Raw genomic sequence first — 57,197 nt, forward strand, 5'->3', positions numbered from 1 at the left:
CACTGATCTCGGGCGGGGTGAAGTAGTCCAGGAGGACGCCGCCGGTGAGCAGCACGGCGGGCAGCAGCCGGACGAGGCGCACGTTGCCGAGCCTGGCAGCGGGTCCTCGCTCGCTCGGTGTCCGCACGGATGCGCTCCCGCCTGCTTCGGACCGTCGCCCCCAGAATCCTCGGGCCCGCCGGGCCCTGCCAGCCGAGTTCGCCCGTCCGCGTACGGGCGGGGCGGGCCGAACAAGTGAGGCGGGGCGGCCGCCCGGGTTGCCGCGCCCGGAGGCCGGACTGAGGATCGGCTCGAAAGACACCTCTGCCCCGACGAACCACGCACCGGAGATGAAGACGCCGATGATCCCCACGGACGAGCTGTCCAACCCGGCCGTACGCTCCTTCGTCGACGCCATCAACGCCGGTGACCGGGCGGCGTTCCGGGCCGCGCTCATGCCCGGCGCGACGATGTCCGACGACGGCTCCGACCGGAACCTGGATCAGTGGGCCGACCGGGAGATCTTCTCCTCCCACGGCCATATGGAGGTCGAATCCCAGTCGGCCGACGGGCTGTCGCTGATCGTCCGGTACCGCAACGACACCTGGGGCGAGATGCGGACCGCCTGGCGGTTCACGGTCGCCCACGCAAGGGTGAGCCGCTTCGACACCGGGCAGGCCTGACCCTCGAACGCCCACGGTGTGCCGGGACCGCGGCTCGGGCCGCAAGCGGCGCCGAGGGCCGCCCACTTCTCGCGGGCCCGGATTGCGCGGTGCACGGCTTTTGATCCGCTTCTCCGCGTCTGTATCGCCCTCGGTGCCACTTCAACAACATCACAGGCGGGCGGCTGAGGGGAAGGGCCGGATCGCCCCTGCGTGGCCCGATCGATGCATCGCGCGCCACGCCGGGTGCAGGTGCCGCCGTGCGGGGAAGCCTGACCCAGGCAGCGCGGCGAGCCGGATGGCGACGACCGTGGACCGAGAGCGAGGGGGTGGGTCCCATGTCCGACCATCCGCACGGCCTCCGTGATCCTGAGCGGTCCCCCACCCGGCAGACCGCCGGGTTACCACGATCGCGCCGAGCGCTGGCTGCGGGCTCGGTCGGCAACTTCATCGAGTGGTACGAGTTCGGCGTCTACGGCTACTTCGCGACGATCATCGCCGCGAACTTCTTCACCCCCGTCGGCGGAAGCGACGTCGAGGGGCTCATCAAGACGTACGCCTCGTTCGCGCTGGCATTCTTCTTCCGCCCCGTCGGAGCCGCGCTCTTCGGGCACGTGGGCGACCGGATCGGCCGGCGCCCCACGCTGATCCTCGTGATCCTGCTGATGACCGGGGCCACGACCATGATCGGTCTGCTGCCCTCGTACGCCACGCTGGGGCCGGCCGCTCCGTGGCTGCTGACGTTCCTGCGGGTGCTGCAAGGCCTTTCGGCCGGAGGCGAGTTCGGCGGTGCCGTGTCGATCATGACCGAGTTCGCCCCGCAGGGCAGGCGTGGCCTGTACGGGTCGTGGCAGTCCTTCACCGTGGCGCTGGGCCTGCTCGCGGGCGCGGGTATGGCAGCACTGCTGGCCACCGCGCTGACCGGGGACGATCTCCACGCGTGGGGCTGGCGGGTGCCGTTCCTCCTGACGCTGCCTCTGGGGCTCGCCGCCCTGTGGCTGCGGCTCAGGCTGGAGGAGACCCCCTCGTTCCAGCAGGCGCGGCAGGCCCGGGAGGATCCTGCCGACGGGCGCATCGGTCAGGAGACCGTCCAGCCCGGCAGGCCCCGTACGGCCGACGTGGTGAAGGCGGTCGCGCTGGGTGCCGGGCGGATCATGGGCTGGTCCGCAGCGGGCTACACCTTCCTGGTCGTGATGCCCTCCTACCTGCAGAGCACGCTGAACGCGACCTTGTCGCAGGCGCTGGTCGCCACCGTCCTGGCCAACCTGGGCTTCGCCGCCGCCATCATCCCGGCGGGCATGCTGAGCGACCGCCTCGGCCGGCGCGCGGTCATGGTGGCCGGAACGGCGCTGGTGGCCGTACTCGCGTTCCCGCTCCTGAACCTGGTGCAGGATCCGGGGGCATCGATCCTCACCAAAGGTCTGGCCGTGACCACGGCCGGCGCCCTCGTCGGGCTGATGGCGGGCCCCGGCCCGGCGATGCTCGCCGAGATGTTCCCGACCGGTGCCCGCTATACCGGTCTCGGCCTGGCCTACTCGCTGTCCAACGCCGTCTTCTCCGGTTCCGCCGGACTCATCATCACGGAGATGATCAAGCGCACCCATGACGTCGACATTCCCGCCTACTACGCGGTCGTGACCTGTGTGGTCAGCCTGCCGGCGCTGCTCACCCTGCGCGGTGACGACCACCGGCACCGACTGCGCGACTGACCCACCGGCGAACCAGGAGAACGAACGATGCGGGTGATCGGGCTGATGTCGGGCACGTCCCACGACGCGATCGACGCCGCGGCCGCCGACCTCACACTCGATGGGGACAGTCTCGTGCTGACTCCGTTGGGGCTGGTGAGCGAGACCTGGTCCGGCGAGCTGCGCGCGGCGCTGACCGCGGCGCTGCCACCGGCGACCACCACCATGAAGGACGTCTGCCGGCTCGACACGCGCGTGGGCCAGGCGTTCGCCGCCGTCGCCGTCCGAGCCAACCGGGAGCTGTGCGCCGACCGCGCCGACCTGATCACCTCGCACGGGCAGACCGTCCATCACTGGACCGAGAACGGCCGGGTGCACGGGACCCTGCAGATCGGACAGCCGGCATGGATCGCCGAAGCCACCGGCTGCCCGGTGGTGTCCGACCTGCGTACCCGTGACGTCGCCGCCGGAGGCCAGGGGGCGCCTCTCGTGAGCATCGTCGACGTGATGTGGCTGCGCGGCCGCCCCGGCGTCCCCGTCGCCCTGAACCTGGGCGGCATCGCCAACATCACCGTCGCCTCGGGGAGGCGTGAGCCCGTCGCCTTCGACACCGGCCCCGCCAATGCCCTGATCGACGCGGCGGTACGCGATCTGTCCGACGGCCGGATGGACTACGACGCGGACGGGGCGCTGGCGGCCCGAGGGAGCGTCGACGCACCGCTGCTGCGGCAGCTCCTGGACGAGCCGTACTACGCCGAGCCGCCTCCCAAGACGACCGGGAAGGAGCTGTTCCACCTGCCCTATCTCCGGGCCGCTCTCGGCGGTCGCGGCCCGCTGCCGCCCGAGGACGTCGTCGCCACCGTCACCCAGCTCACGGCCAGGACCGTCGCCGACGCGGTGCGGTCCGTCCAGGCGACCGAGGTCATCGTCTCGGGCGGCGGAACCCGCAACCCCACCCTGATGACCATGCTGCGCACGGCACTGCGGGGCATCCCGCTGCGGTGCTCCGACGAGCTCGGCCTGCCGTCCGCGGCCAAGGAGGCCTATGCCTTCGCCGTCCTGGGGTGGCTGACCGTCCACGGACTGGCCGGCACGGTCCCGGCGTGCACCGGCGCCCGCCATCCCAGCATCCTGGGGTCGATCACCCCGGGCTCTCGCGGTCTGCGTCTGCCCGAGCCTCGGGAGAGAGCACTCTTCCGACTCGAGATCTCGCCACGCTGAACCACGACGAACAGCAGCGGTTCGCGCTCGGGGGGAGCCGGGGCGCGGGGATCCAGGTAGTGATACGGGGGTTTCTCCCCTGCCCAGTCAGTGGCGGCCGCAGGAGTCTGGAAACCTCATTGGAATTCCGTCGCAGCAGGCGGAGAGCCCCAAGGTCCGACACGACTATGAAGCCGTTCACAGCCACCCTCCCCGCGCCCGTGGGAGTCCCGCGGAGCCCGGCCGGCTACGACATGCCCGCGCACAGAGCCCCCATGAAAGCGACCTGGCTGCTGGACCCCGAACCGTCCTCGGTCCCCGAAGCGCGGCGACTCACTCGCTCCCAGCTGTCCGACTGGGAACTCGAGGATGCCATCGGCGACACCCAGCTCCTGGTCAGCGAGCTGGTCACCAACGCGCTGCGCCACGCGTGGGGCCCGATCCGGCTCACCCTCTCCCGCTCCGCCCTACGGGGCACGCTGCGCTGCGAGGTCGAGGACGCGAGCCCGGCTCCGCCTCGCGTCTGCCCGGCCGACGAGAGCGATGAAGGAGGTCGGGGGCTGCACCTGATGAATCTGCTGTCGCGCTGCTGGGGGAGCCACTGGACACCGGAAGGGAAGGTGGTGTGGTGCGAACTGCACATCTGCACCGGTTCCGATGAGGGCCGGGCCGTCTGACAGGAGGGAGACGCCGTCGACGATACACGCGAAGCATGTAACAGCCATCGAATGTCCCGGGGCCGGAAGTCTGGCGTCATCGGCGCAGGGTGTCCCGCCCCGGGCGTCTGACCACCACTCGTGCAACTCGTGGGAAGACCTTTCCCGCCGCAGGTCGGCGCGCTAGCCTCCACCCACGTCCTCGCTCCCCGTAGCCCCTGAGGAACACCGCGTGCGCGAGTCCTCCCAGCCTGCCCTCGTCACCGCTCCCCATGTCGGCGGCCTCGCCGACGCCGTGTTCGACAATGCTGCGCAGCAGCCGGAGCGGGCACAACTGGGACGCAAGGTGGACGGCCAGTGGCGGGACGTATCGGCCGCCGAGTTCCGCGACGAGGTGGTGGCCCTGGCCAAGGGACTGCTGGCACAGGGCATCCGCTTCGGTGACCGCGTGGCGATCATGTCCCGCACCCGCTACGAGTGGACGCTGTTCGACTTCGCACTGTGGACCATCGGGGCGCAGCCGGTGCCGATCTATCCCACTGCGTCCTCCGAGCAGGTCGCCTGGATTCTGCACGACACCGGCGCCGTGGGCTGCGTGATCGAGCACGAGGAGCAGGCGATGACGCTCGGCACGGCGATCGACCGGCTCCCCGCGCTGCGCAGCGTATGGCAGCTGGACGTCGGCGCCGTCGACGAACTGGTCGCCGACGGTGAGCAGCTCACGGACGATGTCGTGCACCGGCACCGGCTGGCGGTCACTCCGGGCTCCGTCGCCACCGTGATCTACACCTCCGGCACGACCGGACGCCCTCGGGGGTGTGTGCTCACCCACGCCAACTTCATGGCCGTGTGCGACAACCTCATCGCGCGGTGGCGCCCGATCTTCGCGCCCGCGGCCGACGGCCAGCCGTCCACCTTGCTCTTCCTTCCCCTGTCCCATGTCTTCGGCCGGATGGTCGAAGTCGCCGCGATCAGGGCCGGCGGCCGACTCGGACATCAGCCCGAGATGTCGGCGGCCGCACTGCTGCCCGACCTGGCGGCGTTCCGCCCCACGTTCGTCCTCGCCGTCCCCTACGTCTTCGAGAAGATCTTCACCGCCGCCCGGAACAAAGCCGAACGGGCCGGCAACCTCGCGGCCTTCGACAAGTCCGTCGACGTCGCAGTGCGTTACGCCGAGGCGCGGGAGCGGCACGCGTTCGGCACCGGGCACGCCCCCGGCCTGGCGCTGCGCCTCCAGCACCGGTTCTTCGACAAGGTCGTCTACAGCAAGCTCCGTGTGGCGATGGGGGGCAAGGTCCGCACCGCCGTGAGCGGCGGCTCGACGATGGGGCGGCGACTCGGTCTGTTCTTCGACGGGGCAGGCGTGACGATCTACGAGGGCTACGGTCTGACGGAGGCCACGGCGGCGGCCACCGCCAACCCGCCCGGACGGGTCCGGTTCGGCACGGTGGGCCACCCGGTCCCCGGCACCACCGTGCGCCTCACCGACGAGGGCGAGATCATGCTGCGCGGAGCAACGGTCTTCTCCGGTTACCTGGGCGATCCCGAGGCCACAGCGGAGGTACTGCAGGACGGCTGGCTCGCCACCGGGGATCTCGGCTCCCTCGACGAGGACGGCTACCTCACGATCACCGGCCGCAAGAAGGAACTCATCGTCACCGCCAGCGGCAAGAACCTCTCGCCCGCGCTCCTGGAGGAGCAGGTTCGCGAGCACCCGCTGATCGAGCAGTGCCTCGTCGTCGGGAACGACCGGCCGTACGTGACCGCGCTGGTGACGCTCGACCTCGACGCCCTGGCCACCTGGTTGGAGCTTCGGGGCAAGCCGCCGCTCGATGCCGCGGACCCGGTGGGCGACCCCGATCTCGCAGCCGAGGTCCGCAGGGCGGTGTCGGCCGCCAACACCCAGGTGTCGAAGGCGGAGTCGATCCGGGCGTTCCGCATCCTGGCCAAGCCGTTCAGTGAGGAGGCCGGCCTGGTCACGCCCTCCCGCAAGCTTCGGCGCCGCCGGATTGAGGAGAGGTACGCCGAGGAGATCGACGCGCTGTACCGAGACTGACGCCGACGGCCGCGCCCGTCTCAGGTCGCACGGGTGGGGCGAGCAGCGCCCGGCCGTCGTGCTTCGGCTGGGGAGCACCGGGCGGCGTCCGGTGGCAGGCCGCAGGATCAGCCGCAGGGACACGGCGTCACAGGTGCCGCCGGTTCACGCCACGCCGACCAGGTCGGTGATGAACTGTGCGGCGTCCGCTCGGAAGGCCGACCGGCCCAGGGCGATCCGCCGCTCCCGCGCCAGCCCCGGCCGGACCAGCCGGTCGACCGTCATCAGCAGCTCTCCGAGGTCGGCCGCATAGGCGGAGAGGCCCGCCGCGGCCATCTGCCGTACGCCTTCGCGGCCGTGGCCGGGAATCGGACGGTAGCCGACGACGGGGAGGCCCGCGGCGAGCGCCTGCACCGCGGTCTGCCCGGCCGCGTTGTCGATCAGGACCCGGGCCGCCGCCATCAGGCCCGGCATGTCCTCGACCCAGCCCAGCGCGAGGACCCCGGGCAGTCGGGACGCCCTGCGCCGCAGCCGTTCGTCCCGCCCGCAGAGCAGTACGGGGAGACAGCCGTGGCGCGACAGTGACCCGGCCGTGTCCCGCAACCCCGGGCCCACTCCCCACGCCCCGGCGGAGAGCAGTACGGACGGGCGGTCCGGCCCGTGGTCCGCGAGGACGGCACGCCACCCGTCGGGCGCCGACTGCGGCGCGGGGAACTGCGGGGGGACCACCGGCCCGGGCGCCTGCGCGGGCCGTCCGGTGCCCGCACGTGCGGCCTCGGCCGCAGCTTCGGTGACACACAGATGCAGGTCGTTCCCGGGGTGCAGCCACCCGCGGTGCACGGCGAAGTCGAGGACGAAGACCACACTGGGCACGCTCATCGCCCGGCGCATGCGCAGCCGCCCGGTGATCTGTGCTGCCAGGTGGAAGGTGGAGACCACGGCGTCGGGGCGCCACCGGTCCACGATCTCGATCAGCCGGCGTTCCGCCAGGGCCGCCAGCGGGGACGTGCCGGGCCGCGGACCCGTACCGGGCGATAGGAACGTCGCGTAGATCGCCGCGTAGAGCTGCGGCACGTACCGCACCGACGCCCGGTAGAAGGCGCGCAGGGCGGGCCCGGCCCCGGGGGGCAGCAGTGCCAGCGTGTCCTGCAGGAGTACGTCGTGACCCTGGTTCCGCAGTCGGCGGGCGAGTTCGCCGGCCACCGCGTCATGGCCGGCGCCCATGCTCGCGCCGAGCACCACGAATCGCCGTTCCATGCGGCTCCCGGGGTCGAGGGGGATCGAGGGGCGTGCCGAAGGGCTCCATCCCGCGGCGGACGGCCGCCGAATCGACCTGTTCGGGTGGAAGGGGGGATCGCCGCGCAGCGGTGAACGGGCGCCCCGGCCGCGTACCGCGGATGCTGGGAGGGCCAGGCTTCCCAGCACCCGGAGGATCGACGATGCCCGATACGTCCCGGCGCGGGCCCGGGTTCGGCGCGGTACGACCGATCGCCCTGATCACCGGCGCGTCCTCCGGCATCGGGACGGCGGTCGCCCAGCGGCTCGCCGCCGAAGGCGGCTGGCAGCTCCTGCTCAACGGGCGTGACCAGGGCCGTCTGGAGACGGTCGCGAAGAGCACCGGGGGCACCGCTCTTCCGGCCGATGTCGCCGACCGCCGCAGCCGCGAGCGACTGGCCGAACAGGCGCTGGAACGCGGCGGCCGCGTCGACGCGCTGGTCGCCGCGGCCGGAATCGGCTGGGCCGGCCCCTTCGTGGGGATGCCGGCCGAGGCCATCGACCGGCTGCTGGCGGTCAACCTGTCGGCGGTGCTGCATCTGGTCCGGCTGTTCCTGCCCGGAATGGTGTCCCGGGGTACCGGCCGGGTGGTGCTGATCGGCTCGATGGCCGGGTGCGTGGGCGTGCGCGACGAGGCGGTGTACGCGGCGACGAAGGGGGGACTCATGGCCTTCGCGGACAGCCTGCGCTATGAGCTCGGCGGTACGAAGATCCGGGTGTCCATGGTGATGCCCGGCGCGGTGGACACCCAGTTCTTCAGCCGGAGGGGCGTCCCGTACCACCGCGACAGGCCGCGCCCGGTGCCTCCGAGCCGGGTGGCCGACGCCGTCTCGCGGGCACTCGCCGGGGGGCGGGAGGACCTCTTCGTCCCCGCGTGGCTCGGCCTTCCCGCGCGGGTGCACGGGATGGCGCCGGGGATCTTCCGCACCCTGGCGAAACGCTTCGGCTGAGCGCCGGGGACGGGAACCGGGACCGAGGACCGGACGGACGGAACGAGGTTGACGGCGTGCTGACCGCGCTCTCGATCGTCCTGGCGCTGCTCGCCGCGCTCGGCAACGCCGGGGCGTCCGTGCTGCAGCGCCGGGCGGCCGCCGACGAGCCGTCCGGCTCCTCCGCCGCGGGCCTCTCCTGGCTCGTCCGGCTCGTCCACCGCCCCGTATGGCTGTGGGGAGCGGGCCTGCTCGCCGTGTCCGGGGTGTGCCAGGCGGCGGCCCTGGGGGCGGGGCGGCTGTCCGTGGTCCAGCCGGTGATGACCACGGAGCTGCTGTTCACCCTGGTGGTGGGCGGCGTGGTCTTCCGCCGCCGACCGGACGCGCGCACGCGCTGGGCGTTCGTCGCCATGGCCGTCGGACTGGCCGCCTTCCTGGCCCTGGCCGAGCCGTCGGGCGGCAGTTCGACGGTGATCGGGGGCCGATGGCTGTGGACCGCGGTGGCGGTGTCCGCGGTGGTACTCATGCTGGTCGCCGTCTCCCCCCGCCTGCCGTCCGCTCCGCGGGCCGCGGTTCTCGGCACGGCGACCGCGATCGGCTTCTCCTGCACGGCGGCGCTGATGAAGGACGCCATCGCCCGGCTCTCCGGCGGAATCGGAGCGCTGCTGACGGCGTGGCAGACGTATACGGCCCTGGGTGTCGGGCTGGGCGCCTTCCTGCTGCTGCAGGTGACCTTGCGGGCCGGCACGCTCGTGGCCTCGCAGCCGGCCCTCACGCTCGGCGACTCCCTGCTCAGCGTCGTCCTCGGTGCCGTGCTCTTCGACGAGAGCATCGCGCTCGGCGCGCGTGTGATCCCCGAAGTGGTGGCCATGGCCCTGCTGGTCTTCGGGAGCGTGCAGCTTGCCAGGTCGCCCTTGATCTCGGGCAGTGAAGGGGAGGAGACGTGGTGAACGTCCGTCAGGACCTCGAGGCCGGTCGCCCCCGGCGGGCCCGCCGGGTCGCCGCCGGCGCGGTCCTCGCGGCGGCCGGTTGGCACATCGGTCCTGCGGTCACCTGGCTGCCGGCTGTCCGTGGAGCTCTCGGTGCCACGCTGGACGGGCGGGGCGACCCGGGCCATGTCGCGCTCACCTTCGACGACGGCCCCGATCCCCGGAGCACACCGCACTTCCTCCGGTCACTGGACACGCTCTCCGTACGGGCCACCTTCTTCGTGCTCGGGAATCGGCTGGAGCGCTATCCCGACATCGGACGACGCATCGTGGCCGGAGGACATGAACTCGCGGTACACGGCTGGGCCCATGAACGCCCCTGGTACCCCAGACCCCGGCGCGACGCACAGGACCTGGCGCGCGCCACGGACACCGTCTCCCGCATCGCCGGTGAACCCCCGGTGTGGTACCGGCCCGCCTACGGGGTCCTCACCGGAGGCCGCTGGGCAGCGGCGCGGCGCGCCGGACTCAGGCCGGTGCTGTGGTCCGCCTGGGGCCGGGACTGGACCGAGCAGGCCCGCCCCGACACCGTTCTGGCCGAGGTGGAGAAGCGGCTACGGGGTGGCGTGACCGTGCTGCTGCACGACTCCGACAGTACGAGCGCGCCGGACTCCTGGCGGGCGTCGCTGGGAGCACTTCCTCATCTGGTCACGGCGTGCCGGGCCCGCAGCCTGAGGGTCGGACGGCTCGCCGACCACGGACTGCCCGCGGACTGACGCCCCCGCCTCCAGGGGAGGACTCTGAGGACATACATCCGAGCTCTGAAGGGACTAGTGCCCTCAATATGGACTCGCCTCCTGCTGAGGAGGAGAATAGGTCGGAGCTTGGCATGCGCATGATAGGAGAAGAATCGGTGATCAGACGCAGGACCGTACTCGCCGGCACCCTCGGGCTCACGGGGGGCCTCCTCATATCCGGGGGCACCTCGTCCGCCGCACCGGCTGCCGGGCAGGCCGCCGCCCGCCACCGCGCCGACCTGTCCAAGGCCGTCGTGGACTCGACCATGACCCGCCACCCCGATCCCAAGACCCTCGGCAACTGGGGATACACCCGAGGGCTGTTCCTCTACGCCACCTACCGGGTCCACCAGCGCGTCAAGGACCCCGCCTACCTGGCCTACATCAAGCGCTGGGTCGACAACTTCGTCGACGCCAACGGCCACGTCAGCCACAGCTTCAACAACGTCGACGCGATGCAGCCCGGCAATCTGCTGCTGATCCTCCACCGGGAGACCGGTGACGTGCGGTACCGCAAGGCCGCCGACCAGATCCGCACCCGGATCACCAGCTATCCGCGCACCTCCGACGGCGGCATGTGGCACGCCACCAGCAGGCAGGGCGAGCTCTGGGCCGATGGCGTCTTCATGGCCCAGCCGTTCCTGCTCCGTTACGGGACCGCCTACGGTGACGAGGCCTACGCCTTCGAGGAGGTCACCAAGAACCTCAGCGTCTACTTCCGCCATCTCAAAGCGGACAACGGGCTCCTTTACCACGCGTACGACGAGGGCCGGGACGCGCCGTGGAAGCCCAATCCCGAGTCGGGCACGTCGGCATACCACTGGGCCCGTGCCATCGGCTGGTACGCGATGACGCTCATCGAGGTGCTCGACCTGCTCCCCGCCGGTCATCCCCGCCGCCCCGAACTCGTCGGCGCCGTCCGGCACCTCGCCAAGGGCTTCGCCCGCTACCAGGACCGCCGCACCGGCCGGTGGTTCCAGGTCGTCGACCGTGGCAGTGACACCGACAACTGGACCGAGACGTCCGCCTCGAGCATGTACACCCTGATGCTCCATGCGGCGGTGGAGCGCGGCTACATCGACAAGGAGTCGTACCTGCCCGCGGCCCGCAAGGGCTACAAGGGCGTCCTGGAGAAGGTGTCGACCAACTCCGAGGGGCTGACCGACATCAGCGACATCTGCGAGGGCACCAATGTGGGGAATCTGGCTCACTACTACGGTCGTAAGCGCAATGTGAACGACCTCCATGGCCTGGGTGCCTTCCTGCTCATGAACGAGCAGCTCGCGTACTGACGCAGGCGGACATGAAGGTCGCGCCCCCGCGGCGGGGGGAATCCCGCGGGGGCGCGACCTGTCACCGTCCCCTCTCCGGTGCTACTTGAGCTCGATCTGGAACACCTTGTCGGCGCCGTCCGGCTCACCGCCGTTGTTGTCCGCGTTCGTCGTGGAGAGCCACAGGGTGTTCTTGCCCGGGAGTTTCTCCACGGTCCGCTGCCGCCCGTACTGGTTGACGTAGTACGCCTTCGGAGTGCCCGCGTTGGTGCCGTCGACCGGAATCCGCCACAGCCGCTGACCGCGCAGCGCCGCCATGTAGATGGCGCCGTCGGCGTAGGCGACGCCGCTCGGTGAGGCCTCGCCGACCGGCCACTGACGCTTGGGGTTGGTCATCCCGTCGGTGGAGCAGTTGCCCTCGCACGTTGGCCAGCCGTAGTTCTTGCCGGACTCGATCAGGTTGAGCTCGTCGTACTTGGAGTTGCCGAACTCCGATGACCACAGCCGCCCTTGATCGTCCCACGTGAGGCCCTGCGGGTTGCGGTGGCCGAGGGAGTAGACGAGCGTGCCGAACGGGTTGCCGGGCGCCGGCTTGCCGTCGGGCGTCATCCGCAGGATCTTGCCGTTGAGCGAGTTCTTGTCCTGCGCGAGGCTCCCGTTCTGGGCATCGCCCATGGTGGCGTAGAGATGGCCGTCCGGACCGAACTTGATGCGCCCGCCGTTGTGGTACCTGTTCTTCTTCAGGCCGGTGACCACCGTCTGGTAGTCCTTGAGCGAGGAGCCGTCGTAGGTCATCCGGACGATGCGGTTGTCGCTCGACGAACTGTGCATGAAGTAGACGTAGTGATCGCTGTTCCACTTCGGTGAGACCGCGATGCCCAGCAGCCCGCCCTCACCGCCGGTGGACGCCACGTTGGGTACCTTGCCGACCTCGGTCTTCGTACCCGACTGGGTGAGCTTGAAGACCTTGAACGAGTCCCGCTCAGTGATGAGCGCCGAGCCGTCGGGGAGCCAGTCAAGCCCCCAGGGGATCGTCCAGCCGGACGAGATGGTCTTGATGGCGCCGGGCTCCGAGGTGATGCCGGCGTCGTTGCCGGGCTCGGCGTTCCCGGTGCCGGCGACTGCGACGAGCAGCCCTGCGGCCAGCGCTGTCGCGGCGGCAGCCGCCGTGAGAGTCTGCCGTGAACGCTTGCTGGAGGTGTGGGGGTTCCGTGCCATGGAGCGCTCCTCCTATGGGAGTTGGTACGCCGTGACGTCGCCGGGACGGGTGGAGCGGCCGTTCGCCGAGACCGCCCGCGGGGGCGGTCTCGAGGCCTCCGGGACGCTTCACGGTCGTCGCGGGCGCCGGCCAGGTTGCCGCCGGCATGGTCGACACGGTGCGTCGTGGTGGGGGTTGACGCTCCATCGCAGTTCTCCCGACTGACTGCCGTTCAGCCCGGTGAATCCTGGGAGTGACAGATCCGGGGCGGGGGTGGCGTGCGGAGTGTGTTGCGCTGCGGGTGACAGTAAGGAAACCTGTCTAACCCGTCAACCGCTTCAACTGAACGTCCAGTCGGTACAGGTTCGCTCCGCCGTTCACAGGTGTGGCTTGTGTCCGGTGGTGTCGGCTGGGCGTGCAGACCCGGCGCCGGTGGCTGGAGCAGCTGATGGGCCGCGATCGGCCGCAGTTCGCCAACACCGTTGGGAGGTGGGAGGTATGTCGGAGATGGCCAAGAAGGATCGGCGGGCTTGCTTCGTGTCGCATCCGGCACCGTCCTTCGGTGCGCCGTTGACCAGCGGTTTCGGTGTCAAGGGAGGTGCGCCCGCAGGTGGTTGAACGGTAAAAGGTCGGAGGATTTTTGTCACTTCCATTGACCGCGACCCGCCACCTGGTGATTCTGCAGCAGAAGGCAACGCAATCCAACGGATTCCCTCGGCGCCCAGGGCGGGCTCGAGGAGGTGGTGCCATGCGCCGGAGACCGGTCCGGTGTTCACAGCACTGGCGAGACCGGGCCGCCGCATCCGGATGTCCGCTCCCGCTGCGCCATCGACGAGCCCGCGATTCAGCGCGACTATGCCGATGACGTGACCTCCCCAGGCGCCACCACCCATGCACAACCCCCCAGCCCATGCACAACCCCCCACCGAGAAGGGCAGGTACGGCTCATGACCGAATCCGTAACTCAGGCAGTGGAGCAGGCGCAGCCTGCGCAGCCGGGCGCCGAGGAGACGACGACCTGGCAGACACCGGACTACGCGGTCGTCGAGACCGGACTCGAGGTCACGGCGTACTTCCTGAACGACCGTTAGTCCACCCGATGCTGCTGCAGGTGCTCGGCACCGCGGCGGGTGGCGGCATTCCCCAGTGGAACTGCGCGTGCCCCGGCTGCTCCGGGGCACGCGCCCATCCGCACTGGCGCCGCCGCCATGCCTCGCTCGCCGTACGGGCCGCCGAAGGCCGCTGGTACATCGTCAACGCCACCCCCGACATCGGGGACCAGATCGAGGACTTCCCCGCGCTGCACCCGGGCCCCGAGGCGCGGCACACCCCCCTGGCCGGGCTCGTCCTGACCGACGCGGAGCTGGATCACACCCTGGGCATCGCCCGGCTGCGGGAGGCCCGGAGCCTGGAGGTGCTCGCCACCGGTGCCGTACGCGACGCCCTGCACACCCGGCTGCACCTGGGGGCGGTCCTCGGCCCCTACACCGCCCTCACCTGGCGCGAACTGCCCGGTGAGCGCGCCGAACCGCTCGACGAGCACTCCGGGCTCGAGATCAGCGCCATCCCCGTCTCCGGGAAACGTCCCCGGTACGCCGCGGACAGCGGCCCCGACGACGACACCTGGGTCGTCGCGCTGCGCCTGACCGACCGCGCCACCGGTGCCAGTGCGGTCTACGCCCCGGCGCTCGCCGCATGGCCGGACGCGCTGCAGAAGGCGGTCACCGAGGCCGACTGCGTGATCGTCGACGGCACCTTCTGGGACGACGAGGAGCCCCGGCGCACCGGCATCTCCACACGCACCGCGACCGGCATGGGGCACCTGCCGATCGAGGGCCCGGGCGGGACCGCGGAGCGTCTCGCGCCGCTGGGTGCCCGCTGCCTCTACACCCACCTCAACAACACCAACCCACTGGTCGACCCCGGGGCGCCCCAGCACGAGCGGCTCGCCGAGTGGGGCATCGGTGCGGCCACCGACGGAATGGTGATCGAACTGTGAGCACGGCAACGGCATTCGAGCAGCGGCTGCGCGCCGTGGCACAGGAGCGCTACCACGACCGGCACCCGTTCAACGTACGGATGCACCAAGGGGAGCTGACCCCGGACGAGCTGCGCCGCTGGATCCGCAACCGCTTCCACTACCAGCGCCACATCCCCGTCAAGGACGCCCTGATCCTGGCCAAACTGGAGACCTCTCAGCTGCGGCGGATGTGGCTGCGGCGAATCCAGGACCACGACGGGCCCGCGGAGGGTGAAGGCGGCATCGAGCGCTGGCTGCGGCTCGGCGAGGCCGCGGGCCTGGATCGCTCGCTGCTGCTCTCCGGCGACGACGTCCTGCCCGGAGTGCGGCTCGCGGTGGAGGGCTACGTCAACTTCTGCCGGTTGCGGTCCCCGCTGGAGGCCGTCGCCGCCTCGCTCACCGAACTCTCGGCCCCGGACATCATGCGCACCCGTATCGATGCCTTCGAGCGCCACTACCGGTGGATCGACGCCGACGGGCTCGCGTACTTCCGCACCCGTGAAACCCAGGGTCGCCAGGACAGCAGGGAGGCGCTCCATCTCGTCCTGGACTGGGCCCGCACCGAAGGCGAACAGGAGTTGGCCGTTGCCGCTCTCACCTTCAAGTGCGACGTCCTGTGGTCGCTGCTCGACGCGATCGACCACGCCGACGCCAAGGAGCAGACATGACCACCTGGCGGCCCGCCCTGGGGCGTGCCGTGGCCCTCCGGCACGACCGGGTGCGCGGGACCGACCTGCTGGTCCTGCCGGAACGCGTGGTGGTGCTCAACTCCCAGGCGGCCGATGTCCTGCGGCTGTGCGACGGTCAGCGGGACGTCGATGAGATCGTGGACGAATTGGCGACCCGCTTCCCCGATGCGCCCGTGGCCACTGAGGTCCCAGCATTCCTCGACCGCGTACGTGAGGAGGGCTGGCTGCGATGACCGCCCCGCCACGTCCCTGGGCCCTGCTGGCCGAGCTCACCCATGGCTGCCCGCTGCACTGTCCGTACTGCTCCAATCCGCTCGAACTCGTCCGGCGTTCCCGCGAACTGTCCACCGGCGAGTGGGCGGACGTGATGCGGCAGGCGGGGGAGTTGGGTGTCGTCCAGACCCATCTGTCCGGCGGCGAGCCGCTGTTGCGCCGCGATCTGGAGGCGATCACGGCTGCAGCCGAGTCGGCCGGGATCTACACCCAGTTGGTGACCAGCGGCGTCGGGCTGAGCGCGGCGCGATTGTCCGGGCTCGCGGCCGCCGGGCTGCGCAGTGTCCAGCTGTCGGTGCAGCACGCCGATCCCGCCGCCTCCGACCGGATCGCCGGGCGGCGTTCCTTCGCGGCCAAGGAGCGCGCCGCCGCGCTGGTACGGGACGCCGGGCTGCCGCTGGGCCTGAACGTCGTCCTGCACCGGGACAATCTCGATGCGATCGACGCCGTCATCGATCTCGGCGTGGCCTGGGGCGCGGACCGGATCGAGCTGGCCAACACCCAGTTCTACGGGTGGGCTCTGCGCAACCGCACCACGTTGCTGCCCACCCGCGACCAGCTCTCGCGCGCCCGCGAGGTGGTCGAGCGCCGACGGGAGCAGCTCGTCGGGCGCACCGACCTGGTGTGGGTCGTCCCCGACTACTTCGACGGCGTCGCGAAGCCCTGCATGGGTGGCTGGGGCGCGATCTCGCTGACCGTCGCCCCGGACGGCACCGTCCTGCCCTGCCCCGCGGCCGCGGCACTGCCGGAACTCGAGGCGCCGAACGTCCGGGATCACCCGCTGGACTGGATCTGGGACCACTCGTCGGCCTTCAACCGCTATCGGGGCACGGACTGGATGAGCGAGCCGTGCCGCAGCTGCTCGCGCCGCGAGACCGACTTCGGCGGCTGCCGCTGCCAGGCGTTCGCGCTCACGGGCGACGCTTCCCGTACGGACCCGGCCTGCGGGTTGTCCCCCGACCACGCGCTCGTCCGGGCTCTGACGGACAACGCCCACGAGGGCGACGGGGGTTACGTCTACCGCAAGCCCGGCCCGGACTCACACGCGGGCTCAAGGAGCTGAGAGGGGTGGGCACGTCGGCGATCTTCGATGCGTCTCGCAGGCGGATTCTGCGGCGGCGGGGAAGTGGCTGGGCACTCGCTCTTCCGGATGATTGGAACAGGTTCTAGTCTGTCCCGCCGCAGGGACAGCCGAGACTCCGGGAGGGCCCGTGCACCTCGAATACACGCCCGAGCAGCAGCAGCTGCGAACCGAGCTGCGCTCCTACTTCGCCGAGCTGGTGCCCGACGACGCCCACAGTCGCTTCCTCGCCCCCGCCGACCAGAAGCGGTTCTACCGGGAGACCATCCGGCGCCTGGGCACCGACGGCTGGCTCGGAGTCGGATGGCCCACCGAGTACGGTGGCCGTGGCCTGAGCCCGATGGAGCAGTTCATCTTCTTCGACGAGGCGGCCCAGGCGGGGGTACCGCTGCCCCTGATGGCGCTCAACACCGTCGGCCCCACGATCATGCAGTTCGGCACCGAGGAGCAGAAGGCGACCTTCCTGCCCAGGATCCTCTGCGGCGAGATCGACTTCGCCATCGGCTACAGCGAGCCGGACGCCGGCACAGACCTCGCATCCCTCAAGACCCGGGCCGTCCGGGACGGGGACACCTATGTGGTGAACGGCCAGAAGATCTGGACCACCAACGGAGACACCGCCGACTGGGTCTGGCTCGCCGTCCGCACCGATCCGGACGCACCGCCCCACAAGGGCATCTCCATTCTGCTCGTCCCGACCACCGACCCCGGTTACTCCTGCACCCTCATCAACACCCTCGCCTCCCACGACACCACCGCCAGCTATTACGAGAACGTCCGCGTCCCCGTCGGTCACCGCGTCGGCGAGGAGAACAAGGGCTGGCGGCTCATCACCACCCAGCTCAACCACGAGCGCGTCACCCTCGCCGCCCACGGCACCATGGCCATCCGCTCGCTCCACAACGTCCAGCGCTGGGCGGCCGACACCAAGCTCGCCGACGGCCGTCGCGTGATCGACCTCGGGTGGGTCCGCAGCCGCCTCGCCCGCACGCACGCCCGCCTCGACGCGATGAAGCTCCTCAACTGGCAGATGGTGGACGCCCTCCAGCGAGGTGCGCTCGCCCCGCAGGACGCCTCCGCCGTCAAGGTCTACGGCAGTGAGGCACGGCGCGACGCGTACGCCTGGCTGATGGAGATCGTCGCCGCTGCGGGTCCCCTGAGGGAGGGCTCGGCGGGGGCCGTCCTCCACGGTGAGCTGGAACGCGGCTACCGCAGTGCGGTGATCTTCACCTTCGGCGGCGGCAACAATGAGATCCAGCGGGAGATCATCTCGTGGATCGGTCTCGGGATGCCGAGGGTGCGCCGCTGATCGGCCCATCGCCCCGGCCGGCCGGTCCGTCGCCCGGACCCGGTCCGGGCCTAGCCTGGCAGTGAGGAGGTACCGCCATGTCCGACGCCGATCCGGGCCTCTTCGGCCCCGACTCGGTCACGTGGCAGATGCACGGTGACCCGATGATGTGGATCGCGGGGGTGCGCGCGCTGTACCTCCAGGCGCTGCTCCCGCGCGCCGTCCGCGGGGTCGTGCAGAACTCCGACTTCAAGAAGGACGCCTGGGGCCGGCTGCTGCGCACCGCGAACTTCGTCGGCACCATCACCTACGGCACCACCGAGGCCGCTGAGAAGGCCGGCGCCCGGGTGCGCGGCATCCACCAGCACCTCAGCGCCCAGGACCCGGAGACCGGCGAGCGCTACGGGGTGGACGAGCCGGGGCTGCTGCTCTGGGTGCACTGCGCCGAAGTCGACTCCTACCTCCACGTACTGCGCTGCTCCGGCTTCCCGCTGACCGACCGCCAGGCCGATCAGTACATCGACGAGCAGCGGCAGTCGGCCCGGCTCGTGGGCCTCGACCCGGCCACGGTCCCGGCGGACACCGCACGGCTCGCCGCCTACTTCGAGCAGGTCCGCCCCGAACTCGCAGCCGGGCCCGAGGCCCGCGAGGTGGACGCCTTCCTCCGGCGCCCGCCCGTTCACGCCCTGCTCATCCCGGCGCGTGAGATCGGCTGGCGGCGCGTCGCCGAGCTGGCGTACGCCGCCCTGCCCGGCCATGCCCACCGGCTCTACGGCCGTCCCGCCCCCGACCCCGATACGCTCACCCGCCGTCTGTGGACCACCGGACGCGTCCTGCGGGCCGTACCCGCCGAGCTGCGCTGGAAGCTGCCGCCCGGGCACATCCTCAAGGCCATGGATCGCCTGGGGCCCGGCGCCCGTCCGTCGCCCTACAAGCTGTCCGGACCGGCCGCCATACTGGACGGGGCGGGGAGGGTGCGGAGCGACGGGGGCGGCGCGCGATGGCGGAAACCAGGCTGATCCAGGGCCGGTACCGGCTGCTTGACCGGATCGGTCGCGGGGGCATGGGCGAGGTGTGGCGGGCGCGCGACGAATCCCTGGGCCGGCACGTCGCCGTCAAGTGCCTTAAGCCGGCGGCGCCGCAGCCCGACCAGTCCTCCGGGCGGGTGTTGCGCGAGCGGTTCCGGCGCGAGGCACGCGTCGCTGCCGCACTGCAGCACCGCGGGATCACCGTCGTCCATGACTTCGGCGAGCACGAGGGCCTGCTGTATCTGGTGATGGAGCTGCTGGACGGGCGCAACCTCCGTGAGCTGCTCCAGGACAACCAGCGGCAGCCGCTGTCCGTACCGGACGTCGTCGAGGTCGCCGACCAGGTCTCCGCCGCGCTCGCGTACACCCACCGGCAGGGCATCGTGCACCGCGACCTCAAGCCGGCCAACATCATGCGGCTGACCGACGGCACTCTGAAGATCTGCGACTTCGGCATCGCCCGCCTCGCCCACGACATCGGCTTCACCGCACGCCTCACCGGCTCCGGTGTCGCGATGGGCACACCGCACTACATGTCGCCGGAGCAGATCGCCGGAGAGGCCCTCGACCACCGCAGCGACCTCTACTCGCTGGGGTGCGTGCTGTACGAGATCGCCACCGGCGCGCCGCCCTTCGACCTGGACGACGCCTGGGCGGTCCTCGTCGGCCACCGCGACACCGCGCCCGATCCGCCGCGCCGGCGCCGTGCCGAACTCCCCGAGTTCCTAGAGTGGATCGTCCTCGACCTGCTTGCCAAGGACCCGGATGACCGTCCCCACGACGCGGCGGAGCTGGGCGAGCGCATCAGGAGCGCCCGTGATCCGGGGGTGCACGCCGGAACGGCAGCGTCCCCGCTGGACCGGGCTTCTGTCCCCGGGCCGGCCGCGGCGGACGGCCACGAGGCGGCCCACGGCACGGCGCAGGGCGAGCGGACCGGCGCCCGTCCGCTGCCGAGCTGGGCGCGCGGCATGACCACCGGCTCCAAGGCGCACGTTCACCGATCCCCGCTCGCCCCCGCCCCGGCCGACCCCTCCGCCGGACTGACGGGCGAGTGGACCAGCCGCACCGACCTCCGGAGCGCTGGGCCGTCTGCTCCGCCGGAGCCTGCCACGCCATCGCCCGAGTTGCTGGCCGTTCTGGCCGGTCGGCACAGCGCCGGGCTCAGCCTGGGCAGGCTGGGCCGCTGGGCGGAGGCAGGGGAGGTGCACCGTGCCGTGGCCGCGGAGCGCGAGCACCTCCTCGGCCCGGACCACCTCGACACCCTCGCCAGCCGCTACGAGGTGGCCTTCACCCTCAGCAGACTCGGCCGCCCCGCCGATGCCCTCCGCGAGTTCAGCCGAGTCGCCGCCGGCCGCGAGCGGGCGCTCGGCCCCGATCACCCCGACAGCCTGGCCGCCCGCCAGGAGACCGCGTACGTGCTCGGCCGGCTCGGCCGGCACTTCGAGGCGCACCAGATCTACGCCGCCGTGCTCGCCGCGCGGGAGCGCACCATGGGCCGAGACCACCCCGACACGCTGCGCTGCCGGCACAACATGGCCTTCAACCTGGGCAGTCTCGGGCGGCTGGAGGACTCGTACGCGCTGGCGTGCGAGGTGGCCGCCGACCGCGGCCGGGCCCTCGGCGCGAACCACCCGGACACTCTCGTCACCCGCTACGAGGTGGCGTACGCCCTCGGGCAACTGGGGCGCTGGGAGGAGGCCCTGCGGACCTACCGCGAGGTCGCCGAGGCCCGGGGGCAGGCCCTCGGCCCCGATCACCCCGACACGCTCGCCGCGCGGTACGAGGTCGGCATCAGTCTGGGGCGGCTCGGGCGCAGTGCGGAGGCGCTGACGCTCTTCCGCGCGCTGGTGGCGGACTGGGCCCGTACGCAGGGTCCTGCCGCACCGGAGACCCTGCGCACGCGGCACGCCCTCGGCGTCAATCTCGGCAGGCTCGGCCGATGGGAGGAGGCCCTCGCCGAGGCGCAGGAAGTGTGCGCTCTCCGGGAGCGAGAGCTGGGGCCCGACCATCCGGACACCCTGGTCAGCCGCCGCGAGGTGGCGGTCGGCCTGGGTTGGCTGGGCCGCTGGTCCGACGCCCTCGGCGTCTACCGCCAGGTCGCCGACGCCCGCGAGGGCGTCCTCGGTGCGGCCCACCCCGACGCGCTCACCAGCCGCAACGACGAGGCGCACTGCCTGGAGCAACTGGGCCGCTCGGCGGAGGCGGCCGAGCTCTACCGCAGGGTGGCCACCCTGCGCCACCGGCAGGGCGGCGCGCCGTCCGGGTCCTGACGCGAGGCGCTGCCGTGTGCGGCCGCGGACCGCTCCGGCCGCGCAGCGTGCCAGGGGGCCCGGCGGAGCCTGCGCCGGAGGCGCGTTCGTGTTAGCAAGGGGCATGACTGCCATGGACGCGTACGACGCAGTGATCGTCGGCGGAGGTCACAACAGCCTGGTCGCCGCCGCCTACCTCGCCCGCGCCGGGCGCAGCGTGCTCGTGCTGGAGAGGCTCGGCCGCACCGGTGGCGCCGCCGTCTCCACCCGGCCGTTCGCCGGGGTCGACGCCAGGCTGTCGCGCTACTCGTACCTCGTCAGCCTGCTGCCCCAGAAGATCGTCCAGGACCTGGGGCTCCGGTTCGCCGTGCGCAAGCGGACCGTCTCCTCGTACACGCCGACCGTGCGGGGCGGCCGGGCCACCGGTCTGCTGGTGGACAGCGGCAACACCGCCCGCACGCGCGAGGCGTTCGCCCGACTCACCGGCTCCGACCGCGAGTTCGACGCCTGGCAGCGCTTCTACGGCATGACCCATCGGCTCGCCGAGCGGGTGTTCCCCAGCCTCACCGAGCCGCTGCCGACCCGGGCGGCGCTGCGCGAGCGGATCGCAGACGACGGAGCCTGGCAGGCGCTGTTCGAACAGCCTCTCGGTATCGCCGTGGAAGAGACCTTCGAGGACGACCTGGTGCGCGGCGTCGTCCTCACCGATGCGCTGATCGGCACGTTCGCCGGTGCGCGCGACGAGACCCTGGCGCAGAACCGGTGCTTCCTCTACCACGTGATCGGTGGCGGTACGGGCGACTGGGATGTGCCCGTCGGCGGCATGGGCGCGCTCACCGACGCACTCGCGGACGCGGCGCGCACCGCCGGGGCCGAGATCGTGACCGGGCACGAGGCCACCGGCATCGTCACCGACGGGGTCCGGGCCGAGGTGACGTACCGCGGCCCCGACGGGGACGGGACGGTGGCGGCCCGTCATGTGCTCGTGGGAGCCGCGCCGCACACCCTGGCCGGGCTGCTCGGCGAGGAGCCGTCCGAGCCGAAACCGTCCGGTGCGCAGCTCAAGGTCAACATGCTGTTGCGGCGGCTGCCGCGGCTGCGCGACCGGGACACCGATCCGCGTGCGGCATTCTTCGGCACCTTCCACATCGCCGAGGGGTACGAGCAGTTGGCGACGGCGTACGAGCAGGCCGCGGCAGGCGCCCTGCCCAGCGCCCCGCCGTCCGAGATCTACTGCCACTCGCTGACCGACCCGACCATCCTCGGCCCGGAGTTGGTCGAACAGGGCTACCACACCCTGACCCTCTTCGGTCTGCACACCCCGGCAGAGCTGTTCCAGCGGGACAACGACGCCGTCCGGGACGACCTCCTGAAGTCCACGCTCGCTCAGCTGGATGCCGTGCTCGACGAGCCGATCGCCGACTGTCTGGCGACCGACGCCGAGGGCAGGCCGTGCATCGAGGCGAAGTCGCCCCTGGACCTGGAGCGCGAGCTGGGGCTGCCCGGCGGCAACATCTTCCACCGCGAACTCGCCTTCCCGTACGCGACCGAGGCGACCGGTCGGTGGGGGGTGGAGACGGCGCATCCGAATGTGCTGCTGTGCGGGGCGGGTGCGGTCCGAGGCGGGGGAGTGAGCGGCATTCCGGGGCACAACGCGGCCATGGCGGTGCTGGGGGAGTAGGTCTCCAGCCTGAACCTGCCCTGGGGACGATCAGTCGGCGGAAGGGGCCCAGCCCGACAGCTCGACGCGGGCGGCGTCGGCGCGGCGCGCGTCGTCGAAGAGCGTGTGCCCGCCGTCCTCCACCCGGATGCCGTCGGCGTACACGCCCCGGCCGGTGTACAGCGGGTCGGTGGCGTACCGCCAGCGCAGCCGGACGGACGCGCCGCGCCACGCCCCCAGGGACGCCTGCGCCCGGTGCCAGACCCGCCCGGACCAGCCGGTCACCGAGCTCTCCTGGTGCCGGGTGGGAGCCTGACCGCGGCGCTTGGTGGTGAAGGGCACCGACTGCCAGTCGCTGCCATCGGCCGACGCCTCCAGGTACAGGCGGTCCGGTCCGGGCTCGGTGTCCCACCACAGCGCGAAGCGCAGCCGCGCGTCCTTGGTGGAGACGGTGAGCGCGGGGAGGGTGAGGGTCGCGGCGCCGGCGTTCGCCATGCCGGAGAACCAGGCGGTCCGGCCGCGCGCCGGGCGTACGGGCACGGCGCGGGCGAGGTTGTTCGCCGCGGCGACCCGCGGTGCGCTGCCCTTGCGCCAGGTGCGGCACGGGTGCACGGCGTTGGAGAGCAGGACCAGGAAGGAGTCGGTGCTCGGGTCCAGCACGATCGAGGTCCCGGTGAAGCCCGTGTGCCCGGCGGTGTACGGCGTGGCCATCGCGCCCATGTACCAGTGCTGGTAGAGCTCGAAGCCAAGCCCGTGCTCGTCACCCGGGAAGGCGGTGTTGAAGTCGGTGAACATCAGGTCGACCGACTCGGGCTCGAGGATGCGGGCGTGGCCGTACGCCCCGCGGTTGAGCAGGGTCCGGCAGAGCACGGCCAGGTCCCAGGCGTTGGAGAAGACGCCCGCGTGACCGGCGACCCCGCCGAAGGACCAGGCGTTCTCGTCGTGCACCTCGCCCCACACCAGACCCCGGTCGACCCGTGCCCAGGGCTTGCGCTGGTCCTCCGTGGCGGCGACCCGTCGCTGCCAGCTCTGCGGCGGATTGAACCGGGTGGAGCGCATGCCGAGCGGGCCGGTGATGTCCTCCCGCAGCAGGACGTCCAGCGTGCGCCCGGTGATCCGCTCCAGAACGAACTGGATGGTGATCAGGTTGAGGTCGGAGTAGAGGTACTTCGTGCCGGGACGGTGGAGCGGGGCCTCGTTCCACAGCAGCCGGCGCTTCTGCTCCCACGTCGGCTGATCGAAGAACCTGAGGTCGGGCCGGAAGCCCGAGGTATGGGTGAGCAGCTGACGGAGGGTGATGTCCTGCTTGCCGGCCGCGCCGAACTCGGGAAGGTAGGAGGCCGCGGTCGCCTCCAGCTCCAGTGCGCCGCGCTCGATCTGCTGCACCGCCAGGACCGAGGTGAAGAGCTTCGAAAGGGAGGCGAGGTCGAAGACCGTGTCCGGGGACATCGGGATCTGGTGCCCGGCGGGGAGCTCCACACCGGTGTCGGTGGCCTCGTCGTAGCGGGAGTAGCGCACGGCGTGGCCGATCGCCTCCTCCAGCGCGACCGTCCCGCCGCGCCCGGCGAGCAGCACGGCGCCGGGGTAGTACGGGTATTTCGGCGACGGACCCAGGTACGTACGGGCGTCGCTGACGAGCTGCTTCAGGTGGGCCGCGAGCAGCCCGGCCCGGCCGGGGGAGCCGCGGCTGAGCGTACGGTTCGCGGTGCCGGTGTCCGCAGGCCTCGGGCGTGCCGAACCCCAGGCGGGCGGGGAGACGAGCACGAAGGCTCCGCCGAGCGCCAGCGCCCCGGCTCCGAACTGACGCCGATTCACCAAGCCTCCGAAACAATCTTTCGAGGTGTCCATCCGACGATGAAACTTTCTTCCCGGAGTGGGGCCGTGTCAAGGACGGCAAAGAATCTGACCCTCTGTCAGAAAATCTCTTCCGTCAGCACGTCTGCTGCGGCATCCTGCGCCCCATGCAGACGGAGCTGAGCAAACGACTGTCGGCGCGGTACGCCATCTTCGGCTTCACGCCGTTTCCCGCCGTGGCCGCGGCGATCACCCGGGCCGGCGGTTTCGGTGTGCTCGGGGCCGTCCGCTACACCGCGCCGGATGAGCTGGCCCGCGACCTCGACTGGATGCAGGACCACACCGACGGGGGACCGTACGGCCTCGACGTCGTCATGCCCGCGAAGAAGGTCGAGGGGGTGACCGAGGCCGAGGTCGAGGCGATGATCCCCGAGCAACACCGGCGGTTCGTCCGCGACACCCTCGCCAAGCACGGCGTCCCCGAACTGGCCGAAGGCGAGGCCTCGGGCTGGCGCATCACCGGCTGGATGGAGCACGTCGCCCGCTCCCAGCTGGACGTCGCCTTCGACTATCCGATCAAGCTCATCGCCAGCGCCCTCGGCTCCCCGCCCGCCGACGTCATCGCGCGCGCCCACGACCACGGCGTCCTAATCGCCGCCCTGGCCGGCAGCGCCAAGCACGCCGAGCGCCACCGGGACGCGGGCATCGACATCGTGGTGGCCCAGGGATACGAGGCCGGCGGCCACACCGGGGACATCGCCTCCATGGTCCTCACCCCCGAGATCGTGCGCGCCGTCGACCCGCTTCCGGTCCTCGCGGCCGGCGGCATCGGCAGCGGTGAGCAGGTGGCCGCCGGGCTCGCGCTCGGCGCCCAGGGCGTCTGGCTCGGCTCCCTCTGGCTCACCACGGAGGAGGCCCAACTCCACTCCCGCGCCCTGACCCGCAAGCTGCTCGCCGCGGGATCCGGCGACACGGTCCGCTCCCGCGCGCTCACCGGCAAACCCGCGCGGCAGCTGCGCACCGAGTGGACCGACGCCTGGGACGACCCGGCGGGACCCGGCCCGCTGCCGATGCCGCTGCAGGGTCTGCTGGTCGCGGAGGCGGTCTCCCGCATCCAGAGGTACGAGGTCGAGCCGCTGCTGGGCACCCCGGTCGGCCAGATCGTCGGCTCGATGACCTCCGAGCGGAGTGTGCAGGCCGTGTTCGACGACCTCACCCGGGGCTTCGAGCGGGCCATCGACCGGATCAACCGCATCGCCGGACGCAGCTGAGCAGGGGAGGATGACCATGCCCGAGACGTCTGAGACGGCGAACGGCTTCTGGGCGCAGGCGGCTCAGCAGCCGGACCGTACCGTGCTCGTCACTCCGGGCGGCGAGGAGTGGACCGCCGCCCGGCTGCATGCCGCGTGCAACCGGCTGGTCCACGGCCTGCGCGCGGCCGGACTGAGGACCGGCGATGCGTTCGCCGCCGTGCTGCCCAACGGCGTCGAGTTCTTCACGGCCTATCTCGCGGCCTCGCAGGCCGGGTTCTATCTGGTGCCCGTCAACCACCATCTCGTCGGGCCGGAGATCGCGTGGATCGTCGCCGACTCGGGCGCGAAGGTGCTGATCGCCCATGAGCGGTTCGGTGAGCAGGCCGCGAAGGCGGCCGACGAGGCGGGCCTGCCCGCCACACATCGCTACGCCGTGGGCACGGTCGACGGATTCCGGCCGTACGCGGAACTTCTCGCCGGTCAGCCGGACACCCCGCCGGACGAGCGCACGCTCGGCTGGGTCATGAACTACACCTCCGGGACCACCGGCCGCCCGCGCGGCATCCGCCGGCCCCTGGCCGGCACCCTGCCCGAGGAGTCCCACCTCGGCGGCTTCCTCGGCATCTTCGGCATCAGGCCGTTCGACGACAACGTCCATCTGGTGTGCTCGCCGCTCTACCACACCGCCGTCCTCCAGTTCGCCGGAGCCTCCCTGCACATCGGCCACCGGCTCGTCCTCATGGACAAGTGGACCCCGGAGGAGATGCTGCGGCTGATCGACCGCCACCGCTGCACGCACACGCACATGGTGCCCACCCAGTTCCACCGCCTCCTCGCCCTGCCGGACGCCGTCCGGGCCGCGTACGACGTGTCGTCGATGCGCCATGCCATCCATGGGGCCGCGCCCTGCCCCGACCACGTCAAGCGGGCGATGATCGACTGGTGGGGACACTGCGTCGAGGAGTACTACGCGGCCAGCGAGGGCGGCGGCGCATTCGCCACCGCCGAGGACTGGCTGAAGAAGCCGGGAACGGTCGGCAAGGCCTGGCCGATCAGCGAGCTGGCGATCTTCGACGACGACGGCAATCGGCTACCGGCCGGTGAACTCGGCACCGTCTACATGAAAATGAGCACCGGCGGCTTCAGCTATCACAAGGACGAGGAGAAGACCCGGAAGAACCGCATCGGTGACTACTTCACGGTCGGTGACCTCGGCTTCCTCGACGACGACGGCTACCTCTTCCTCCGCGACCGCAAGATCGACATGATCATCTCGGGCGGGGTCAACATCTACCCGGCGGAGATCGAGTCGGCTCTGCTGGCCCACCCGGCCGTCGCGGACGCCGCTGCCTTCGGCATCCCGCACGACGACTGGGGCGAGGAGGTCAAGGCGGTGGTCGAACCCACCGAGGGCCACCGGCCCGGGCCCGCGCTCGCCGACGCCCTACTCGCCCACTGCGAGGAGCGGCTCGCGGGCTACAAGCGCCCCCGGTCCGTGGATTTCATCGCGGCCATGCCCCGGGACCCCAACGGCAAGCTCTACAAGCGGCGGCTGCGCGAGCCGTACTGGCAGGGCCGGGACCGCGCCGTCTGACGCCCGTCCAGGTCCTTCGATCGGAGGGTCGGGAGTGCCGCAACGGGCGGGCCGCCTGGCACCCGGGCGGTGAGCCTCCCGGATCGCGCGGAAGAATGCAGAAGGATGCTGAAGAATGGGGGTACTGGTTGACTGTGCAACCACTCTGACGGAGGAGCCCGGATGCCCCAGCCTGAGGGACCCGCACTGGAGGCCTTGCGAGCCCGTCGCGCGGAGCTGCGCGCCCGGTATCTGCACGAGCCGCCGGACCGACCCGCGACCACGGCGCGCGGAGTCCACCACGTCGCGTTCATCTGCCGGGACGTCGAGGAGACGATCCGGTTCCATCAGGAGCTCCTCGGCTTCCCGCTCGTCGAAATCGTGGAGAACCGCGACTACCGCGGCTCGACGCACTTCTTCTTCGACATCGGTCACGGCAACCTACTCGGATTCTTCGACTTCCCCGGCCACGACCACCCCCCGTTCGCCGAGACGGTCGGGGGAGTGCAGCACATCGCCCTGTCGGTGGGCGACGAGCAGTACACGGCGGCCCGCACGCGTCTCGACGAGGCCGGCGTCTCGTATCTGGGACCCGACCGGGGCGTGGAGGAGAGCCTGTACTTCCGTGACCCGAACGGCGTTCCGCTCGAGCTCTTCCGTGAGCGGCTCGGCGTCTTCAACGGCCGACGGCTCGTCGACTGACCCAGCGCGCCAGGCCTCAGGCGCCCGTTTCATCCCCGTTTGGTCGGGCAGTCGTGCGGTGGCAGACAAGAGGAGCCGATCGTCCGAGAGGACGTGAAGATCGTGAACGTAGCCTTCCTCGTGGCCCCGAAGGGTGTGGAGCAGGTCGAGCTGACCGAACCGTGGCAGGCGGTGAAGGACGCGGGCGGCACCCCCCGGCTCGTCTCGACCAAAGCGGGGAGGATCCAGGCCTACAGCCATCTCGACAAGGCCGACACGTTCCCGGTGGACCAGACCGTCGCGGACGCCTCCGTCGACGAGTACGACGGACTCGTGCTGCCGGGCGGCGTCGCCAACCCCGACTTCCTGCGGCTGGACGAGAAGGCCGTGTCCTTCGTCAAGGGGTTCTTCGACGCGGGCAAGCCGGTCGCGGCGATCTGCCATGCGCCGTGGACGCTGGTGGAGGCCGATGTGGTGCGCGGTCGCGTTCTGACCTCGTGGCCGAGTGTCCGCACGGACATCCGGAACGCCGGCGGGACCTGGGTGGACGAACAGGTCCACGTCTGTGAGCAAGGCTCCAACGTCCTGGTCACCAGTCGTAAGCCCGGTGACCTCGAGGCCTTCGACAAGACGTTCGTGGCGGAGTTCGCCAAGGCCGCGGCGAGCTGACCCGGGGGTCCCTCACACGCGGCCGTTCTCGGCCACCGCACGCGCCCAGCGGTAGTCCGCCTTGCCGCTGGGCGACCGCTGTATCAGCGGGGCGATGACCAGGCTGCGCGGGACCTTGTACCCGGCGAGCCGGATCCGGCAGTGCGACTGGATGTCCTCGAGCGAGGGCGGCGCGGCACCGTCCCGGATCTGCACCACGGCCGACACTCGGTTGCCCCAGGTCTCGTCCGGCACTCCGGCGACCAGCGCGTCGTACACATCGGGGTGCGCCTTGAGTGCCTGCTCGACCTCCTCCGGATAGACCTTCTCGCCGCCGGTGTTGATGCACTGCGAGCCGCGGCCGAGCACCGTGACGACCCCCTCCTCGTCCACCGTGCCCATGTCGCCCAGCAGCACCCACCGCGCGCCGTCCGCCTCGAAGAAGGTCTCGGCGGTCTTCTTCGGGTCGTTGTAGTAGCCGAGCGGCACATGGCCGCGTTGCGCGATCCGGCCCGGCTCGCCCACCGCCACCGGCTTCAGTGTGGCCGGGTCCACCACCGTCGTACGGGCGTTGACCCGGAGCCGGAAGCCCGCGTCCGGGCCCGCGTCGTCGGTCGCGGTCCCGTTGAACCCGGACTCGGACGAGCCGAAGTTGTTGAGCAGCATCGCGTTCGGCGCGAGCTCGAGGAACTGCCCCCGGACGGTCTCGGACAGGACGGCCCCGGAGCTGCTGACGCTGAACAGGGACGAGATGTCGGTACCTTTCAGCGGGCCCGCCAGGGCGTCGACCAGCGGTCGCAGCATCGCGTCGCCGACCAGCGAGATGCTCGTGACCTTCTCCCGCTCGACCGTGCGCAGCGCCTCCTCGGGTACGAACTTCCGGTGCAGCACCACCTTCTGCCCGAAGTGGAAGGCGATGAAGGCGGTGAGCGTGGACGTGCCGTGCATCAGCGGCGGGGCGGGGAAGAAGACGATGCCTTCGCCGCAGTCGGCGACCCGTTCGGCCAGCTCCTCGGGCCGGGTCACCGGCTCTCCGGTCGGCGCGCCGCCGCCCATGCCGGAGAAGAAGAGATCCTCTTGGCGCCACATGACGCCCTTGGGCATTCCCGTGGTGCCGCCGGTGTAGATGATGAACTGGTCGTCGGCCGAACGCGGCCCGAAGTCCCGGCCGGGCGTCCCGGACGCCTCGGCCTCCGCGAAGGGCACGGGCGAGATGCCCGGCTCGGCGGCTCCGCCAGGTGGGGTGCCGACCCGGATCAGATGGCGCAACTTCGGCGCCTGCGGCAGGGCGCTCGCCACCCGGTCGGTGAACTCGGCATCGAAGACGAGTGCCGCCAGGTCGGCGTCACGGTAGAGGTAGACGAGTTCGTCCGCCACGTACCGGTAGTTGACGTTGACCGGCACCGCACGGATCTTCAGGCAGGCCAGCAGGGTCGAGAGGTACTCGACGCCGTTGTACAGGTGGAGCCCGACGTGCTCGCCCGGGGCGATCCCGCGGTCGGCCAGGTGGTGGGCGAGGCGATTGGCGGCCTCGTCGAGCCCGGAGTACGTCAGCCGGCGCTCGGCCCCGGTGCCGGGATGGTCGAGGTACACCAGGGCCTCGCGGTCCGGGACCACGTCCACGACCGACTCGAACAGGTCCGCAAGGTTGAACTCCACGTCTCCTCCTGACCCAGCCCGGGGTCCGGGGGCACCCCCAGTGGCGGCGGGGTGCACCGGACGGCAGGACGGTGTGCGGCTCGGCGGTCATTAGAGCGCTCAGCCCCGAAGGGGGGAAGAGTTCGCGCACAAGAAATCTGACTGGTTGTCAGAAAACTCTTGAACTGGCCCCCCGGCTCCTGCAACCTGTTCTAGGTCTTGAGACGGGAGGACGTGATGGGAGCAACCCAGCACCTCGACGTGCGACGCGAAGGCGCCACGCTGATGCTCACCCTCAACCGGCCGGAGGCCAAGAACGCGCTGTCGCTGCCGATGCTGGTCGGGCTGTACGACGGGTGGCTGGAGGCGGATGAGGACGACGGCATCCGCTCGATCGTGCTGACCGGAGCCGGCGGAACGTTCTGCGCGGGCATGGACCTCAAGGCCCTCGCGGGGCAGGGGATGGACGGCCAGCAGTACCGGGACCGGATGAAAGCCGACCCCGACCTGCACTGGAAGGCGATGCTTCGGCACCACCGGCCGCGCAAGCCCGTGATCGCCGCCGTCGAGGGACACTGTGTCGCCGGCGGCACCGAGATCCTCCAGGGAACGGACGTCAGAATCGCGGGCGAGAGCGCCACCTTCGGTCTTTTCGAGGTCCGGCGCGGACTCTTCCCCATCGGCGGGTCCACGGTGCGGCTTCCGCGCCAGATCCCCCGCACCCACGCGCTGGAGATGCTGCTCACCGGCCGCCCGTACACCGCAGGCGAGGCCGAGCGGATCGGCCTCATCGGCCGGGTGGTGCCCGACGGCACGGCGCTGGAGCGGGCCCTGGAGGTCGCGGAGCTGATCAATGCGAACGGTCCACTCGCCGTGGAGGCCGTGAAGGCCAGTGTGTACGAGTGTGCGGAACTCACCGAGGCCCAGGGCCTGAAGGTCGAACTGGAGCGTGGCTGGCCCATCTTCGACACCGCCGATGCGAAGGAGGGCTCCCGCGCGTTCGCGGAGAAGCGGCCCCCGGTCTACCGGCGGATGTGACGTCCCAGCAGAGCGCTCGCCGCCGGGCCCGCCGCACCAGCTTCCGGCCCTCACGAAGGAGACAGGCTCCCATGACATCCACCCCCGCACCGGAGGTCCTCCGAGCGCCGCTGGTCGTGGAGTTCCCGTTCACCCGCTCCCTCGGGCCGGTCCAGAGCGCCTTCCTCACAGGACTGCGCGAGCGAACCGTGCTCGGTGTGCGGACCAGCGACGGCCGGGTGCTCGTACCACCCGTCGAGTACGATCCCGTCACCGCCGACGAACTGCGCGAACTCGTCGAGGTCGGCACGGTGGGCACCGTCACCACCTGGGCCTGGAACCCCGCACCGCGCCCGGGCCAGCCCCTCGACCGCCCCTTCGCCTGGGCCCTGGTCAGGCTCGACGGCGCCGACACAGCCCTGCTGCACGCCCTTGACGCGCCGGACCCCGACGCCGTCCGCACCGGGCTGCGGGTCCGTATCCGGTGGGCCGAGGAGCGGACCGGAGCCATCACCGACATCGCGTGCTTCGAGCCGTACGAGAGCGAGGCCACCGCCGAAGCCTCCCCGCACAGCGGGGGGTTCGCCGACCCCGTCACCCGCATCGTCGCGCCCGCCCGGCTCGACTACACCTACGCGCCCGGGCGCGCCCAGAGCCGCCACCTCACCGCCCTGGCGGAGCACCGGACGACCGGCGAGCGCTGCCCCTCTTGCCGGAAGGTGTACGTGCCACCTCGCGGCGCCTGCCCCACCTGCGGCGTCGCCACCGACGAGCAGGTGGAGGTCGGCCCGCGCGGCACGGTCACCACCTTCTGCATCGTCAACATCAAGGCCAGGAACCTCGACATCGAAGTGCCGTACGTCTACGCGCACATCGCCCTCGACGGCGCCGACCTCGCCCTGCACGGGCGCATCGCCGGCATCCCGTACGACCAGGTGCGGATGGGGCTGCGCGTGGAGCCGGTATGGGCCTCGGGAGGGCGCCACCCCGACCACTACCGCCCCACCGGCGAGCCCGACGCCGACTACGACACCTACAAGGAGCTGCTCTGATGAAGTACTCCAGGGATGTCGCCATCGTCGCCTTCGCCCAGACCGCCCATCGGCGCAGCACGGCCGAGGTTTCCGAGGTCGAGATGCTGATCCCGGTCCTCCAGGACGTGCTCGGCCGGGTCGGGCTCACAGCGGGAGAGATCGACTTCACCTGCTCCGGCTCCAGCGACTATCTCGCGGGCCGGGCCTTCTCCTTCACCATGGCCCTCGACGGAGTGGGCGCCTGGCCGCCGATCTCGGAGTCCCATGTCGAGATGGACGGGGCCTGGGCGCTGTACGAGGCGTGGGTGAAGCTCCTCACCGGCGAGGCCGAGACCGCCCTCGTCTACTGCTACGGCAAGTCCTCGCCGGGCGAGGTCCGGGACGTGCTGACCCGGCAGCTCGATCCGTATTACGTGGCCCCGCTCTGGCCCGACTCGGTGTCTCTCGCGGCACTCCAGGCACAGGCGCTCATCGACGCGGGCGCCACCGACGAGCGGGCACTCGCCGGGATCGCGGCCCGCAGCCGTACCGCGGCCGCCGGCAATCCGCATGCTCAGATCCGCGGTTCGGCCCGACCGGATCAACTCCTCACCGGCGACTACCTCGTCCGGCCGCTGCGGAAGCACGATGTGCCACCGGTCGGTGACGGCGCTGCCGCCGTGATCCTCGCCGCAGGGGAGACGGCCCGGAAGCTGTGCGCCCGGCCCGCCTGGATCCGCGGCATGGACCACCGCATGGAGGCCCACGGCCTGGGGGTACGGGACCTCACCGACTCGCCCTCGACACGCCTCGCCGCCGAGCGGGCCGGAGCCTTCGAGCGGCCTGTGGACACCGCCGAGCTGCACGCCCCCTTCACCTCGCAGGAAGTGGTGCTGCGCACGGCGCTGCGGCTGGACGACGGGGTGAGCGTCAACCCGTCGGGCGGCGCTCTGGCCGCCAATCCGGTCATGGTGGCCGGCCTCATCCGCCTCGGCGAGGCCGCCGCACGGATCCACCGCGGTGAGTCCGACCGGGCACTCGCCCACGCCACCTCAGGGCCTTGCCTCCAGCAGAACCTGATCGCCGTCCTGGAAGGGGACGCCGGCCGGGCCGACGCCGGAGATGGGGGCACCCCCAGGCCGAAGGCCCTGGTGGAGAACAAGGAGGGCCAATGACCAAAGAACCCGTGGCCGTGGTCGGCATCGGCCAGACCAAGCACGTCTCCGCGCGCCATGACGTGTCCATTGCCGGGCTCGTACGCGAGGCCGCCGTGCGCGCCCTCGAGGACGCCCAGCTCACCTGGACGGACATCGAGGCCGTCGTCATCGGCAAGGCCCCCGACTTCTTCGAGGGCGTGATGATGCCGGAGCTCTACCTCGCGGACGCGCTCGGCGCCGTCGGCAAGCCCATGCTCCGGGTCCACACCGCCGGTTCGGTCGGCGGCTCCACGGCCCTGGTCGCGGCCAACCTGGTCGCCGCCCGCGTCCACCGGACCGTCCTCACCCTCGCCTTCGAGAAGCAGTCCGAGTCGAACGCGATGTGGGGCCTGTCGCTGCCCGTTCCCTTCCAGCAGCCGTTGCTGGCCGGCGCAGGCGGCTTCTTCGCACCACATGTACGGGCGTACATCCGTCGCACCGGCGCGCCCGAGACCGTCGGTTCCCTGGTCGCCTACAAAGACCGGCGCAACGCGCTCAGAAACCCTTACGCGCATCTGCATGAGCACGACATCACGCTGGAGAAGGTCCAGTCCTCACCGATGCTCTGGGACCCGATCCGATACTCCGAGACCTGTCCGTCCTCGGACGGAGCCTGCGCCATGGTCCTCACCGACCGCGCGGGTGCGGCCCGGGCGCCGTACCCGCCCGCGTGGGTGCACGGCGGGGCGATGCGCAGCGAGCCGACCATGTTCGCGGGCAAGGACAACGTGTCCCCGCAGGCGGGCAAGGACTGCGCCGCGGATGTCTACCGACAGGCCGGGATCGCCGACCCCAGGCGCGAGATCGACGCGGTGGAGATGTACGTGCCGTTCTCCTGGTACGAGCCCATGTGGCTGGAGAACCTCGGCTTCGCGTCCGAGGGGGAGGGCTGGAAACTCACCGAAGCGGGCGTCACGGAGCTCGACGGCGACCTGCCGGTCAACCCGTCGGGCGGGGTGCTCTCCACCAACCCCATCGGGGCGTCCGGCATGATCCGATTCGCCGAGGCCGCTCTCCAGGTGCGGGGCCGCGCGGGCGAGCATCAAGTGGACGGCGCACGCCGAGCGCTCGGCCACGCGTACGGGGGCGGATCGCAGTTCTTCTCGATGTGGCTCGTCGGGGCCGAGCGGCCCTCGGCGTGATGCCCCGACGGCCTGTGCGGTACCGGTACCGATCGCTAGGCTGACCGGGTAGACGAACCGGGAGGAGCACGGACGTGGCCGACAGCACCACACAACAGCCGCTGGCGGGGTTCAAGAAGCCCCAGCTCGACCTCAGCAACGCCGAGTGGCAGTCCAGCAGCCAGGGGACGGGCGACGTCCAGATCGCCTTCGTCGAGGGCTACATCGCGATGCGCGACGGGCGCAACCCGGACGGCCCGGCGCTCATCTTCACCCCCGCGGAATGGCGCGCGTTCGTCCTCGGCGCCCGCGACGGCGAGTTCGACCTCACCTGATACCCGCTGTTCCCGCCCCATCACGTCAGGACCTCGCGCCCGCACCACTCCCGCTGATTCAGGAGGAGAGGGAGTGAGGACGAACGCGCCGACACCCACCAGAACGACCCTCCACCATGATCAGCGGTATGTCCCGCACCACCATGTCGCGCAGGCGGTCGAGCTGCAGGGCTCCCTGGCGGCACGCTCCGTCCAGCTCACCGTGCAGAACGCATGCGGGCCCCGGGCACGTACCATGTCCGCATGTCGTTCCTCCGCCGACGCAGCCCCGCAACGCCCACCGGGCCGGACTTCGACGTGCTCGCCATGGACCCGAGTGACTGGCCGGGCAATCTCGGGGCGGGCCTGCTGCCCGCCCCCGACGGCAGCTGCCAGGGCGTCTTCCTCCGCTACGACCTCTTCGGCGGACGCGGGCCGGCGATGATCATCGGGAATCTGCCCGAAGGGTCCCCGGCCCGGGAACCGGGCGAAGGGCAGGTGCCGTTCGAGGTCGCGCAGCTGCTCGCGGCCCTGGGCAACGACGAGCCGGTGCATGTGGTGGAGGTCGAGGACACGCCGGTGATGCACGAGGACAACCTGCTGATCGTGCGGCGCGTCAAGGTGTCGGAGGACCGTGTCTCCTGCGTCCAGTTCGACCGCAGCGACGGCGTGCTCGTCACCATCGCCAGCTGGGACCGCCCGATCACCGACGATCTCTACCAACTGCTGAAGCCGCTGCCCGCGGAGATGTTCCAGCAGCGCTGATCCCCGCGGGCCGCTCCGTCGGCTTCGGTCAGCTCCCCGACCTGCGCACGGTCACGTCATCCGCCTTGACGAACGCCACCCGATGACCGAACTGAATCTGGAAGTACGTCTGCTTGCCCCGGACCACCTGGTGCTGCGTGGGGTCGAAGGTGACGGCGTAGTAGTACTCGCCCGCGGTCTTCAGGCCCACGGGGTACTCCTGACCTGCCAGCAGTCGGTACGGCAGCGGTGACAGCGGCTGGACCGGGACCCCCTGCGGATAGGCGTCGGGCTCCGGGTAGGCCCGCCCGTACACCGGGATGTCCGCAGCGCCCTCCTTCGGCGTGACGACCAGGCCCTTGGCGGGCACGGCCGTCGGCTGCTGCGGCGGGTTGTGGAACCACGCCTTCTGTCCGAGATACCAGATCGCCGTCCAGTCTCCCTGGCGCCCGGCGACCGCGTACCGCTGGCCGGTGGAGGCGCGCGCACCCGTGTCGTTGACCCCGGTCGTCGAGTCCCCGCCGTCCGGCCGCAGTCCGATGTCCTTCACCAGGGGCGCATCCTCGCGCGGCTCGGTGTGCAGCCGTACGGCGGCGGAGCCGTGCGGCGGGCACGGCTCGCCGGGCTTCTTGCAGCCGGTGTAGACGGGCTGGTGCAGGCGGTACTCGGGGAGGATGGTCACCAGGCCGCCGCGCGGGCCCGCGGTGGGATGCAGCGGCGCGCCGAGCAGCCGGAAGTAGTGCGCCCAGTCCCAGTACGGGCCGGGGTCGGTGTGCATGCCACGGATGGCCCCGGCGGTCGAGCCGGGGACGTTGTCGTGGCCGAGGATGTGGTCGCGGTCCAGCGGGATGTCGTACCTCTTGGCCAGGTAGCGCACCAGACGGGCTGATGTGCGGTACATCGCCTCCGTGTACCAGGCGTCGGGTGCCGCCAGGAAGCCCTCGTGCTCCAGCCCGACCGACTTGCTGTTGACGAACCAGTTTCCCGCGTGCCAGCCGACGTCCTTGTTCCGTACGTGCTGGGCGATGTGTCCGTCGGACGACCGCAGCGAGTACTGCCAGGAGACGTACTTGGGGTCCTGGACCAGCTTGAGCGTGGTCTCCCAGGTCGCCTCGGTGTCATGCACGATGATGTAGTCGATCTTCTGCGAGCGCGGACGGTCGGCCTTGTCATGATTGCCGTAGTCCGTCTTGTCGCCGTCCTGCCACTCCTCGTACGGCGCCGGGATCCACTCGCAGGACACACTGCGCGGGCACTCCGTCTCACCGCTGGCCGTGGACCGCAGACCCAGCCGCCCGGCCTGCGCCCGGTCCGGGGCCAGATCCGGGAGGGCGGGCAGAACGATGTGCTGGCCGCTGTCGGTGGTGCGCCGCTGGCCGCTGCGGATCACCTCGAAGACCTCGTCGGCATAGCCGGCGGCGGCGCTCGCGTTGTCAGCGCCCGAGTAGCGCGCCACCGCGCCGTACCAGTCGGCGGGGTCACCGCTGGATGGCAGGCCCAGCTTCCGCTGTGCGGCCGCGAGCAGCGCGGCGCCGCCGCGGACGTTCGCCGCAGGGTCCTGGCGCAGTTCACGTGCCGGGATCCCGGTCAGCGCGGCGGCGCGCTCCAGGGTGCGCAGCCTGGCGGGCAACTCGGCGGGCTCGGGCGCCTCCTCGGGAAGCGTCCCGATCGTCCGGGCGGTGTCTCCGCGGGGGTCCTCGCTGCCGTGACTGTGGTGCGGGGCCTCGGCGAGAGCGGTCACGGCGTCGGTGAGGTGCATCGGGCCGTAGCCGCCCGAGACGCTGGGCGCTCCCCGGTGCGCGTCCCAGCGGGACTGGAGATACGAGACGCCGAGGAGCACGCGCTGCGGCACCCGGTACTGCTCGGCGGCATCGGCGAAGGCCCGTTGCAGGGCATCGGCGTCGGGCCGGGAGGCCATCGCGGGCGGCGTGGCCGAGACCAGCGGGAAGAGCAGGGCGCCCAGTGCCGCGACGGTCACGGCCCGGGGTACGCGCGATCGGATGCTGGTGCCGCTTAAGAGAGCTGACCTTCGCATGCGACCTCCTCGGGACGGGCCGTGTCAGGTGATGCGCAGCGGACTGGCTGGGGTGGGTCCCGACTAGTGCATCGGTTCGCCAACGATCCGTCAATCCTCCCGCGCCTCGATGACTTGGTACGACCTGGCACGTCATGACGCGTGTCGCGGACACGGAAGGGCCAGGGTCCGCTCGCTTGCACGGCGAGCGGACCCTGGCCCTGATGGCGATGGTTCAGCGCGTGCCGACCGCTGCCCGGACGGCCCGGCGGGCCAAGGCGCAGTCGTCGTGCAGTCGGCGCAGCAGCAGCCGCTGCTCCTCACCTGACGAGGCACCCACGCCCGGCACCACGGGCGCCGGATCGCGCATGGTCCGCTGTACCGCCGTCTCGTAGGTGCGGATCTCGCGGGTCAGCACGAGCATCAGGTTCACCAGGAAGGCGTCCCGGGCCGCCGGGCCCGAGGCCTGAGCCAGTTGGCTGATGTGGCGTCGGGCGGCGGGGGCGTCCCCGAGCACGGACCACAGCGTCGCCAGGTCGTAGCCCGGGAGGTACCACCCGGCGTGCTCCCAGTCGACGAGCACCGCACCCGCGGGGGACAGCAGGATGTTGGAGAGCTGGGCGTCGCCGTGGCAGAACTGCGCCTGGCCCTGCTTCCCGGACGCATGCGCCACCCCGTGCAGCAGCTTCTGCAGGTCGCCCATGTCACGGTCGGTGAGCAGCCCCAGCTCGTGGTAGCGCGCGATCCGGCTGCCGTAGTCGATCGGGGCGTCGAACAGGCCGACCGGCGGCTGCCAGTGGTTGACGCGGCAGATCGCGCCCAGCGCCGCCCGGACGTCCGCCCGCGGCGGTGCCTCGACGGGGTGGCGCTGCAGTGATGCGACACGCCCGGGCATGCGCTCGATCACCAGTGTGCAGTTATCGGGATCCGCGGCGATCAGCCGGGGCACCCGCACGGGCGGGCGGTGCCGGACGAACGCGCGGTATGCCGCTATTTCCTGACGGAACCGCTCGGCCCAGGCGGGAGAGTGGTCCAGTAAACACTTCGCGACGGCGGCGCTGCGGCCCGTCGTACCGACCAGCAGTACCGAACGACCATTGCGCCGGAGCAGCTGCACAGGGTTGAACTCCGGGCAGATCCGGTGCACCGACGCGATCACGCTGCGCAGCTGCGCGCCCTGGGAGCCGGACAAGTCGATTCTCCCGCTGAGCGGTTGGGTGGCGAGCCCAGACGCCCGCCGAGCACGCCCGCCGCCGAGTGCCGCCCCCGCGGCGTGGGTGGGATCGAGGTACGGACCACTGCCGGAGGGCTGCGGGCGGTACGGCCGGGGCGGGGCGGACACGGAGGACGATGCTGCGTACATGGGCGAAACAGATCCCTTCGTGTGCCGACGAGTTGGTGCGCATCCGGCGCCGGTGGACGGATCGCACCCTGGGGAATGCGATCCGACCGCCGGGCCGGGGAGGCGCGTTTCTAACAGACACCCGGTGGCGGGTGGCACACCATCTGGCGAACCCTGGCGAACCCTGGCGAATAGTCGCTTGGCCCATGACGGCCGGTTACTGTCAACTCAGCCGAGGAACCTGGGGGCTTGACGTGACCAAGGAACCCAACACCCGACTCTCGGACCTGTTCGGTCTCGCCGGCTGGTCCAAGGGCGAGCTCGCGAGGCTGGTGAACCGGCAGGCGGCGGCCATGGGCTACCCGCAGCTGGCGACCGACACCTCGCGGGTGCGGCGTTGGATCGACACCGGCGAGGTGCCGCGCGATCCCGTGCCGAAGGTACTGGCGACCCTGTTCACCGAGCGACTCGGTCGTGTCGTGACCATCGAGGACCTCGGGTTCGGCCGGCACGGGCGCGCGGGGAATCGGCAGTCCGCCGACGGACTGCCGTGGCCGCCCGAACGGACTGCCGCGGTCCTCACCGAATTCACGGGAATGGACCTCATGCTCAACCGACGAGGCCTGGTGGGTGCGGGTGCCGCGCTCGCCGCAGGCTCAGCACTCTCCAGCGCAATGTACGACTGGCTCCAAACCGATCCGGCCCTCGCCACCGACGCCCCCCGTGTCGGCGATCCGTTCACCGCCGACCCCGTCGGCTTCGACCGCTACGAGGCGGCCCCCGTGGGGTCGCAGGAGATCGAGGCACTTGAGCGCTCGGTCGAGGTCTTCCGCGCCTGGGACGCGGCCCGCGGCGGCGGGCTGCAACGCAAGGCCGTGGTGGGCCAGCTGAACGAAGTGGGCGGCATGCTCGCTTACCGGCACAGCCCGCATCTGCAGCGCAGGCTCTGGGGGGTGGCGGCCAACCTGGCCGTGCTCGCCGGGTGGATGTCCCACGACGTGGGTCTGGAGCCCACCGCCCAGAAGTACTTCGTCATCGCCGCGCATGCGGCCCGGGAAGGCGGCGACCGCCCTCGCGCCGCCGAGGCGCTGTCCCGCGCCGCCCGGCAGATGGTGCATCTCGGCCGGCCCGACGACGCCCTGGACCTGATGAAACTCGCCAAGTCCGGTGCCGGTCAGGAGACGTTGCCGCGGACACGCGCGATGTTCCACACCATCGAGGCGTGGGCACAGGCGTCGAAGGGGCAGGGGCAGGCCGTACGCCGGACCCTGGGCGAGGCGGAGGATCTGTTCGTATCGGACCGGGGCGATGTGCCGCCGCCGAGCTGGATGCAGCTCTTCAACGAGGCGGATCTGCACGGGATGCAAGGTCTCGTCTACCGCACACTCGCGGAACACGAGCCGTCGGCCGCCGTCATCGCGCAGCGTCACGCCAAGGAGGCGCTGCGGATGCGGGAGGACGGTCGCCAGCGATCCCAGATCTTCGATCACATCTCGATCGCCTCGGCGTGCTTCATCGCCGACGATCCGGAACAGGCGGACACCTACGCCCGGATGGCCCTGCTCAGCATCGGGGAGAACTCCTCGCATCGCACATGGGACCGGCTGCGCGAGATGTATCGACTGACGGGGCAGTACGCCAGCTACGCCAAGATCGAGAATCTGCGCGAAGAGATCCAGCAGGCGCTGCCGAAGGCCCCTTCCCCCTCGGCCAAAGGGAAAGGCAGGAGCGCGAAGGCCTGACCGGGATGCCTGCCGTGCGGGGCAGGCGCCCCCGTCCGCGCTGCCGTTGTCTGTGCTGTCCTTCCGGAGACGTCCGGCCTCCCGGACGCTTCCGGCTCTGAAAGACCGGGCCCTACCGCCCGAGGACCAGCCCGTACCGCCCTATGAGTCGACCCGGGCGGCCAGCACGCATGCGTCGTCCTCGCGATCCGTGTGGCCGAACTCCTCGATGACGATCCGTACGCACTCCTGCGCACTGCGGGCCGACGACAGCCGAGGGGCGAGGGCGAGCACGCTCCTGGCCCCTGAGTCGCCGGCGGCCGGGTCGTCGAGTCGGGTACCGCGCGGCGCGAGGCCGTCGGTGTGCAGCACCAGCAGGTCGCCGGGCTCCAGTTGCTCCTCGGCCTGGCCATACGTGGCCCCGGACGTGGCACCGAGCAGCACTCCCTCTGGGGCCCGCAGAGCGCGCCCCGTCCCTTTGCGGAACAGCAGTGGGGCGGGGTGTCCTGCCTGGGCCCAGGCCAGGGTGCGGCTGGGCGTGTCGTAACGGCAGCAGACGGCACTGCCGATCGCGGGCTGGGCCGAGGCGTCGAGCAGCTGGTTCAGCCAGCCCATCAGTCGCCCCGGATCGGTTCCGGCCACAGCCATACCGCGCAGGGCGCCGAGCAGCATCGCCATGCCCGAGGTAGCGGCCACGCCGTGCCCGGTCAAGTCGCCCACACTCAGCAGCGTCTGCCCGTCCGGCAGCGGAAGGGCGTCGTACCAGTCGCCGCCGATCAGCGCGGTGCTGGCGGAGGGCAGATAGTGGGCGGCCACGTCCAGAGCGGCCGGACTGCTGTGCGGGAGCCGCAGGGAGCCGCGCCACGGGGGAAGCACGGTCTCCTGCAGCTCGACCGCAAGCCGACGCTCGGTCTGCGCGATCTGCCGTTGGCGCTGCAGCGAGTCACGGGTCTCGCGCACCGCCCGCTGGCTGCGGCGCAGTTCGCTGACGTCCCGCAGCACAGCCCACATGGAAGCCGTGCAGCCGTCGGCGTCGAGCACCGGCTCGCCCATCATGTGCACCGTGCGCACGGAGCCGTCGGGGCGCGCGATGCGGAACTCCCCGTCGATCGGCTTCCCGTCCACCAAACAGTCGGTGACCATCGCGGTCAGCAGCGGCTGGTCCTCGGAGAAGACGAAGGACGGCAGTTCGTCCAGGGTGAGGCCGCCGTCCTGGGGGGAGCGGCCGAAGATCCGGAACAGCTCCTCCGACCAGTCGACCTCATCGGTGAGAAGGTTCCACTCGGCACTGCCGACCCGGCTGAGCAGCGAACCGCGCTCCTGCCCGGGCGGCGCTGCGGGCTGCGGCACGGACGGGGCGCCGACGCCTTGGCCGCTCGCCGGAACGGGGTCGGGCGGCAGCCCGTCACGCAGCTGGCCGAGCTGCTGCCTCAGGTCCTCGAGGTGGTGCACGGCGAGATCGCAGAGGGCTCGCTGCCAGCGGAGCTGTGGATCGTCCTCGTCCGGTACCGCCTCGCGCCGCACGGCGTCGACGCCGCCGCGCAGGAGACGGGCCTGCGAGATGAGTGCGTCGACCGCCTCGCGCTCGGGCGGCTGGGCAGCGGAACGGTCCGCATACGTGTGGGACGGCATGACGTACTCCGATACAGGCGCGGCCGACTCTGTTGGAAGGGGCCGGTTACGACTGTTGCACAGTGAGCGACGGTCCGTAAGCCGTTTGGCAACACACGATTCGGTGGTGCTTCTGGCATATGTCCCAGGCCTCCGGGCGACGGGGTCTGCGAGACTCGGCGGAATGGCCGAATCCGAGTAGGCTGCGGCGCTCGGGAACCGCGAAGTCCACGCTGTTCACAACGCGTGGACCCCGTGGTCACCGGCAAGAATGCCGGTCGGCGGAAATCCCGTTGCCAGCGACCCCACCGCACCGGATGCTGACTCTTATGTTCGATCCAGACATAGCGCCCAGTGGCACCCTGCTCGGCCTCCTCCAGCGAGGCCGCGGCGACGGGACCCTGCACGCCCTCGCGGCGCCTCGGGCCGAGGCGCTCGCCGCGCTGCATCACTGCGTGCTGCACGACCCCCGGCACGACTGGCAGATCGAGAACCGCTCCCTCTATTACGCGCGCCTCTATCTCGAACTCGACGGCGGTCTCGACGAGATCGAACAGCACCTCTTCCATCCCGACGACGTGGTGGACACCCCGGAGGAGCGCACCGGACTCGCCCTGGCCGTGCTCGGCCATCTCGCCTCCTACGGCCGTGCGGACGCCCTGGGGCTGCTCCGCCGCTACGCCGCCACCGGCTGCAACTGGACCTGGGCACTCGACGAGCTCGCCCTCCGTGACGACGATGCGGCACTGCGCGCCCTCGCGCGGCCCGTCCTCGCCCGGTTCCCGCACACGCCCGACGGAGAGGCGGAGCTCGCCACGGCCGTACGGGACGCCTTCGAGCCGCGCCCCTGGCGCCTCTGGGCCGACGACCCGGACCACCCGGAGAGCGCCGCCCGGGTGCGCGCCGCCCGGGAACAGGGCTGTTTCGACCGCTGGCAGCGCCAGCTGCGGCCGGCCGGGCCGCGTCCCGGGTGGAGCGTCGGGGAGGTCCTCGCCTGGGCCCAGGAGGGCCTGGAGCAGCACCCCGCGCAGCCGCGCCATGTCGCCGCCGCCCGCTGCCTGACGGCCGTGGCGTCACCCGACGATCGCCCGGAGATCGTCGAGGCCGCCCGCAGCGGTCCCGACGCCGCCCGCTGCACCGCCCTGCGCTACCTCGCGGAGCAACAGGAGCCCGAGGTGCTTGAGCTCCTCGACGCCGCGTCCGCGAGCCCCTCCGTGGTCGTCGCCGAGGCCGCCATCGCCGCCTTCCAACGGATGCGCAGCATGGCCGCCCTGGAACGAGCCCGGGTCTGGGCACACCGCACGGACGCTCTGGGCAGGGCGGCCGCCGGCCTGCTCGCCTGCCGGGGAGGCCACCGGGACGCCGATCTCGTTCTGGCCGCGCTGCGCAGGACCGTACGGACCGAGGGAGCCGACGCCGGCGAACTGTGGTCACTCATCGACGGGACCGGCAGGCTGTCGATCGCCTGCGCCGCGCCCGTACTCCGCCATGTGTACCGCGAGACCTCCTCGTCCCACCTGCGCGGCCGCGCCGCCCGCGCCCTGGCCGCCACCGACCCGTCCTTCGCCTCGGGCTTCGCCGTCGAATGCCTCTGGGACTGCGAGGAGACCACTCGCGAGCTGGCTGCTCGGCACGCGGCGATCGGCGATGCACGCGTCGTCGAGCAGCTGCGGCGGCTGGCGGCCGACCCCGCGGAGGAGGCGGAGGTGCAGACGGCCGTCCGCAGCCGCATCGGGCCCGATATGCCCGCCGTTTGACGACACCGGCACACGGCCGGAAACAAACGCTCATGGGACGTTTCACCGGTGGCAAGCTGCACGATGCCCGGGCCACGCTCCAGGCGTCGACAACTCGGGTATGCGTGTCGTCATCGTCACCGAGTCCTTCCCGCCCGATGTCAACGGCGTGGCCCACTGCGCCGTCCAGACCGCCCGGCACCTCGTCCGGCGCGGTCACGATCCCCTGGTGATCGCTCCGGCCGTGCCGCACGAGGCGCGGGCCGGACTCGATGGCCTGTCCATAGACCCGTGCCCCGTCGTCCGGGTGCCCTCACTGCCGCTCCCCGGCTACCCGCAGGTGCGAGTGGCACTGCCGAGCCGTCGGGTCGCCACGTCGCTGGCCGCCCACCGTGCCGACGTCGTCCACCTCGCCAGCCCCTTCGTCCTCGGCGTGCGGGGCATGGCGGCGGCCGCCCGGCTCGACATCCCGGCCGTCGCCGTCTACCAGACCGACCTGGGCGGTTACGCCCGGACCTACGTCGGCGCGGGCGAGGCCGCCGCCTGGCGGCGGATCCGCACCGTGCACAGCGCGGCGGACCGCACGCTCGCCCCCTCCTCCGCCGCCGTCGGCGACCTGCTCGGCCACGGCATACCCCGGGTCCGGCTCTGGCCGCGCGGCGTCGACACCGAGCGCTTCCACCCGGACCGGCGCGACCCGGAGCTGCGCCGCTCCCTCGCGCCCGGCGGCGAGCTGCTCGTCGGCTACATCGGCCGACTGGCGCCGGAGAAGCAGGTCGAACTGCTGGCGGCGGCGGGCGAGCTCAAGGGCGTACGGCTGGTCGTCGTCGGTGACGGACCCAGCGAACCCGGACTGCGCACCGCCCTCCCCGCCGGTACGCACTTCCTGGGCCGCCGGACCGGCGACGAACTCGCCCGGATCTTTGCTTCGCTGGACGTGTTCGTGCACACCGGGCCGTACGAGACGTTCTGCCAGACCGTGCAGGAGGCGATGGCAAGCGGCGTACCGGTCGTGGCACCCGCGGCGGGCGGCCCGCTGGACCTGGTCGACCACGGTCGCACCGGACTGCTGGTCAAGCCTTGCGACGCCCAGGCCGTACGGGACGCCGTGAGCTCGCTCGCTCAGGACGAGGAGCTGCGGGCGCGGTACGGACGTACCGGGCGCGAGACGGTCGAAGGGCGCACCTGGGAGGCCGTCGGCGACCAACTCCTGGAGCACTACGCGGAGGTGCTGGCGGCACGCACGGCGGTGGCAGCGTGAGTACGCCGGTGACCCGGAAGGGACCGCTGCGTATCGTGCGGCTGGCGAACTTCGTGACCCCTGCCTCCGGGGGGCTGCGGACGGCTCTGCGGGAGCTGGGCACGGGCTACCGTGCGGCCGGCCACGAACCGGTACTGGTCATCCCCGGGGAACGCGAGAGCGCGGAACTCACCGATCAGGGGCGGGTGATCACCCTGCCCGGCCCGGTCGTCCCCGGCACTGGCGGCTACCGCGTCCTGGCGGACCGCACCGCGGTGGCCCGGCTGCTGGAGAGGCTGGCACCGGACCGACTGGAGGTCTCCGACCGCACCACGCTGCGCTGGACCGGGGAATGGGCGCGCCGCGCCCGTGTGCCGGCCGTGATGGTCTCCCATGAGTCCGTGGACGGCGTACTGGGCACCTGGGGCATCCGCGAGGGAACCGCACGACGCGTCGCCGACCGACTCAACCGGCGTACGGCACGGGCGTATTCGCGGATCGTCTGCACGACGGCGTGGGCGGAGCGCGAGTTCGTGAGGATCGGCGCGCGCAACGTCGTACGTGCCCCTCTTGGCGTCGACCTTGAGGGCCGGCATCCCGATCGTCGCTGCGCCGCGCTGCGCGCGCGGTACGCGGCGCCCGGCGAGACGCTGCTGGTGGTGTGCTCCCGCCTGTCGGTGGAGAAGCGGCCGGGCACGGCACTCGACGCGCTGGCGGAACTGCGCGGGGGTGGCGTGCAGGCCGTACTCGTGGTCGCCGGCGACGGCCCGCTGCGGGCCCGGCTGGCCGAACGCGCCCGGGCCGAGAGGCTGCCGGTGACGTTCCTCGGCCATGTCGCGGCCGCCGACGATCTCGCGGCGCTCCAGGCCAGCGCCGACGTGTGCCTGGCGCCCGGGCCCGTGGAGACCTTCGGTCTCGCCGCGCTTGAAGCGATGGCCTGCGGCACCCCGGTGGTCGCGAACGCAGCGTCCGCGCTTCCCGCGATCGTGGGCAATGGCGGGGCGGTGGCCGCTGGAGAGGGACCGGCCTTCGCCGACGCGGTGCGGGGGCTGATGTCCCGTACGGAGGCCGACCGCCGAGGGGCGGCTCGGTCCCGCGCGGAGCGCTTCGGCTGGGCCCCGGCGGTTGAGGCGTTCCTTGCCGCGCACGGCGCGGAGATCCTCGTCGACCGCGCCGCGGAACCCACCGCCGGGCGTGCGGCGGAGGCACCCCTCTCTGCGGAAGACGTCCCCCCTGGCGCCCCGGAGGCCTCCGCCAGAGCGGAAGGAGCGGCAGCGTGAACCGCCCACCGACCGGGCAGCGGTTCGGTGCGGGTGGCGACGCCGGGGCGCGCACACCGCAGGTGGTGCGCTACGCCGCGCTCGGCGATTCGCTCACGGAAGGAGTCGGAGACCCGGCCCCCGGTGGTGGCTGGCGCGGCTGGGCGGCGCTGCTCGCCGACGCGCTCGCACCCGCGGGAGCACAGCTGCTCAACACCTCGCGCAGCGGCGCCCTCACCCGGGACGTCGCCCTCGAGCAACTCCAGCTCGCCCGCGAGCACCGGCCCCACGTGGCATCCGTCCTCGTCGGGGGCAACGACACCCTCCGCGACACCTTCGACATCGACCGGATCGCGGACCACCTCGACACCGTCCTGCGCACCCTCCACCGGGACGGCACGGTGCTGCTCACGGCATGCCTGCCGGACCCCGGCCGGCTGCTCGGCCTCCCCGCCCTGCTGGCCCGTCCGCTCGCCCGGCGCATGCAGGCGGTGAACACCGTCGTGCACGCCCTCTCCCACCGCTACGCGGCGCTGCATCTGCACGCCGCCGCCCGGCCGTGGCTCACCGATCGCGCTGCCTGGAGCGTCGACCGGCTGCATCCCAACGAGTTCGGACACCGCCTACTGGCCCGGGAATTCCACGCCCTGCTGGCCGGGTCCGGCTTCACGGACAGCCCGCCGCCGTCCACCGTCCCGGACACGGAGGGGCCCGGCCGCCTCGCACAGGCCTGGTGGATGGCCACCCGCGGCACGCAGTGGGTGGTGGCCCGGTGCCAGGACCTGCTGCCCAATCTGCTCCGGCTGGCGGCCGCTGAGGGGAGGCACCGCGTCGCGGGCACCGCCACGGCCCTCGACCTCCGTGCCCATCGCGCAGCGCTGCACGCCCTCGCCGCACTCGCGCCCGCCCAGCCCCTCGAGGCGCCCAGGGACGAGGGGGCCTACGGGCTGGGAGTCTGACACCTGCCCGGCGACCCGCGGCTCGGCACGGCCGGGGGGCTCGTATCGGCCGACCGCACCACGCCGAGCGGCGCCAGGCGCTGCCACAATGGACGGATGGCAGAACGCTGGGAGTTCTGGATCGACCGTGGCGGCACGTTCACCGACGTGGTCGGCAGGCGGCCGGACGGCCGGCTCGTCACGCGGAAGCTGCTGTCGCACAATCCGGAGCGGTACCGGGACGCAGCCGTCGCCGGGATCAGGCTCCTGCTGGAGCTCGGGCCGGACGAGCCCATCCCGCCGGACCGCATCGCCGTCGTCAAGATGGGCACGACCGTCGCGACCAACGCCCTGCTGGAGCGCAAGGGCGAGCCGACCGTGCTGGTCGTCACCGCGGGCTTCCGCGACGCACTGCGCATCGCCTACCAGAACCGACCGCGGCTCTTCGACCGCCGGATCGTGCTTCCGGAGGCGCTCTACGACCGGGTCGTGGAGGTTCCGGAACGGCTGGACGCGCACGGCGGCGTCGTACGGGAACTGGACCTGGAGCAGGTGACCGAGGCCCTTCGCCGGGCACGGGACGACGGCTTCCGCAGCGTCGCCGTCGTGCTGCTGCACGGCTACCGGCACGCAGCACACGAGCAGGCCATCGGGGAAGCCGCCAGTCGGCTCGGCTTCGCCCAGGTCAGCTGCTCCCACGAGGTCAGTCCGCTGATGAAACTGGTGTCCCGGGGCGACACCACCGTCGTGGACGCGTATCTGTCGCCGATCCTGCGGCGCTATGTCGACGGCGTCGCCGAGGAGTTGCACGGCATCCGGCTGATGTTCATGCAGTCCAACGGCGGGCTGCGGGAGGCCGCGCACTTCCGGGGCAAGGACGCCGTGCTCTCCGGTCCGGCGGGAGGCGTCGTGGGCATGGTGCGCTCGGCCGCCGAAGCGGGTCACGACCGCGTCATCGGGTTCGACATGGGGGGCACGTCGACCGATGTGTCGCACTACGCGGGAGAGTTCGAGCGGGTCTTCGGCACCGAGGTGGCCGGGGTACGGATGCGCGCCCCGATGATGAACATCCACACCGTCGCGGCGGGCGGCGGCTCGGTCCTCCATTTCGACGGGCGGCGCTACCGAGTCGGCCCCGACTCGGCCGGGGCCGTTCCCGGCCCGGCCTGCTACCGGGGCGGCGGCCCGCTGACCGTGACCGACGCCAACGTGATGCTGGGCCGGGTGCAGCCCGGCCACTTCCCGGCGGTCTTCGGACCCAAGGGTGACGAGCCGCTCGACGCCGAGGTGGTCCGGCGGAAGTTCACCGAGCTGGCGGAGGAGGCCGCGGCCGCGGTCGGCGACCGCCGCACCCCCGAGGAGGTCGCCGCCGGGTTCCTCGACATCGCCGTGCTCAACATGGCGAACGCGGTCAAGAAGATCTCCGTCCAGCGCGGCCACGACGTCACCCGCTACGCGCTCACCAGTTTCGGCGGTGCCGGCGGACAGCACGCCTGCGCGGTCGCCGACGCGCTCGGCGTCAGCACGGTGATCATCCCGCCGCTCGCCGGCGTGCTCTCCGCGTACGGCATCGGGGTCGCCGACGCCACCGCCATGCGTGAGCAGTCGGTCGAGGCCCAGCTGGCCGACGCCGCCATGCCGCGGATCCGCGAGGTCTGCGCCGCCCTCGCGCGGCGGACTTCTGCCGAACTGCTCGCCGACGGCGTCCCGCAGGAGACGATCTCCACCGCCTCCCGGGTCCACCTGCGCTACGCGGGCACCGACTCCAGCATCCCCGTGGCGCTGGACACCGCCGCCGCGATGCGCGAGGAGTTCGTACGGGTCCACCGCACCCGCTATGCGTTCACCATGGACAAGCCGCTCGTCGCCGAGGCGGTGTCGGTCGAGGCGGTCGGTTCGGCGAGCGAATCGAGCGGCTACGCCGTAGACCTCCCGCCACGCGACGGCGAGCTGACCCCGGCGGCGACCGTGCGGATGTTCACCGAGGGCCGCCGGCAGGACACGGCGCTGTACGAGCATGCCGACCTGCGTCCGGGCGACAGCGTCACCGGCCCGGCGATCATCGCGGAGGAGAACGCCACCACCGTCGTCGACCCGGGCTGGCAGGCGGCCGTGGGACGGCGCGGCCACCTGATGCTCACCCGCGTCCGTCCGCGGCCGGGCACGGTCGCGGTCGGCACCGAGGTGGACCCGGTCATGCTCGAGGTCTTCAACAGCCTCTTCATGGCCATCGCCGAGCAGATGGGCGTGCGTCTGGAGAACACCGCCCACTCGGTCAACATCAAGGAACGGCTGGACTTCTCCTGCGCGCTCTTCGACGCCGAGGGCAGTCTGATCGCGAATGCCCCGCACATCCCCGTGCACCTCGGCTCCATGGGCGAGTCGATCAAGGAGGTGCTGCGGCGCAACGAAGGGGCGATGCGACCGGGTGACGTCTACGCGATCAACGACCCGTACCACGGCGGCACGCACCTGCCCGATGTCACCGTCGTCACGCCCGTCTTCGACACGGTGACATCAGCGGCTGGCGCCGCGGGGGGAGAGGACCTGCTGTTCCTCGTCGCGTCGCGCGGTCACCACGCCGAGATCGGCGGCATCACCCCCGGCTCCATGCCCGCCTTCAGCCGGACCATCCAGGAGGAGGGCGTTCTCTTCGACAACTGGCTTCTCGTCCGGGACGGCCGGCTGCGCGAGACCGAGACGCGCGAACTGCTCACCTCCCACCCGTACCCCTCGCGTGCTCCCGACGCCAACCTCGCCGACCTGCGTGCGCAGATCGCCGCGAACGAGAAGGGCATCGAGGAACTGCGGCGGATGATCGAGCAGTTCGGCCTGGATGTCGTGCAGGCGTACATGCAGCACGTCCAGGACAACGCCGAGGAGTCCGTGCGCCGTATCCTCGCCGGGCTGAACGACGGCTCGTACCGCTACGAGACCGACAGCGGTGCGGTCATCCAGGTCGCTTTGCGCGTCGACCGTGCGGCGCGCAGCGCCGTACTCGACTTCACCGGGACCTCCCCGCAGCAGCCGGGCAACGCCAACGCACCGTCGTCCGTGGTCATGGCCGCGGTGCTCTACGTCTTCCGCACGCTGATCGCCGAAGACATTCCGCTCAACAGCGGCTGTCTCAAACCTTTGGAGGTCCGCATCCCGGAGGGCTCGATGCTCGCGCCCACGTTCCCGGCGGCGACAGTGGCGGGCAACGTCGAGACGTCCCAGGCGGTGACGGGCGCGCTGTACGGTGCGCTCGGCGTGCAGGCCGAGGGATCCGGCACGATGAACAACGTGACCTTCGGCAACGAACGGGTGCAGTACTACGAGACCGTGGCGAGCGGTTCGGGTGCCGGAGAAGGCTTCGACGGGGCCGACGCCGTGCAGACCCATATGACCAACTCGCGGCTGACCGACCCCGAGGTCCTGGAATGGCGCTATCCGGTGCGCGTGGAGGACTTCTCGGTGCGGGACGGCAGTGGCGGGCGCGGCCGGTGGCACGGCGGATGCGGCGTCACCCGCCGTATCCGCTTCCTGGAGCCGATGACCGTGGCGCTGCTGACGGGACACCGGAGGGCGGCGCCGTACGGCATGGCGGGCGGTGAGCCGGGGGAGCTGGGCGCGAACCTCATCGAGCGGGCGGACGGGACGGTGGAGGCGCGGGACGGCTGCGATGTCGTCGACGTGGGCGCCGGTGACGTGCTCGTCGTCCGCACGCCGGGCGGTGGCGGCTACGGCCCGCCTCCGGCGGAGGGGTGACCTTAGGTCCCACAAGGTTGCGGGCAGTCGTTCCGCGGGGGCGTGGGGGCACCTCCCAGCGGTAGCTGGGGGAGGGTGGGCACAACCGGCCCGCACCCGGCGACGGTCCGCAACTGCAAGCCGGAGGTTCCCGCTTCGTACGCGGCTGCACGCCGGTGGTGGGCACAACGGGGTCAGACTCGCGGCACGAAACGCACTGGCGTGCCGGGGGCGGCCTGGGCTGCGGAGGGCAGATGGGCCTCCGGTACGACGCCCACCACGGGGTAGCCGCCCGTCGTCGGATGGTCGGCCAGGAAGAGTACGGGACGGCCGTCGGGCGGCACCTGGAGGGCGCCAAGGACCATGCCCTCGCTGGGGAGTTCGCCGTGCACGGCTCGTTCCAGCGAGGGTCCCTCGATGCGCAGTCCGATGCGGTTGCTCGCGGCCGAGACGCGGTAGCCGCCGGTCGCGAGCAACCGCAGGGACGCGGCGGTGAACCAGTCGTCGCGCGGACCCGGCACCACCGGCAGCACCAACTCCCGCGGCGGCCCCGGGCAGGGCAGGACGTCCGCGCCGCGCGGCGGTGCGTGGGGCACGCCCAGCGGGAGCATCGCGCCGTCCGAGAGCGGCGCCGGGCCCAACCCCGAGAGCACATCGGTGGAGCGGCTGCCGAGCACCGGTTCGGCGTCCACCCCGCCCGAGAACGCCACATAGCTGCGCACCCCGTGGGAGGCGGCTCCGGCCTCGAGCACCGACCCGGCCGGTACGCGCACGGGCGCGCCCCAGGGGGCTGGGTGGCCGTCCACGGTGACCGGGCAGGGGGCACCCGTGACGGCCGCGGTCACCGCCGACCGGACCCGTACCGCGCAGCCGTCGAGCGTCGTCTCCAGGGTCGCGGCGGTGACCGGGTTGCCGACGAGCCGGTTGGCCAGCCGGTGCGCGGGCGGGTCGAGCGCTCCGGCTCGCGGCACCCCGAGGTGGGCGTGGCCGGGCCGCCCCAGATCCTGAACCGTCGTCAGCACGCCGGGTCGTACGACCGTGACGGCACAGTCCGTCATGCTGCGGTCTCCGGGGTCTCCGGGGTCTCCTGAGGCTCCTGAGGCTCCTGGGGCTTCGAGACGAAGCGCACCCGCGTCCCCGGTGTGAGCAGTGCCGCCGGGTTCCGCCGGGGGTCCCACAGCACCGCGTCCGTGGTGCCGATGAGCTGCCAGCCGCCGGGGGAGGAGCGCGGATACACGCCGGTGTACGGCCCGGCGAGCGCGACCGAGCCGGGCGGGACGCCGGTCCTCGGGGTGGCGCGGCGCGGGACCCGGTAGCGCTCGGGCAGCCCGGTGAGATAGCCGAAGCCGGGTGCGAAACCGCAGAACGCGACCCGGAATTCGGTGCCGGAGTGAATGCGCGCGACCTCGTCCGGCGCGACTCCCCACGCGTCGGCGACCTCCGCGAGATCCGGGCCGTCGTAGCGGACCGGGAGCTCGACGGTGATCTGCTGCCGGCGATCGAGCGGCGGTATGTCCCATTCGGCCAACTCGGCGGCGAACCAGCCGGGTTCGTCCAGTCCGCTGAGCAGCACGGTGCGCGCCGCGGGCACGATCTCCCGTACGGCGGGCAGCACTCCCGCCGCGGCGCGCCGCAGCAGCTCGGCGTGGAGTGCCAAGGCCGCCACGCCGCTGTCGAGCTCGATCAGCAGCCCATGGTCCCCGACCGGCAGACTTCTCACGTGAAGGCCTCCACGCGTATGCCCGCGGCCTCAAGTTCGGTGCGGATGCGGCGGGCGAGAGCGGCGGCGCCGGGGGTGTCGCCGTGCAGGCACAGCGAGCGGACGTCCACCTCGATCCGCTGCCCGTCGACCGCCCTCACTGTCCTGTCGCGGGCGATCTCGAGGGAGCGCTTGACCACCGCGTCGGGTTCGGTGAGGACGGCCCCGGGCTCGCGGCGCGGCACGAGGGTGCCGGCCGCGGTGTACGCGCGGTCGGCGAAGGCCTCGGCGACGACCGGCAGTCCGGCCCTGCCGGCCGCCTCGTGGAGGCGGGAGCCGGGCAGCCCGAGGACCGGCAGAGACCCACCGGCGAGCAGTACTCCCTGGACAACGGCGGCGGCTTGCTCCTCGTCGTGCACGCTGCGGTTGTAGAGCGCGCCGTGCGGTTTGACGTAGCCGACCGGCGCTCCGGCCGACCGGGCGAAGACCTGCAACGCACCGATCTGGTAGGCGATTTCGTCGGCCAGTTCCTGCGGCGGTACGTCCATCGCGCGGCGCCCGAAGCCTGCGAGATCCCGGTAGGAGACCTGCGCGCCGATGCGGACTCCGCGCTCGGCGGCCAGCTCGCAGACCCGCCGCATGGTCGAGGGGTCGCCGCCGTGAAACCCGCACGCGACGTTGGCGCTGGTGATGACGGACAACAGGGCCTCGTCGTCGGTGAGTGTCCAGCGTCCGAAGCCCTCCCCGAGGTCGGCGTTGAGGTCGATCAGCGGGTGGGTCATGCGAGAGGTGTCTTTCGTCGGTCGATTCTCTGGGGTCTCTTGAGCTGCGCGGCCGTCAGAGCAGCTCGCGACCGCGGGTCTCCGGCAGGCCGAACAGGGCGAGTACCGCGATGCCGTAGCCGATGGCACCGAAGATCAGCGCGCCGCCCACGCCCCAACTGCCGGCCAGGAAGCCGACCAGCGTCGGGAAGAACGCCCCCAGGCCACGACCGGTGTTGTACGTGAAGCCCTGCCCGGTGCCGCGCACCGCGGCCGGATAGAGCTCGCTGAGGAAGGACCCGAACCCGCTGAAGATGGCCGACATGCAGAAGCCGAGGGGGAAGCCGAGGACGAGCAGCAGGCTGTTCGCACCGGACGGGATGTTGGTGTAGGCGAAGATGCAGATCGCGGAGAGACCGGCGAACAGGGTGATGTTGCGCTTCCGGCCCAGCTTGTCGGTGAGGTATCCGCCGGTGAGATAGCCGATGAATGCGCCCGAGATGAGGAACGTCAGATAGCCGCCCGTCCCGACCACGGTGAGACCGCGCTCGGTCTTGAGGTAGGTGGGGACCCAGGTGGCGAGGGTGTAGTAGCCGCCCTGGACGCCGGTGGACAGCAGCACGGCGAACACCGTGGTCCGCCCCAGGCCGGGCCCGAAGATCGCGGTGAACGAGCCCTTCTCGGCGCTCTCCCGGCGGCGCTCGGCAGCCTCGGGAGCGTCGCTGACGTTGCGCCGGACGTACAGGATGAGCAGGGCGGGGAGCGCTCCGGTCCAGAACAGCACGCGCCAGGCGGTGTCCTGGTCGAGGAACCGGAAGACCAGGGTGTAGACGACGACCGCGAGCGCCCAGCCGACCGCCCATGAGCTCTGGATGGCGCCGAGGGTGCGGCCGCGGTGCTTCGCCGAGGCGTACTCGGCGACCAGGATCGCGCCGACCGCCCATTCGCCGCCGAACCCGAGGCCCTGGAGCGCGCGGAAGACCAGCAGCATCTCGTAGTTGGGCGCGAAGCCGCACAGGACGGTGAAGAGCGCGTAGGTGCCGACGGTGATCACCAACGCCTTCACCCGGCCTATCCGGTCGGCCAGGATTCCGGCGAGCGCACCGCCGACGGCGGAGACGACCAGGGTGACGGTGGTCAACAGACCGGTCTGGCCGGTGTCGAGGCTGAAGTACGCCGCGATGGCGACCATGCCCAGCGGCAGAGTGAAGAAGTCATAGGAATCCAGGGCGAATCCGCCGAATGCGCCGCCGAAGGCGCGGCGGCCGCGCGGACTGAGGGCGCGGAACCAGGCGAAGGCTCCGCGTTCTTCGGAGCGATCGCCACGGTGGCCGGGCTCGGGGCGCTCGTCGGGCGGCGCGAAGCGGGGCGGAGGAGTTGTACCCATGTGCACCTCGCAGAGGGAGAAGGGTGCCGCGGAGAGTGGGGGAGGCGCTGGGCGGCTGCCCGGCGCCTGCCACAACGTAGAGGATTGTTGAACGATCCGGCAAGGGGTGTGTTGTCTTGTTCCCCCACCTACGATTGACTTCCGGTCAGGCGGAGTTGAGTGGCGGTGCGGGCTGCGCATCGCGAGCGAGTCAGGGCCAGGGGGCGCTGTGAGGACGACAGGAGCCGAGTCGGCCGGGCTGGCGGACGACCGTGCTCTGCTGGGCCGTACCAGTACCGCGGAGCGGGTCGCGGACATCCTGCGCACCCGGATCGCGGAAGGGTTCTTCCCGCCGGGGGCCCGGCTCTCCGAGGAGAGCATCGGGGGTGCCCTGGGGATCTCGCGCAATACGCTGCGGGAAGCGTTCCGCCTGCTCACCCATGAGCGGTTGCTGGTCCATCAGCTCAATCGGGGGGTCTTCGTCCGGGTGCTCGCCGTCGAGGACGTGGTGGACATCTTCCGCACACGGCGGCTCGTGGAATGCGCGGTGGTGCGCGGACTGGGGGAGCCGCCGTATCCGCTGGACGGGGTCGCCGCCGCGGTCGCCGACGGGCGGCGCGCCGCGCAGGAGCGGAACTGGAAGGGCGTTTCGACCGCCAACATCCACTTCCACCGCGAGCTCGTCGCTCTCGCCGGGAGCCCGCGCACGGACGAGCTGATGCGCAGCGTCCTGGCCGAGTTGCGGCTGGCCTTCCATGTGGTGGACAGCCCGCGCCGCCTCCATGAGCCCTATCTGCTGCGCAACGGTGACATCCTCGATGCCCTACGGGCCGGGGACGTCACGGCCGCGGAAAGCTTGCTCGGCGCCTACCTCGACGACTCGCACCAGCAGCTCGTGGACGCCTATGCGCAGCGCGTCGGGGGCCAAGGCGGCGCGGGCCCGGCGGCTGCCGTCATGCGTCGGCCTTCATCATGATGTCGAGGATCATCCGCTGGGCGTCGCTGAGATAGCGCTCGAGCTCGGCTTCCGCGCGGTCGCTCGCACCGGATTCGAGCAGCGCTGCGATGGCCTGGTTGCGGTGCAGGAACGGTTCGTGCAGGTCGCGCGGCGAGGGCATCGCCAGGAAGGCGAGGCGCAGTTCGGCGAGCAGCCGGCTCAGGTACTCGTCCAGCCGTGGGCTGCCGGCCAGTCCGCCGAGCGCCTGGTGGAAGTGGAGGTCGGCGGTGCCGACCATGGACCAGTCGCCGGACTGCGCCGCCTTGGCCCCTGCGGCGACGGCCTGGCGCAGTGCGCCGAACCGTTCGGGTGGCGCGTCGGGCGCGGCGCGCACTCCGGCCGTCTCCAGTGCCCGTCGAACCGTGTAGATGTCGATGACATCGCCGGGGCCGAGCACCCGTACGAACACACCCCGGTTCAACTCGTGGACCACCAGTCGGCCGTCGGCCAGCAGCCGGAAGGCCTCGCGCAGCGTGTTCCGTGAGACGCCGAGACCCGCGCCGAGCGACTCCTCGGACAGCCGGGTGCCCGGCGGCAGGATGCCGCGTGCGATGCGCTCGCGCAGCACTTCGGCGACGCGCTGCGCCGCACCGCCGGCGGTGCCCACCGTCTCCATGGGATCTCCCGTGTGCAGGTGGTGATACGCGGATGCCCCGTCCGTCGCGCACATCACCATCGGTCTGGTATGGGGTTAATTGTTGATCAATAGCCTAGTTCCTTCGGTCACGGCCTCGCCCCCAGTGCCGGCGGTGCCGCCCCAACCGTGCCCTTTCGGTCGTTGTCAGTCCGAGGTCCTAATCTGTGCGTCGTGACTTCGCACCCGTCGGACCTCGCTCCGCCCCAGCTCAGTGGGGCACTGCTCGGCTCGGCGGCCCGGCCCGCACC

General features: G+C 71.6%; 49 protein-coding genes (2 of these 49 only partly in view). 36 read left to right on the plus strand and 13 right to left on the minus strand.

Features of this window, described 5'->3' with window-relative positions:
* On the minus strand, positions 1 to 127 hold the 5' portion of the coding sequence (locus ACTWQI_RS12150) for a PP2C family protein-serine/threonine phosphatase (protein ID WP_443269832.1). The gene continues 989 nt to the left of window position 1, outside the view; only the first 127 of its 1,116 coding nucleotides appear in the window; the start codon lies at positions 125 to 127; its stop codon lies off the left edge, out of view.
* A 214-nt stretch (positions 128 to 341) separates the two neighbouring features.
* Between ACTWQI_RS12150 and ACTWQI_RS12155 the strand changes: the two genes are divergently transcribed.
* From ACTWQI_RS12155 to ACTWQI_RS12175, 5 genes are all read left to right on the plus strand, one after another.
* On the plus strand, positions 342 to 662 hold the full coding sequence (locus ACTWQI_RS12155) for a nuclear transport factor 2 family protein (protein ID WP_443269922.1): 321 nt from the start codon (positions 342 to 344) through the stop codon (positions 660 to 662).
* Between the two features lie 317 nt (positions 663 to 979).
* On the plus strand, positions 980 to 2,350 hold the full coding sequence (locus ACTWQI_RS12160) for an MFS transporter (protein ID WP_443269834.1): 1,371 nt from the start codon (positions 980 to 982) through the stop codon (positions 2,348 to 2,350).
* A 27-nt stretch (positions 2,351 to 2,377) separates the two neighbouring features.
* Complete coding sequence (locus ACTWQI_RS12165) at positions 2,378 to 3,550, plus strand: anhydro-N-acetylmuramic acid kinase (protein ID WP_443269835.1); 1,173 nt, start codon at positions 2,378 to 2,380, stop codon at positions 3,548 to 3,550.
* Positions 3,551 to 3,804: 254 nt separating this feature from the next.
* A complete protein-coding gene (locus tag ACTWQI_RS12170; RefSeq protein ID WP_443269836.1) occupies positions 3,805 to 4,206 on the plus strand; it encodes an ATP-binding protein in 402 nt (133 codons plus the stop codon).
* A 211-nt stretch (positions 4,207 to 4,417) separates the two neighbouring features.
* The gene (locus tag ACTWQI_RS12175) at positions 4,418 to 6,241 is read left to right on the plus strand and encodes an AMP-dependent synthetase/ligase (RefSeq protein WP_443269838.1); all 1,824 of its coding nucleotides are present in this window, start codon (positions 4,418 to 4,420) and stop codon (positions 6,239 to 6,241) included.
* Between the two features lie 144 nt (positions 6,242 to 6,385).
* Here the strand turns inward: ACTWQI_RS12175 and ACTWQI_RS12180 are convergent, their stop codons facing one another.
* Positions 6,386 to 7,477 carry an MGDG synthase family glycosyltransferase gene (locus ACTWQI_RS12180; RefSeq protein ID WP_443269839.1) on the minus strand — a complete coding sequence of 364 codons (1,092 nt, stop codon included), beginning with the start codon at positions 7,475 to 7,477 and terminating at the stop codon, positions 6,386 to 6,388.
* A gap of 182 nt (positions 7,478 to 7,659) precedes the next feature.
* Between ACTWQI_RS12180 and ACTWQI_RS12185 the strand changes: the two genes are divergently transcribed.
* The 4 genes from ACTWQI_RS12185 (at position 7,660) to ACTWQI_RS12200 (ending at position 11,442) form a co-directional block, all read left to right on the plus strand.
* Positions 7,660 to 8,445, plus strand: coding sequence for an SDR family NAD(P)-dependent oxidoreductase (locus ACTWQI_RS12185; protein ID WP_443269840.1), 786 nt, complete (start codon positions 7,660 to 7,662; stop codon positions 8,443 to 8,445).
* A 59-nt stretch (positions 8,446 to 8,504) separates the two neighbouring features.
* Positions 8,505 to 9,374 carry a DMT family transporter gene (locus ACTWQI_RS12190; protein ID WP_443269924.1) on the plus strand — a complete coding sequence of 290 codons (870 nt, stop codon included), beginning with the start codon at positions 8,505 to 8,507 and terminating at the stop codon, positions 9,372 to 9,374.
* On the plus strand, positions 9,371 to 10,129 hold the full coding sequence (locus ACTWQI_RS12195) for a polysaccharide deacetylase family protein (protein ID WP_443269841.1): 759 nt from the start codon (positions 9,371 to 9,373) through the stop codon (positions 10,127 to 10,129). The genes ACTWQI_RS12190 and ACTWQI_RS12195 overlap by 4 nt, the downstream gene beginning before the upstream one ends.
* Before the next feature lie 137 nt (positions 10,130 to 10,266).
* Positions 10,267 to 11,442: a glycoside hydrolase family 88/105 protein gene (locus tag ACTWQI_RS12200; RefSeq protein WP_443269842.1), complete on the plus strand. Its 1,176-nt coding sequence runs from the start codon at positions 10,267 to 10,269 to the stop codon at positions 11,440 to 11,442.
* An 81-nt stretch (positions 11,443 to 11,523) separates the two neighbouring features.
* On the opposite strand, the gene ACTWQI_RS12205 is transcribed toward ACTWQI_RS12200, so the two are convergent.
* Positions 11,524 to 12,639, minus strand: a complete 1,116-nt coding sequence (locus ACTWQI_RS12205) for a PQQ-dependent sugar dehydrogenase (protein WP_443269843.1) — start codon at positions 12,637 to 12,639, stop codon at positions 11,524 to 11,526.
* A 927-nt stretch (positions 12,640 to 13,566) separates the two neighbouring features.
* Here ACTWQI_RS12205 and pqqA point away from each other — a divergent pair.
* The 9 genes from pqqA to ACTWQI_RS12250 all read left to right on the plus strand — a co-directional run bounded on the left by pqqA (position 13,567) and on the right by ACTWQI_RS12250 (position 22,928).
* Positions 13,567 to 13,710, plus strand: a complete 144-nt coding sequence (gene pqqA, locus ACTWQI_RS12210) for a pyrroloquinoline quinone precursor peptide PqqA (RefSeq protein ID WP_443269844.1) — start codon at positions 13,567 to 13,569, stop codon at positions 13,708 to 13,710.
* An 8-nt stretch (positions 13,711 to 13,718) separates the two neighbouring features.
* Positions 13,719 to 14,618 (plus strand): pyrroloquinoline quinone biosynthesis protein PqqB, encoded by a 900-nt coding sequence (pqqB, locus tag ACTWQI_RS12215; RefSeq protein ID WP_443269845.1) that lies wholly within the window; start codon positions 13,719 to 13,721, stop codon positions 14,616 to 14,618.
* Entirely contained in the window at positions 14,615 to 15,307 is a 693-nt protein-coding gene (pqqC, locus tag ACTWQI_RS12220; RefSeq protein ID WP_443269846.1) for a pyrroloquinoline-quinone synthase PqqC, read from the plus strand. Before pqqB ends, pqqC begins: the two co-directional genes overlap by 4 nt.
* On the plus strand, positions 15,304 to 15,561 hold the full coding sequence (gene pqqD, locus ACTWQI_RS12225; protein ID WP_443269847.1) for a pyrroloquinoline quinone biosynthesis peptide chaperone PqqD: 258 nt from the start codon (positions 15,304 to 15,306) through the stop codon (positions 15,559 to 15,561). Before pqqC ends, pqqD begins: the two co-directional genes overlap by 4 nt.
* On the plus strand, positions 15,558 to 16,664 hold the full coding sequence (gene pqqE / locus ACTWQI_RS12230; protein ID WP_443269848.1) for a pyrroloquinoline quinone biosynthesis protein PqqE: 1,107 nt from the start codon (positions 15,558 to 15,560) through the stop codon (positions 16,662 to 16,664). Before pqqD ends, pqqE begins: the two co-directional genes overlap by 4 nt.
* A gap of 148 nt (positions 16,665 to 16,812) precedes the next feature.
* Positions 16,813 to 17,991 carry an acyl-CoA dehydrogenase family protein gene (locus tag ACTWQI_RS12235; protein ID WP_443269849.1) on the plus strand — a complete coding sequence of 393 codons (1,179 nt, stop codon included), beginning with the start codon at positions 16,813 to 16,815 and terminating at the stop codon, positions 17,989 to 17,991.
* A gap of 77 nt (positions 17,992 to 18,068) precedes the next feature.
* Entirely contained in the window at positions 18,069 to 18,989 is a 921-nt protein-coding gene (locus ACTWQI_RS12240) for an oxygenase MpaB family protein (protein WP_443269850.1), read from the plus strand.
* Entirely contained in the window at positions 18,971 to 21,268 is a 2,298-nt protein-coding gene (locus tag ACTWQI_RS12245; RefSeq protein WP_443269851.1) for a tetratricopeptide repeat protein, read from the plus strand. Before ACTWQI_RS12240 ends, ACTWQI_RS12245 begins: the two co-directional genes overlap by 19 nt.
* Positions 21,269 to 21,371: 103 nt before the next feature.
* Complete coding sequence (locus ACTWQI_RS12250; protein WP_443269853.1) at positions 21,372 to 22,928, plus strand: phytoene desaturase family protein; 1,557 nt, start codon at positions 21,372 to 21,374, stop codon at positions 22,926 to 22,928.
* Positions 22,929 to 22,958: 30 nt separating this feature from the next.
* Here the strand turns inward: ACTWQI_RS12250 and ACTWQI_RS12255 are convergent, their stop codons facing one another.
* Positions 22,959 to 24,755: a serine hydrolase gene (locus ACTWQI_RS12255; RefSeq protein WP_443269854.1), complete on the minus strand. Its 1,797-nt coding sequence runs from the start codon at positions 24,753 to 24,755 to the stop codon at positions 22,959 to 22,961.
* Positions 24,756 to 24,868: 113 nt separating this feature from the next.
* Here ACTWQI_RS12255 and ACTWQI_RS12260 point away from each other — a divergent pair, with 113 nt between their 5' ends.
* From ACTWQI_RS12260 to ACTWQI_RS12275, 4 genes are all read left to right on the plus strand, one after another.
* On the plus strand, positions 24,869 to 25,972 hold the full coding sequence (locus tag ACTWQI_RS12260) for an NAD(P)H-dependent flavin oxidoreductase (protein WP_443269856.1): 1,104 nt from the start codon (positions 24,869 to 24,871) through the stop codon (positions 25,970 to 25,972).
* Between the two features lie 16 nt (positions 25,973 to 25,988).
* Positions 25,989 to 27,548 (plus strand): acyl-CoA synthetase, encoded by a 1,560-nt coding sequence (locus ACTWQI_RS12265; RefSeq protein ID WP_443269857.1) that lies wholly within the window; start codon positions 25,989 to 25,991, stop codon positions 27,546 to 27,548.
* Between the two features lie 162 nt (positions 27,549 to 27,710).
* A complete protein-coding gene (locus ACTWQI_RS12270) occupies positions 27,711 to 28,229 on the plus strand; it encodes a VOC family protein (RefSeq protein WP_443269858.1) in 519 nt (172 codons plus the stop codon).
* Between the two features lie 102 nt (positions 28,230 to 28,331).
* Positions 28,332 to 28,877: a type 1 glutamine amidotransferase domain-containing protein gene (locus ACTWQI_RS12275; protein WP_443269859.1), complete on the plus strand. Its 546-nt coding sequence runs from the start codon at positions 28,332 to 28,334 to the stop codon at positions 28,875 to 28,877.
* Positions 28,878 to 28,889: 12 nt separating this feature from the next.
* Here the strand turns inward: ACTWQI_RS12275 and ACTWQI_RS12280 are convergent, their stop codons facing one another.
* Entirely contained in the window at positions 28,890 to 30,515 is a 1,626-nt protein-coding gene (locus tag ACTWQI_RS12280; protein WP_443269860.1) for an acyl-CoA synthetase, read from the minus strand.
* 216 nt (positions 30,516 to 30,731) lie between these two features.
* On the opposite strand from ACTWQI_RS12280, the gene ACTWQI_RS12285 reads away from it, so the two are divergent.
* The 6 genes from ACTWQI_RS12285 (at position 30,732) to ACTWQI_RS12310 (ending at position 35,920) form a co-directional block, all read left to right on the plus strand.
* A complete protein-coding gene (locus ACTWQI_RS12285) occupies positions 30,732 to 31,532 on the plus strand; it encodes a crotonase/enoyl-CoA hydratase family protein (protein WP_443269861.1) in 801 nt (266 codons plus the stop codon).
* A 71-nt stretch (positions 31,533 to 31,603) separates the two neighbouring features.
* Positions 31,604 to 32,563 (plus strand): Zn-ribbon domain-containing OB-fold protein, encoded by a 960-nt coding sequence (locus ACTWQI_RS12290; RefSeq protein ID WP_443269862.1) that lies wholly within the window; start codon positions 31,604 to 31,606, stop codon positions 32,561 to 32,563.
* Positions 32,563 to 33,699 (plus strand): thiolase domain-containing protein, encoded by a 1,137-nt coding sequence (locus ACTWQI_RS12295; RefSeq protein ID WP_443269863.1) that lies wholly within the window; start codon positions 32,563 to 32,565, stop codon positions 33,697 to 33,699. Before ACTWQI_RS12290 ends, ACTWQI_RS12295 begins: the two co-directional genes overlap by 1 nt.
* Positions 33,696 to 34,862: a thiolase domain-containing protein gene (locus tag ACTWQI_RS12300; protein WP_443269864.1), complete on the plus strand. Its 1,167-nt coding sequence runs from the start codon at positions 33,696 to 33,698 to the stop codon at positions 34,860 to 34,862. The genes ACTWQI_RS12295 and ACTWQI_RS12300 overlap by 4 nt, the downstream gene beginning before the upstream one ends.
* Positions 34,863 to 34,936: 74 nt before the next feature.
* Positions 34,937 to 35,176, plus strand: coding sequence for a DUF397 domain-containing protein (locus tag ACTWQI_RS12305; RefSeq protein ID WP_443269865.1), 240 nt, complete (start codon positions 34,937 to 34,939; stop codon positions 35,174 to 35,176).
* A gap of 243 nt (positions 35,177 to 35,419) precedes the next feature.
* On the plus strand, positions 35,420 to 35,920 hold the full coding sequence (locus ACTWQI_RS12310) for a hypothetical protein (RefSeq protein ID WP_443269866.1): 501 nt from the start codon (positions 35,420 to 35,422) through the stop codon (positions 35,918 to 35,920).
* A gap of 28 nt (positions 35,921 to 35,948) precedes the next feature.
* Here ACTWQI_RS12310 and ACTWQI_RS12315 read toward each other — a convergent pair whose 3' ends face one another.
* Complete coding sequence (locus tag ACTWQI_RS12315) at positions 35,949 to 37,934, minus strand: N-acetylmuramoyl-L-alanine amidase (protein WP_443269867.1); 1,986 nt, start codon at positions 37,932 to 37,934, stop codon at positions 35,949 to 35,951.
* Between the two features lie 214 nt (positions 37,935 to 38,148).
* On the minus strand, positions 38,149 to 39,276 hold the full coding sequence (locus ACTWQI_RS12320; protein WP_443269868.1) for an aminoglycoside phosphotransferase family protein: 1,128 nt from the start codon (positions 39,274 to 39,276) through the stop codon (positions 38,149 to 38,151).
* Positions 39,277 to 39,509: 233 nt separating this feature from the next.
* Here ACTWQI_RS12320 and ACTWQI_RS12325 point away from each other — a divergent pair, with 233 nt between their 5' ends.
* Entirely contained in the window at positions 39,510 to 40,997 is a 1,488-nt protein-coding gene (locus ACTWQI_RS12325) for a DNA-binding protein NsdB (protein WP_443269869.1), read from the plus strand.
* A gap of 141 nt (positions 40,998 to 41,138) precedes the next feature.
* On the opposite strand, the gene ACTWQI_RS12330 is transcribed toward ACTWQI_RS12325, so the two are convergent.
* On the minus strand, positions 41,139 to 42,608 hold the full coding sequence (locus ACTWQI_RS12330) for a PP2C family protein-serine/threonine phosphatase (protein WP_443269870.1): 1,470 nt from the start codon (positions 42,606 to 42,608) through the stop codon (positions 41,139 to 41,141).
* Positions 42,609 to 42,916: 308 nt separating this feature from the next.
* Here ACTWQI_RS12330 and ACTWQI_RS12335 point away from each other — a divergent pair, with 308 nt between their 5' ends.
* From ACTWQI_RS12335 to ACTWQI_RS12355, 5 genes are all read left to right on the plus strand, one after another.
* Positions 42,917 to 44,344: a HEAT repeat domain-containing protein gene (locus tag ACTWQI_RS12335; RefSeq protein ID WP_443269871.1), complete on the plus strand. Its 1,428-nt coding sequence runs from the start codon at positions 42,917 to 42,919 to the stop codon at positions 44,342 to 44,344.
* Positions 44,345 to 44,444: 100 nt separating this feature from the next.
* Positions 44,445 to 45,584, plus strand: coding sequence for a glycosyltransferase family 4 protein (locus ACTWQI_RS12340; RefSeq protein ID WP_443269872.1), 1,140 nt, complete (start codon positions 44,445 to 44,447; stop codon positions 45,582 to 45,584).
* Positions 45,581 to 46,843 carry a glycosyltransferase gene (locus tag ACTWQI_RS12345; RefSeq protein WP_443269873.1) on the plus strand — a complete coding sequence of 421 codons (1,263 nt, stop codon included), beginning with the start codon at positions 45,581 to 45,583 and terminating at the stop codon, positions 46,841 to 46,843. The genes ACTWQI_RS12340 and ACTWQI_RS12345 overlap by 4 nt, the downstream gene beginning before the upstream one ends.
* A complete protein-coding gene (locus ACTWQI_RS12350) occupies positions 46,840 to 47,781 on the plus strand; it encodes an SGNH/GDSL hydrolase family protein (RefSeq protein ID WP_443269874.1) in 942 nt (313 codons plus the stop codon). The genes ACTWQI_RS12345 and ACTWQI_RS12350 overlap by 4 nt, the downstream gene beginning before the upstream one ends.
* 96 nt (positions 47,782 to 47,877) lie before the next feature.
* Positions 47,878 to 51,510 carry a hydantoinase B/oxoprolinase family protein gene (locus ACTWQI_RS12355; RefSeq protein WP_443269875.1) on the plus strand — a complete coding sequence of 1,211 codons (3,633 nt, stop codon included), beginning with the start codon at positions 47,878 to 47,880 and terminating at the stop codon, positions 51,508 to 51,510.
* 173 nt (positions 51,511 to 51,683) lie between these two features.
* Here the strand turns inward: ACTWQI_RS12355 and ACTWQI_RS12360 are convergent, their stop codons facing one another.
* The 4 genes from ACTWQI_RS12360 to ACTWQI_RS12375 are packed head-to-tail and all read right to left on the minus strand — an operon-like array spanning position 51,684 to position 55,336.
* Entirely contained in the window at positions 51,684 to 52,547 is an 864-nt protein-coding gene (locus ACTWQI_RS12360) for a biotin-dependent carboxyltransferase family protein (RefSeq protein ID WP_443269876.1), read from the minus strand.
* Positions 52,544 to 53,209: a 5-oxoprolinase subunit B family protein gene (locus ACTWQI_RS12365; RefSeq protein WP_443269877.1), complete on the minus strand. Its 666-nt coding sequence runs from the start codon at positions 53,207 to 53,209 to the stop codon at positions 52,544 to 52,546. Before ACTWQI_RS12365 ends, ACTWQI_RS12360 begins: the two co-directional genes overlap by 4 nt.
* On the minus strand, positions 53,206 to 53,970 hold the full coding sequence (locus ACTWQI_RS12370; RefSeq protein ID WP_443269878.1) for a LamB/YcsF family protein: 765 nt from the start codon (positions 53,968 to 53,970) through the stop codon (positions 53,206 to 53,208). Before ACTWQI_RS12370 ends, ACTWQI_RS12365 begins: the two co-directional genes overlap by 4 nt.
* A 55-nt stretch (positions 53,971 to 54,025) precedes the next feature.
* Complete coding sequence (locus ACTWQI_RS12375; protein ID WP_443269879.1) at positions 54,026 to 55,336, minus strand: MFS transporter; 1,311 nt, start codon at positions 55,334 to 55,336, stop codon at positions 54,026 to 54,028.
* Positions 55,337 to 55,544: 208 nt separating this feature from the next.
* Between ACTWQI_RS12375 and ACTWQI_RS12380 the strand changes: the two genes are divergently transcribed.
* Complete coding sequence (locus ACTWQI_RS12380) at positions 55,545 to 56,291, plus strand: GntR family transcriptional regulator (RefSeq protein ID WP_443269880.1); 747 nt, start codon at positions 55,545 to 55,547, stop codon at positions 56,289 to 56,291.
* Here ACTWQI_RS12380 and ACTWQI_RS12385 read toward each other — a convergent pair.
* Entirely contained in the window at positions 56,269 to 56,928 is a 660-nt protein-coding gene (locus ACTWQI_RS12385; protein WP_443269881.1) for a GntR family transcriptional regulator, read from the minus strand. The two genes, ACTWQI_RS12380 and ACTWQI_RS12385, sit on opposite strands and share 23 nt — an antisense overlap.
* A 192-nt stretch (positions 56,929 to 57,120) precedes the next feature.
* Here ACTWQI_RS12385 and ACTWQI_RS12390 point away from each other — a divergent pair, with 192 nt between their 5' ends.
* Positions 57,121 to 57,197: the start of a hypothetical protein gene (locus tag ACTWQI_RS12390; protein ID WP_443269882.1), read on the plus strand. It continues 1,480 nt past the right edge of the window; the window shows 77 of its 1,557 coding nt (coding positions 1-77); the start codon lies at positions 57,121 to 57,123; its stop codon lies beyond the right edge, outside the window.

This window comes from Streptomyces sp. KR80 (assembly GCF_052245555.1).
Taxonomy (GTDB): Bacteria; Actinomycetota; Actinomycetes; order Streptomycetales; family Streptomycetaceae; genus Streptomyces.

What these genes read in the sequence shown, in the direction of transcription:
- ACTWQI_RS12155 (WP_443269922.1), top strand. Translation starts at nt 342, where the DNA reads ATGATCCCCACGGACGAGCTGTCCAACCCGGCCGTACGCTCCTTCGTC.
- ACTWQI_RS12160 (WP_443269834.1), top strand. Translation starts at nt 980, where the DNA reads ATGTCCGACCATCCGCACGGCCTCCGTGATCCTGAGCGGTCCCCCACC.
- ACTWQI_RS12165 (WP_443269835.1), top strand. Translation starts at nt 2,378, where the DNA reads ATGCGGGTGATCGGGCTGATGTCGGGCACGTCCCACGACGCGATCGAC.
- ACTWQI_RS12170 (WP_443269836.1), top strand. Translation starts at nt 3,805, where the DNA reads ATGAAAGCGACCTGGCTGCTGGACCCCGAACCGTCCTCGGTCCCCGAA.
- ACTWQI_RS12180 (WP_443269839.1), bottom strand. Translation starts at nt 7,477, where the DNA reads ATGGAACGGCGATTCGTGGTGCTCGGCGCGAGCATGGGCGCCGGCCAT.
- ACTWQI_RS12185 (WP_443269840.1), top strand. Translation starts at nt 7,660, where the DNA reads ATGCCCGATACGTCCCGGCGCGGGCCCGGGTTCGGCGCGGTACGACCG.
- ACTWQI_RS12205 (WP_443269843.1), bottom strand. Translation starts at nt 12,639, where the DNA reads ATGGCACGGAACCCCCACACCTCCAGCAAGCGTTCACGGCAGACTCTC.
- pqqA (WP_443269844.1), top strand. Translation starts at nt 13,567, where the DNA reads ATGACCGAATCCGTAACTCAGGCAGTGGAGCAGGCGCAGCCTGCGCAG.
- pqqB (WP_443269845.1), top strand. Translation starts at nt 13,719, where the DNA reads ATGCTGCTGCAGGTGCTCGGCACCGCGGCGGGTGGCGGCATTCCCCAG.
- pqqD (WP_443269847.1), top strand. Translation starts at nt 15,304, where the DNA reads ATGACCACCTGGCGGCCCGCCCTGGGGCGTGCCGTGGCCCTCCGGCAC.
- pqqE (WP_443269848.1), top strand. Translation starts at nt 15,558, where the DNA reads ATGACCGCCCCGCCACGTCCCTGGGCCCTGCTGGCCGAGCTCACCCAT.
- ACTWQI_RS12240 (WP_443269850.1), top strand. Translation starts at nt 18,069, where the DNA reads ATGTCCGACGCCGATCCGGGCCTCTTCGGCCCCGACTCGGTCACGTGG.
- ACTWQI_RS12245 (WP_443269851.1), top strand. Translation starts at nt 18,971, where the DNA reads ATGGCGGAAACCAGGCTGATCCAGGGCCGGTACCGGCTGCTTGACCGG.
- ACTWQI_RS12250 (WP_443269853.1), top strand. Translation starts at nt 21,372, where the DNA reads ATGACTGCCATGGACGCGTACGACGCAGTGATCGTCGGCGGAGGTCAC.
- ACTWQI_RS12255 (WP_443269854.1), bottom strand. Translation starts at nt 24,755, where the DNA reads ATGGACACCTCGAAAGATTGTTTCGGAGGCTTGGTGAATCGGCGTCAG.
- ACTWQI_RS12260 (WP_443269856.1), top strand. Translation starts at nt 24,869, where the DNA reads ATGCAGACGGAGCTGAGCAAACGACTGTCGGCGCGGTACGCCATCTTC.
- ACTWQI_RS12265 (WP_443269857.1), top strand. Translation starts at nt 25,989, where the DNA reads ATGCCCGAGACGTCTGAGACGGCGAACGGCTTCTGGGCGCAGGCGGCT.
- ACTWQI_RS12270 (WP_443269858.1), top strand. Translation starts at nt 27,711, where the DNA reads ATGCCCCAGCCTGAGGGACCCGCACTGGAGGCCTTGCGAGCCCGTCGC.
- ACTWQI_RS12285 (WP_443269861.1), top strand. Translation starts at nt 30,732, where the DNA reads ATGGGAGCAACCCAGCACCTCGACGTGCGACGCGAAGGCGCCACGCTG.
- ACTWQI_RS12290 (WP_443269862.1), top strand. Translation starts at nt 31,604, where the DNA reads ATGACATCCACCCCCGCACCGGAGGTCCTCCGAGCGCCGCTGGTCGTG.
- ACTWQI_RS12295 (WP_443269863.1), top strand. Translation starts at nt 32,563, where the DNA reads ATGAAGTACTCCAGGGATGTCGCCATCGTCGCCTTCGCCCAGACCGCC.
- ACTWQI_RS12300 (WP_443269864.1), top strand. Translation starts at nt 33,696, where the DNA reads ATGACCAAAGAACCCGTGGCCGTGGTCGGCATCGGCCAGACCAAGCAC.
- ACTWQI_RS12310 (WP_443269866.1), top strand. Translation starts at nt 35,420, where the DNA reads ATGTCGTTCCTCCGCCGACGCAGCCCCGCAACGCCCACCGGGCCGGAC.
- ACTWQI_RS12315 (WP_443269867.1), bottom strand. Translation starts at nt 37,934, where the DNA reads ATGCGAAGGTCAGCTCTCTTAAGCGGCACCAGCATCCGATCGCGCGTA.
- ACTWQI_RS12320 (WP_443269868.1), bottom strand. Translation starts at nt 39,276, where the DNA reads ATGTACGCAGCATCGTCCTCCGTGTCCGCCCCGCCCCGGCCGTACCGC.
- ACTWQI_RS12330 (WP_443269870.1), bottom strand. Translation starts at nt 42,608, where the DNA reads ATGCCGTCCCACACGTATGCGGACCGTTCCGCTGCCCAGCCGCCCGAG.
- ACTWQI_RS12335 (WP_443269871.1), top strand. Translation starts at nt 42,917, where the DNA reads ATGTTCGATCCAGACATAGCGCCCAGTGGCACCCTGCTCGGCCTCCTC.
- ACTWQI_RS12340 (WP_443269872.1), top strand. Translation starts at nt 44,445, where the DNA reads ATGCGTGTCGTCATCGTCACCGAGTCCTTCCCGCCCGATGTCAACGGC.
- ACTWQI_RS12355 (WP_443269875.1), top strand. Translation starts at nt 47,878, where the DNA reads ATGGCAGAACGCTGGGAGTTCTGGATCGACCGTGGCGGCACGTTCACC.
- ACTWQI_RS12360 (WP_443269876.1), bottom strand. Translation starts at nt 52,547, where the DNA reads ATGACGGACTGTGCCGTCACGGTCGTACGACCCGGCGTGCTGACGACG.
- ACTWQI_RS12370 (WP_443269878.1), bottom strand. Translation starts at nt 53,970, where the DNA reads ATGACCCACCCGCTGATCGACCTCAACGCCGACCTCGGGGAGGGCTTC.
- ACTWQI_RS12375 (WP_443269879.1), bottom strand. Translation starts at nt 55,336, where the DNA reads ATGGGTACAACTCCTCCGCCCCGCTTCGCGCCGCCCGACGAGCGCCCC.
- ACTWQI_RS12385 (WP_443269881.1), bottom strand. Translation starts at nt 56,928, where the DNA reads ATGGAGACGGTGGGCACCGCCGGCGGTGCGGCGCAGCGCGTCGCCGAA.